The 57,671-nt window shown below is 71.0% G+C and carries 33 protein-coding genes and 1 pseudogene (1 of these 34 running past the window's edge); 17 read left to right on the forward strand and 17 right to left on the reverse strand.

Features of this window, described 5'->3' with window-relative positions; genetic code table 11:
• Positions 1-6,106, reverse strand: the 5' portion of a protein-coding gene (locus BLU79_RS15715) for a scabin-related ADP-ribosyltransferase (RefSeq protein WP_143052500.1). The gene continues 3,842 nt to the left of window position 1, outside the view; the window shows 6,106 of its 9,948 coding nt (coding positions 1-6,106); its start codon is at positions 6,104-6,106; its stop codon lies off the left edge, out of view.
• Positions 6,107-6,368: 262 nt separating this feature from the next.
• Between BLU79_RS15715 and BLU79_RS15720 the strand changes: the two genes are divergently transcribed.
• The 5 genes from BLU79_RS15720 (at position 6,369) to BLU79_RS15740 (ending at position 15,861) form a co-directional block, all read left to right on the forward strand.
• Positions 6,369-8,627: a hypothetical protein gene (locus tag BLU79_RS15720; RefSeq protein ID WP_093906363.1), complete on the forward strand. Its 2,259-nt coding sequence runs from the start codon at positions 6,369-6,371 to the stop codon at positions 8,625-8,627.
• A gap of 176 nt (positions 8,628-8,803) precedes the next feature.
• Positions 8,804-9,103 carry a hypothetical protein gene (locus BLU79_RS15725; protein ID WP_177001030.1) on the forward strand — a complete coding sequence of 100 codons (300 nt, stop codon included), beginning with the start codon at positions 8,804-8,806 and terminating at the stop codon, positions 9,101-9,103.
• Between the two features lie 269 nt (positions 9,104-9,372).
• Positions 9,373-9,942 (forward strand): sigma-70 family RNA polymerase sigma factor, encoded by a 570-nt coding sequence (locus BLU79_RS15730; protein WP_093906364.1) that lies wholly within the window; start codon positions 9,373-9,375, stop codon positions 9,940-9,942.
• On the forward strand, positions 9,939-11,204 hold the full coding sequence (locus BLU79_RS15735) for a hypothetical protein (protein WP_093906365.1): 1,266 nt from the start codon (positions 9,939-9,941) through the stop codon (positions 11,202-11,204). Before BLU79_RS15730 ends, BLU79_RS15735 begins: the two co-directional genes overlap by 4 nt.
• Before the next feature lie 79 nt (positions 11,205-11,283).
• Positions 11,284-15,861: an FtsK/SpoIIIE domain-containing protein gene (locus tag BLU79_RS15740; RefSeq protein ID WP_093906366.1), complete on the forward strand. Its 4,578-nt coding sequence runs from the start codon at positions 11,284-11,286 to the stop codon at positions 15,859-15,861.
• Here BLU79_RS15740 and BLU79_RS15745 read toward each other — a convergent pair.
• The gene (locus BLU79_RS15745; RefSeq protein ID WP_093906367.1) at positions 15,827-17,797 is read right to left on the reverse strand and encodes a collagenase; all 1,971 of its coding nucleotides are present in this window, start codon (positions 17,795-17,797) and stop codon (positions 15,827-15,829) included. The two genes, BLU79_RS15740 and BLU79_RS15745, sit on opposite strands and share 35 nt — an antisense overlap.
• A gap of 151 nt (positions 17,798-17,948) precedes the next feature.
• Positions 17,949-18,902 carry a LysR family transcriptional regulator gene (locus BLU79_RS15750; protein ID WP_093906368.1) on the reverse strand — a complete coding sequence of 318 codons (954 nt, stop codon included), beginning with the start codon at positions 18,900-18,902 and terminating at the stop codon, positions 17,949-17,951.
• Between the two features lie 124 nt (positions 18,903-19,026).
• On the opposite strand from BLU79_RS15750, the gene BLU79_RS15755 reads away from it, so the two are divergent.
• A complete protein-coding gene (locus BLU79_RS15755; protein ID WP_093906369.1) occupies positions 19,027-20,472 on the forward strand; it encodes a glyceraldehyde-3-phosphate dehydrogenase in 1,446 nt (481 codons plus the stop codon).
• 79 nt (positions 20,473-20,551) lie between these two features.
• Here the strand turns inward: BLU79_RS15755 and BLU79_RS15760 are convergent, their stop codons facing one another.
• Both BLU79_RS15760 and BLU79_RS15765 read right to left on the reverse strand, forming a co-directional pair.
• Positions 20,552-22,192 (reverse strand): thiamine pyrophosphate-binding protein, encoded by a 1,641-nt coding sequence (locus tag BLU79_RS15760; protein ID WP_093906370.1) that lies wholly within the window; start codon positions 22,190-22,192, stop codon positions 20,552-20,554.
• Entirely contained in the window at positions 22,189-22,974 is a 786-nt protein-coding gene (locus BLU79_RS15765; protein ID WP_093906371.1) for a cyclase family protein, read from the reverse strand. Before BLU79_RS15765 ends, BLU79_RS15760 begins: the two co-directional genes overlap by 4 nt.
• A 171-nt stretch (positions 22,975-23,145) precedes the next feature.
• Here BLU79_RS15765 and BLU79_RS15770 point away from each other — a divergent pair, with 171 nt between their 5' ends.
• From BLU79_RS15770 to BLU79_RS15795, 6 genes are all read left to right on the forward strand, one after another.
• A complete protein-coding gene (locus BLU79_RS15770; RefSeq protein WP_093906372.1) occupies positions 23,146-24,228 on the forward strand; it encodes a GDSL-type esterase/lipase family protein in 1,083 nt (360 codons plus the stop codon).
• 35 nt (positions 24,229-24,263) lie between these two features.
• A complete protein-coding gene (locus BLU79_RS15775) occupies positions 24,264-25,895 on the forward strand; it encodes a cellulase family glycosylhydrolase (protein ID WP_093906488.1) in 1,632 nt (543 codons plus the stop codon).
• 176 nt (positions 25,896-26,071) lie between these two features.
• On the forward strand, positions 26,072-27,115 hold the full coding sequence (locus tag BLU79_RS15780) for an ABC transporter substrate-binding protein (protein ID WP_093906373.1): 1,044 nt from the start codon (positions 26,072-26,074) through the stop codon (positions 27,113-27,115).
• A 48-nt stretch (positions 27,116-27,163) separates the two neighbouring features.
• A complete protein-coding gene (locus BLU79_RS15785; protein ID WP_093906374.1) occupies positions 27,164-28,168 on the forward strand; it encodes a FecCD family ABC transporter permease in 1,005 nt (334 codons plus the stop codon).
• Between the two features lie 2 nt (positions 28,169-28,170).
• Positions 28,171-29,250: a FecCD family ABC transporter permease gene (locus BLU79_RS15790; protein WP_093906489.1), complete on the forward strand. Its 1,080-nt coding sequence runs from the start codon at positions 28,171-28,173 to the stop codon at positions 29,248-29,250.
• A 143-nt stretch (positions 29,251-29,393) separates the two neighbouring features.
• Positions 29,394-29,648 (forward strand): EF-hand domain-containing protein, encoded by a 255-nt coding sequence (locus BLU79_RS15795; RefSeq protein ID WP_093906375.1) that lies wholly within the window; start codon positions 29,394-29,396, stop codon positions 29,646-29,648.
• Positions 29,649-29,717: 69 nt separating this feature from the next.
• On the opposite strand, the gene BLU79_RS15800 is transcribed toward BLU79_RS15795, so the two are convergent.
• The 6 genes from BLU79_RS15800 to hutH all read right to left on the reverse strand — a co-directional run bounded on the left by BLU79_RS15800 (position 29,718) and on the right by hutH (position 41,439).
• Complete coding sequence (locus BLU79_RS15800; RefSeq protein ID WP_093906376.1) at positions 29,718-30,176, reverse strand: PaaI family thioesterase; 459 nt, start codon at positions 30,174-30,176, stop codon at positions 29,718-29,720.
• Between the two features lie 49 nt (positions 30,177-30,225).
• Positions 30,226-30,897, reverse strand: a complete 672-nt coding sequence (locus tag BLU79_RS15805; RefSeq protein ID WP_093906377.1) for an enoyl-CoA hydratase-related protein — start codon at positions 30,895-30,897, stop codon at positions 30,226-30,228.
• A gap of 23 nt (positions 30,898-30,920) precedes the next feature.
• Positions 30,921-31,538: a TetR/AcrR family transcriptional regulator gene (locus BLU79_RS15810; protein WP_256333322.1), complete on the reverse strand. Its 618-nt coding sequence runs from the start codon at positions 31,536-31,538 to the stop codon at positions 30,921-30,923.
• 118 nt (positions 31,539-31,656) lie between these two features.
• Complete coding sequence (locus tag BLU79_RS15815) at positions 31,657-32,466, reverse strand: SDR family oxidoreductase (RefSeq protein WP_093906378.1); 810 nt, start codon at positions 32,464-32,466, stop codon at positions 31,657-31,659.
• Positions 32,467-32,548: 82 nt separating this feature from the next.
• Positions 32,549-39,886 (reverse strand): type I polyketide synthase, encoded by a 7,338-nt coding sequence (locus tag BLU79_RS15820; protein ID WP_256333323.1) that lies wholly within the window; start codon positions 39,884-39,886, stop codon positions 32,549-32,551.
• Positions 39,883-41,439, reverse strand: coding sequence for a histidine ammonia-lyase (hutH, locus tag BLU79_RS15825; protein ID WP_093906380.1), 1,557 nt, complete (start codon positions 41,437-41,439; stop codon positions 39,883-39,885). Before hutH ends, BLU79_RS15820 begins: the two co-directional genes overlap by 4 nt.
• A 335-nt stretch (positions 41,440-41,774) precedes the next feature.
• Between hutH and BLU79_RS15830 the strand changes: the two genes are divergently transcribed.
• Positions 41,775-43,034, forward strand: coding sequence for a cytochrome P450 (locus BLU79_RS15830; RefSeq protein ID WP_093906381.1), 1,260 nt, complete (start codon positions 41,775-41,777; stop codon positions 43,032-43,034).
• 143 nt (positions 43,035-43,177) lie between these two features.
• Here BLU79_RS15830 and BLU79_RS15835 read toward each other — a convergent pair whose 3' ends face one another.
• Positions 43,178-44,527 carry an MFS transporter gene (locus tag BLU79_RS15835; RefSeq protein WP_093906382.1) on the reverse strand — a complete coding sequence of 450 codons (1,350 nt, stop codon included), beginning with the start codon at positions 44,525-44,527 and terminating at the stop codon, positions 43,178-43,180.
• A gap of 208 nt (positions 44,528-44,735) precedes the next feature.
• Between BLU79_RS15835 and BLU79_RS15840 the strand changes: the two genes are divergently transcribed.
• The 4 genes from BLU79_RS15840 to BLU79_RS15855 all read left to right on the forward strand — a co-directional run bounded on the left by BLU79_RS15840 (position 44,736) and on the right by BLU79_RS15855 (position 49,823).
• Entirely contained in the window at positions 44,736-45,833 is a 1,098-nt protein-coding gene (locus BLU79_RS15840) for a class I adenylate-forming enzyme family protein (RefSeq protein WP_093906383.1), read from the forward strand.
• Positions 45,833-47,212, forward strand: coding sequence for an aldehyde dehydrogenase family protein (locus BLU79_RS15845; protein WP_093906384.1), 1,380 nt, complete (start codon positions 45,833-45,835; stop codon positions 47,210-47,212). The genes BLU79_RS15840 and BLU79_RS15845 overlap by 1 nt, the downstream gene beginning before the upstream one ends.
• A gap of 72 nt (positions 47,213-47,284) precedes the next feature.
• Positions 47,285-48,709 (forward strand): aldehyde dehydrogenase family protein, encoded by a 1,425-nt coding sequence (locus BLU79_RS15850; RefSeq protein ID WP_256333324.1) that lies wholly within the window; start codon positions 47,285-47,287, stop codon positions 48,707-48,709.
• A 58-nt stretch (positions 48,710-48,767) separates the two neighbouring features.
• A complete protein-coding gene (locus BLU79_RS15855) occupies positions 48,768-49,823 on the forward strand; it encodes a 3-oxoacyl-ACP synthase III family protein (protein WP_093906385.1) in 1,056 nt (351 codons plus the stop codon).
• 116 nt (positions 49,824-49,939) lie between these two features.
• On the opposite strand, the gene BLU79_RS15860 is transcribed toward BLU79_RS15855, so the two are convergent.
• From BLU79_RS15860 to uvrA, 5 genes and pseudogenes are all read right to left on the reverse strand, one after another.
• Positions 49,940-51,667 (reverse strand): 3-hydroxyacyl-CoA dehydrogenase family protein, encoded by a 1,728-nt coding sequence (locus BLU79_RS15860; RefSeq protein WP_093906386.1) that lies wholly within the window; start codon positions 51,665-51,667, stop codon positions 49,940-49,942.
• Positions 51,664-53,019, reverse strand: a complete 1,356-nt coding sequence (gene ccrA / locus BLU79_RS15865; protein WP_093906387.1) for a crotonyl-CoA carboxylase/reductase — start codon at positions 53,017-53,019, stop codon at positions 51,664-51,666. The genes BLU79_RS15860 and ccrA overlap by 4 nt, the downstream gene beginning before the upstream one ends.
• Before the next feature lie 103 nt (positions 53,020-53,122).
• Positions 53,123-53,443: pseudogene (locus BLU79_RS15870) on the reverse strand (MFS transporter); the annotation flags it as partial.
• Between the two features lie 101 nt (positions 53,444-53,544).
• Entirely contained in the window at positions 53,545-54,555 is a 1,011-nt protein-coding gene (locus tag BLU79_RS15875; RefSeq protein WP_177001031.1) for an RNA polymerase sigma factor, read from the reverse strand.
• Positions 54,552-57,410: an excinuclease ABC subunit UvrA gene (gene uvrA / locus BLU79_RS15880; RefSeq protein ID WP_093906388.1), complete on the reverse strand. Its 2,859-nt coding sequence runs from the start codon at positions 57,408-57,410 to the stop codon at positions 54,552-54,554. The genes BLU79_RS15875 and uvrA overlap by 4 nt, the downstream gene beginning before the upstream one ends.
• Between the last annotated feature and the right edge of the window lie 261 nt (positions 57,411-57,671).

Raw genomic sequence — 57,671 nt, forward strand, 5'->3', positions numbered from 1 at the left:
GGTTCTGGAGGGCGTGGGAGCCGGGTGCGAGGTGCAGGAACTCCATGGCGCCGGAGATGCCCGACAGGTCCGCTGCCGCGCCGTCCGGTACGCCCCGCACGCCCGAGGCCTCGTCGAGGGTGCGCTCGAAGAGCTGGGTGATGTCGGTGAGGGCGTCGTCCAGGAGGTCCTCCTCCGGGATGGCGTTGAGGGGGAAGCGCTCCGCCAGCGGGTCGACCAGGCGGGTCGGCTCCAGGTCGCGGGCGCCCTCGGTGAACCGCAGGAAGCCGGAGCCGTCGCGGGCCGGCAGGTCACGGAAGACGAGGGCACCGCTCCGGTCGAAGTGGAAGCGGCTGCCGGTGACGGTGTCGGTGAGGGTGAAGCCGCCGGGAAGCCGCCCGGCGAGCGGTCCTTCGGTGGCGGTGAGCTGCATGGATCTGATGGAACCGGCCGGACCGTTCTCGATGACCTCCATGGTTCCGTCGGCCGCGTTGAGGTGCACCGAGATCCGCAGGCCGGGGGGTAGCCCCTCCCCGGCGAGCACGAACTCGCGGCCCACCAAGGAGCCGTCGTGGGCGAAGGTCCACGTGGTGTTCCGGGCCGGGTCGGTGACGGCGAACCTGCCGCCCTCCAGCGCTTCGACCGTGAAGTCGGCGCCGCGGACCGTCCCGTCCGCCGCCGGGGCGCGGTCGAGGAGTCCGAGGCGGAAGGATCCCGGTGCCGTGTCGGTGGACGGCACGCGCACCATCCGTATCTCGAGGTCCGCGAGATCCTCCGCGCCGGACAGCCGGATCCCGGGCGTCCGCTCCAGGACTCCCTGCCAGTGCTGGTCCACGGCCTGCCAGAGCGCGCGGTCGTCGAGGGCGGGCAAGGCGTCCGGGCCGGGCAGACGCAGGGCGGTGGATTCGTCGAGGCCGGGCAGGCGCAGGTCCGTGCCGAGGGACAGGTCGGACACGGGGCGCGTGCCGCCCGATGCCTCATCCAGGGTGCGCTCGAAGATCCGGGCGAGGTCGTCCAGGCCGGACGCGCCGCCCAGGTCGTCGAGCCGGACGGGCGGCACATCGGGCGCGCCCTCGGTGAAGCGGAGGATGCCCGAGCCGTCCCGGGCCGGTACGTCGCGGAAGGCGAGGTCGAGGTCGGCGTCGTAGTGGAAGCGGCTGCCCGTGACGCTGTCGGTCAGGGTGAAACCGCCCGGCAGACGGTCCTGGAGCGTGCGGTCGATCGTGGTGAGCGGGAACGAGTCGGTGACGCCGCGAGGGCCGACCAGCCCGACGACCCTGGTGGCCATGCCGTCGGTCATGGTCGCGGGCGTGGACCTGAACCACAGGCCGGACGGCAGCCCCAGGCCGTTGTCGACGAGCGCCGTCTCACGGGCCAGGAACTCGCCCGCGTTGCTGAACTCCCAGCGGGTGGTCCCGGCCGGGTCGGTGACACGGAACGCACCGCTGTCCAGGCGCTCCACGGTGAACCGCGGCTGTGACCCGGCCCCGTGGGGTGTCGGGGTGGCCTGCGTGATGTCCAGCCGGATGGCATCGGGCGCGCCGTCGGTGATCCGGAACTCCAGCCCCGCCAGGTCGCCCACGCCGGACAACCGCACGTCGTGGAACGGGGTCAGCCGGGTGAGCGACAGGTCGGTGGGCGATGCGGTGTCCGTCAGACGTGCCACGCTCGGCGCGTCGCCACCGGCGGTCCACTCGATCCGCGGCAGGTCGGCCGCGACGCCGTCCAGCGCGCTGTTCTCGGGGATGTGCAGTCCGCTGATCTCGGGAGTGTTCTCGGGGATGGAGTGGAGCGGGAACCTCTCGGACAGCGGGCCGCCGAAGTCGTCGAGAGCCGTCGGCGGGACGGTGTTCGTGCCCGGCACGGTCGTCCCGGCCGTGTCCAGCCGGATCGGCGGAGCCTCCGCGGGCAGGTCCACGAACTGGCCGGCCCGGTCGAAGACGAACCGGTTGCCGTCCGCCAGGTCGGTCACCGCGAAGCCGCCGGACGGCAGCCGTCCGGCCGCGTCACCCGGCAGCCGTACGACGGAGAAGGCGCCGTCGCCCAGCCCCGGCGCGGCCACCCGGAACGCGGGAACCATGTCGCCGCCCGGCCCTCGGGTGAACGTCGTGACGAGCCGTGCGTCGGTCAGCGCACCGCCGACGTGGCCGGAGAGCACCAGCTCCTCGGACAGCCGGGTCCCGTCCAGGTCGAACCGTGCGGTCCAGGCCCCGTCCGGCGTCCCCACCTTCACCCCGGTGACCACACCGAACGCGCCCTTGACCGGGTCGACCACCACACCGGTACCGGCCATCGGCACGCCGTCCGGGCCGACCACCCGGGGCAGCGCGCCCATCTCGGGTGTCGCGTCGAACCGCAGGAAGGCGTCCCGGCCCGGGATGCGCAAGTCGACGAGTTCCAGGGCACGGTCGGCGGTGTAGTGCAGACGTACGTCCCCCAGCGCGTCGGTGAGTGTGACACCGTCTCCGGCGCGTGGCGTGCTGTGCCACTCCACGCGTATGCCGGTCTGCCCCGGGTCCGTCAGCCGCAGTTCGCTCAGGGGCGGCGGCGCGTCGAAGCGGCTCAGCTGGGACGACTCCGACAGATAGCCGAGATCCAGTTCGTCGCCCAGGTCGCTCAGCCGGCCGGGGCTGTGCGCTCCGATGCCGCCCAGGTCGTCGAGTGCGGAGGTCCCGCCCAGGTCCAGCTGGTCCAGCAGCCGCAGCTGGTCGTCGAGGGACAGTCCGCGGAAGTCGTCGGCGCCGATGCCCGACGGGCCCTCCGCGTGCAGGCGCAGGTCACCCGCGAGGTCGGGCATGGGGTTGCGGCCCGCGAAGTTGGGGTTCGGGATCCACTCGACGATGTTGTGCTGTGCGTCGAGCTGGTACGCGCCGCGGATGAACTCCGGGGCGATGCCGCCGGGGAAGGCGATCTCGCGCTCCGCCTCCCAGCCCGACGCCTTCCACGCCTCGGTGCCCTCGGCGCGTTGGAAGGTCCTGCCGACGTCGATACCGCCGGGTGCCTCGATCTCGTACTTGAAGGTCCCGTCCCAGATCAGGTTCTGGTCGGTCGTCGTGCTCACGAACGCCGACGGCTGGCCGGTCCTGACCATGGAGTCGAGGTTGGTGTCCAGGGGGTCGCGCGGGCGGAGGCCGTCGCTGAAGATCTGGTCCACGCTCCGCTTGCCGCCGATGCGCCACAGCGTTTCGTCGGTCGTGCGCCAGACCGGCGCCGGAGTGATGGCCGAGATGTCGACGGAACGGTCGGCGGCGGCCGCCAGCCGGTCCAGGCCGTTCAGCGAGGGCAGGGTGACGTCGTCGAGGTGCACCGGCGGCGCGGTGAGGTCCTGGCGGAGGGACACCGGGGTCAGATCGCCGAGGTCGGTGGGGCGGCCGTCCGGGCCGAAGCGGGTGACGATGCCGTCGGGGCCGGTGACCGTGAAGTGGCCTTCGGTCAACTGCACCTTGACGTCGGGGACGATCCCGGTGTCCGACCTGACGACCCAGTTGACGGTCGGCCCGGGTTCCATGGTGATCCAGCGTCCGGTGGGCTGCCCGAGGTCGTCCAGGAGCTTCAGTTCGCCGACGGGCAGGTGTGCTCCCGGTCCATCCAGGCGGGTCATCATCACCGTGATGTTCTGGCGGACGGAGTTCAGGTTCATCCCCAGCCGGTCGAACTCGATCCGCGCCTGGTTGAACTTCAACTCGGCGGCACTCAGGTCGAGTTGGGTCTCGGCACGACGCAGTGGCGGTACGTCGGGCAGGTCCGCGACCTGGGTGAGCCTCTGGCCGGCCGTGTCCAGGTCGAAGGCGGCGTTCTGTGCCCTGACCCAGGCCTGGAAGCGGTCGGCGCCGGCCTTGCCGACGGCGCCGCCCGTGATGATCTCCCGCAGGGTGAGCGGCGGGAAGCCGGTCGGTGCCGTGACGGTCTTGCTGACGAGGTCGTTCTTCAGCGGCCCCATTCCCAGCAACTCCCGTGCACGGCCCATGTCCCCGGGGGCGTCCGGGAGCAGCCGCGCCAGGTCGTCGAGCCTGAAGCCGAGCCGCGTCGGCGAGTCCGGGCCGGTGAACTTCCCCACCAGCGGACCGGTGCCCAGCTCCTCGGGGTCCAGGACGCGGATCGTCACCTCGTCCTTGAGCCCGACATGGATGTTCACCGGGTCGGTCTTGCCGATGCGCAGGATCACCCCGTCCGGTACGACGTCGACGAGGTCGATCTCACCGTCGAGGATCTTGCGCAGCTGGCCCGTGGTGAGACCGCCGAGCTTGCCGTCGACGCTGAAGGGCGCCAGCTCCGCCAGCTCCGCCAGCTCGTCCAGGGGCTTCAGCAGACCCGCCTGGGTGCGGTCGAGGCCCACGAAGGCGTCCAGGTCCCGCAGCCGGGTGACCGCGCTCTGCGGCTGCTCCAGCAGGACGGACCGGGGGCCGGTGAGGGTCTTGCCGCCCAACTCGTCGAGGTCGTCGAGGGTGTTGAGGGCGGTGCGGAACTGCGGCGGGAGCAGTCCGTCGGCCCCCAGGTCCCTCACCTCGACGATCCCGTTGCGGAGCAGGGGCCCGAGGCGGGAGCCGAGGGCGTCCAGGTCGCTCATGGCGACCGGCTCCACCAGGTCGTCGAAGGTGCCGGAGAACCGGTTCGGCGATGTCCCCGGCACGCGGGGCAGGGAACTGGAGCTCGTGGAGCGCGGCAGCATGGCCGGCGGGGGCGTGAACTCGGTCAGTTCCTCGACCGCGTCGTCCCAGGCCCGGGTGCCGGGCACGACCAGCTTGCCGGGCTCCCCGAGCGGCCTCGTCGCTTCGGGGGTGAACAGTCCTCGGGCGGTCCTCCCGGACAGGTCGCCTGCGACGGAGGCCGCGCCCCTGCCGAGGATGGCGCCGATCGGGGGCTTGCCGCCCAGGCCGCGTTGCATGATGCCCGTGCGCCAGGCGCCCCGGAAGCCGAACCTGGCGAGCTCGGAGTAGCGCAGCGGCAGGAACGCGGACAGCATGAAGTCGAAGGCCCGGCCGACGTTGGTGAGCGCGTAGACGCCCAGCCGCCGGCCCATGCCGCCCCCGACGAACCCGGTCGTCATGAAGAAGTCCCGGCGCACCGCGAACCGCCCCCACCGCACCGCGCCCCTGGAGAAGCCGCTCGCGAAGCGCATGGCGTTCGCGAACGCCCTGGGGGCGCCTGCGAGGAAGCCGGGCAGCCGGGACATCCCGCTGAAGAACATGCGGCTGCCCGACTGAGACAGCTTCATCAGCCCCTGGCCGGTCAACGTGGCGAGGGTCCGTGGCGCCATCAGCAGCCGGCCGCCCTGGAGCAGCATCCGGCCGCCCGCTCCGAGGGCCCGGCTGCCGCCCTTCATTCCCAGCGTGAAACCGGCCTTCATCAGGCGCATCAGTCCGCCGACCGTGGTGAGGCCCTTGGTCGACGGGAAGAGGATGCCCAGGAGGGCCAGGCCCAGCCCGAGGGCGTTCGTCTTGCCCTGGGCGTAGTCCACGACGGCTTTGACGAAGAGGATCGCGCCGACGCCGAACGCCAGCAGGCCCAGTGGGCCGCCCACGATGATCGCCGCGACCGTGAGCACGATCGAAAGGATCTCCAGCGCCTTCCAGAACCCGTCGACGAACTTCTGCCAGAAGCTCTTCTTCTTCGGCGGCTTGATGGGCCGGGACACCATCGAGGCCGCCTCCCTGAGGGCGTCCTCCAGAAGCTTGGCCTCGCCGGTGATGAAGTCGACCTCGGCCTCGACGTCGTTCTTCGCGGCGGTGAGTTCCGCCGGGGGCGGCGCGTCCTTGCCCACCAGGCCGGCCGGGGGGATCGCCACCGCGCCACCGCGTTCCGCGGCGCTCTCGGCCCGGCCCTGCGCCTCCCGCAGGGCGCCCGCGTAGCGCGCGGTGGCCGAGGCCGCGCGGTCGAAGGAGCGGTTGACGTTGGCCATGAACGTCTTGAGTTCCTGCTTCACATAGGTGCGCAGGGCGTCCGCGGTCTGCCCCTCGAAGCCACCGCCCGACGCGGTGCCGAGCATGTTGTCGAGGCCCACACCGACATCACCGGCCAGATCCCGGAGCTGACGGAACTCCCGGGTGACGCCGTCGATGACATCAGGGTTTCCGACAACCGGATTTCCGTCGTACCCCACTTGATTCCAGTCGCCGGGGCTGGCCACGGGGTCCTCCAAGGTGTCCAGGACGCGAGGGTCGGCCGCTCTGTACGCGGATGACGTCGTGGTGACGTATTCAGCGGGATCAACAGTTCAACGAAGTGACGGAAGCCACATACCTGCTGGTCAGTAGGGTGCCGGGGAAAAATTCTTTGAACCTTTCGACGCCATGTCTGCGTCTACAGGGCGGACTCGATACCGCCCCTTGTTCGGTATCGCGAACCGCTTGCCGCCTCGGCCCGAACACCGGAAGAAAGGACGGATAGACGTGGCTCGCATTTCGGTCGACTACGATCTGATGTACGTCCTCGCCCGCCAGATCTGGCATCTCCGCGATGAATTGGACGTCTCCTCGCAGACGGACCGCGATTTCGCCGCCGGTGACATCGGGCCCCGCCGGGACACGGCCGAGGAGCTGACGAACTTCTACGGCGCCTGGCAGAAGTCGTTCCGCGAGGCCTGGCAGGTCATGACCGACCTCGGCAACCTCCTCGACGAGATCGGCAAGGCGTTCTACGACCAGGACGCGGGCACCGCGGCCAACGCCTCCACGATGGCGGCGTCCTATCTGCGGCAGAACATCAAGGCCGAGAACGACGCCTACAAGCAGCGCCAGGACGCCATGTACAAGCGGGCCGAGGCCGCCAACCTGGAGCGGCGGCACAAGCCCGGGCAGCTCTATCTGCAGCGGCAGCAGGAGGAGCACGAGAAGAAGCGGGCGGCCCTGGAGAAGGAGCAGGAGGCCCAGGCGAAGCGGCAGGAAGGCTTCATCAAGCAGCAGGAGGCCCTCCAGAAGGAGCAGGAGCCGCTGCGGCAGCGCCAGGACGAACTCGACCGCCGGCAGCAGGAGTTGTGGGAGCAGCAGAAGGCCGAGCGTGAGGAACAGGAGTCGGCTTTCGCGGCGAAGCAGGAAGCCCTGAACAAGGAAGCCGAATCCCTGCGGGGCGACCAGGAGCCGCTGCGGCAGCAGCAGGACGAACTGCAGCGCAAGCAGCAGGAGTTGTGGCAGGAGGAGAAGGATCTGCGCCATGCGCAGGAGGCCCTGTACCTGGCGCAGCAGGCCGCTCTGCAACAGCAGCAGGACGCGTACGACGCCAAGAGCGAGGCCCTGACGAAGAAGCAGGAGGCGCTCTGGAAGGAGCGGGACGCCCTGATGCGCAAGAAGGGCGTCACCCAGGGCGAACTCGACGCCTGGCAGAAGAAGCAGGACGCCCTGTGGGCCGAGCAGGACGCCCTGTGGGAGAAGGAGGGCGAGCCCCTCCAGAAGAAGTGGGACGACCTGGACAAGCTGGCGGCCGACCAGGAGAAGGCGTTCGATCCCCTCCAGGCACGGCAGGAGGCCCTGGACAAGCAGCGCCAGGCGCTCGCCGACCAGCAGGAACCCTTCGGCGATCGGGCGGAGGAGCTCCAGCGCAAGCAGGAGGGCCTCTGGAAGGAACAGGACGCCGCGCGCAAGACCCTGGACGGCGAGCAGGACAAGGAACAGGGCGACCTGGACCGGGAGAAGGACGCCCTGCAGAAGGAGCAGGACGCCTTCGCGCCGAAGTGGGACGAGCTGGACAAGCAGCAGGAAGCCCTGTGGAAGGACCAGGCGGCGAACGAAGAGGCGCAGAAGCAGCTCGACAAGGAAGAGGAGCCGCTGCGCCGCCAGGCCGAGGACATGCAGAAGAGCTGGGCCGCGGACCAGGAGGAGCTGGCGAAGAAGCCCGCCTGGACACCGGAGAGCGGCGAACCCAACCCCCTGAACAGGAACCGCGAACTGGGCGGGCAGGGGCCGTCGGAGACCCCGCCGCCACCGGTACCGAACGGCTACGAGCGGGACGACGAGAACGGCCACACCAAGGTCGAGTACAAGCTGGACGCGAACGGGCAGATCGAGGTCGACAAGAACGGCAACCCGGTCGAGACGACGGTCACGATCACCAACAAGAACGGGCTGACGTACCGCGAGACGTACCGCACGCTCTCCGAGGACGGCGACTCCGTGACCACCACCCACCGCTCCGACGGCACCGTCTCCAAGGTCTACCTGGATGTGGATCCCGGGGGCTACGACAAGGGGTTCATGAAGCGGTACGTCACCGACGAGAACGGCGACACCCAGCAGATCTGGACCAAGGCGCCCGACGGCGACTGGGTGCTGAACATGGACAAGGAGACGTACTTCAACTCCGAGGCCGGTCAGGAGGACCCCCAGAAGTTCCTGGACCGGCCGCCCGCCTACCTCACCGTGGAGAAGCCCCTGGTGGACGCGGGCGGGCACCTGGCCGACGGCACCTCCGCGCAGGGGACCACCACCACCCTGCCCGACGGCAACACCCGCACCGACTACACGCGTTCGGACGGCTCCGTCCTGCGGGTCGTCACCACGGACATGAACCGCTACGTCGCCGACGGCAGCGGCGAGATCCAGGAGATCTGGCAGAAGAACCAGGACGGCACCTGGTACTTGAGGGACTCCATCACCCAGCACCAGCGCTACGGCGACGAACCACCCCTCGGGACGCTCGGCGAGAACTGGCGCTGATCTCCCGGCACAGGGCCGGACAGCCTCCGGCCCACCCCTGAAGCTCCCTGCGGGCGCCGAACTCCCCCCCTTGGCGCCCGCAGGGTCCCAGGGCCCGCATCCGCGGGCCCGAGAGTTCCATCACCCAGGTGCACGGTCGGTCGCGACCGCAGGCACCGCAACGGAAAGAGGCCACGATGCCCCGTACCACCGTCGACGAAGAGGCGATCAACGCCACGGCCGCCAAGCTGAACAACGCCGTCAGCTCCACGCTGGTGCCTCAGCTGTCGGAGCTCCAGCGCGAGGTCGAGGCGCTCCTCGGCGACGGCCTGGTGCTGGCGCAGACCAGCCCCAAGCTGCGCGAGTCCTACACGAACTTCAACACCTCGGTGACCCAGGCGGTCAACAACATCACCGAGTTCGCCAAGCAGTTCCAGCAGATCGGCCAGTCCGTGAAGGACCTCGACGGGCAGATCGCCGGCGGCATCCCCGCGTGATGCGCGACAAATAAGATGAACCGGGGCGAACGGGACTCATTCTCCGTTCGCCCTGGTCGACTTCCCATGTCGAACCTCACGTTCACCTCAAAGACGCTTGAAAGTTGTGGCAACCCTCATAGACTCACCGCTCAACAGGAATCATCAGTTCCACTCGTGGATGCGGTGGTCACCTGGGCATTCATGTTCACTGCACAGCACCCGCCGCGTTCGCGGCGCCCGAACTGACCGGCTCATCAGACCGAGGCCGGTTCTGCGGGAGGCAACACATGAGAACGTCCACAACCTGTCCCGCCGACGGGAACCCTCACAGACCCGGCGGGAGCGCTCCCGCCGGCGACGGCGGCTTCCGTGAGCTGTACGAACAGCACCACGGCCCCCTGTTGCGCTACGTCAGCGGCATGCTGCGCGGCGATCAGCAGCGCGCCGAGGACTTCGTCCAGGAGACCCTGTTGCGCGCCTGGCTGAGCAGCGCGGACCAGCCGCCGGACTGGGCACCCTCACGGGCCTGGCTGTTCCGGGTGGCGCACAACCTGGTGGTGGACTGGACGCGCCGCGAGCAGTCCCGCCCCGAGTACCACCAGGAGCTGCTGGAATCGCACGCCGAGCCCGTCGACCCGATCGGCCAGGCGGTGCACCGCCGCTTCCTCGTGCACGCCCTCTCCCGCCTCTCCCTGCCGCACCGCGAGGTGCTCTTCTACGTCTACGTGCTGGGCTGGACCGGCCCGGACGCCGCGGACGCCCTGTCCATCCCCGCGGGCACGGTCAAGTCCCGTACGCATCACGCGATTCGGGAGCTGCGCCGCCGCCACCCCCAGGACGCGCTGGTGGCCGCATGACGGGGGGCATACCGGCGCGGGGCCATGTGATCTCGCTGGCCAAGCCGGACTCGTCGCTCGTGACGGCGCTGCTGGTCGCCGTCGCCGTACTTCTGCTGCTGTTCCTGCTGCTGCGGCACTTCGTGCGCAAGCGTGGCGGCTGGCGGCGGTTCCGGCGGGGCGTCGCCCAGGAGATCGCCCTGACCAGGCGGGCGTTCGGCGAGCCGCTGCGCTCCTTCCGGCGCCACCGCCGCGGGGTGCGGGCGCTCTCCCGCCACCTGTGCGACCCCCGGTCCGGCCTCCTCGTACGACGGTTGCTGGACGGCGCCGGAGCGGCCCTCGGCGAGGTGCCCGGCGCCTTCGCCTACGGCTTGCGCACGGAGCCCGGCTGGGCCGCCGTCCAGATCGCCGCCCGCCGGCTGCCCGCCCCGCCCGCCCCGTGGGAGGTCGCCGACGGCATCAGTCCGCAGTCCTGGTGCCTGAGCCTGGACGACGCGGAGTCGTTGCCGGACGCGGCGCCCCGAGCGGGCACCCGGGTGCGGCCGCTGCCGGTCACCGTCGGCATGGCGGACGACCTGTGCGTCCACCTCGACCTGGCCGCCGGTCCCCGGCTGATCACCGTCGAGGGCGATCCGGCGACCCGGTTCCGTCTGCTCCAGGCCCTGGCCGCGCAGCTGGACCGACCGGGCAGCGGAGCCTCGGTCACCGTGGCGGACGGCGTCCACCCCCACTACCACGGCGAGCCGCTCGACAGCGTGCTGCGCCGACTGGAGGACACGCCCGCCCCGACGACGGAGGGAGAGGTCGTCACCACCACCACGGTCGTGGTCTGCGCTTCCCCCACCCGCGAACAGGCCCGGCGCCTGACCGCCCTCGCCGCCACCGGCACCGTCGTCTGTCTCGCCGACGGTCCGGCCGCCGGGCACAGCTGGGCCCTGCGCGTCGACGGCCGCGGCCGGGTCAGCGCCCCGGAGCTCGACCTGTCCGCGGACTCGGCCCCGCTAAGCAGGGCCGTCGCCGCGGCCGTCCGCTCGGACCGGCGCCGCGCGCGCCGCGCCCCGGAGCGGCAGAGGCCGATGGAGACGGCCGTCGAGCCGCGTCCGGCCCCGCAGCGGCAGGTGCCCGAACCGGCCGGGCAGCCGGAGGTCTCGGAGCTGTCCGAGCTCGTCGAGCAGCCCACGCGCGCGGCCCCGGCCCGGACCGTCGCGGGTGCCGACCTCCTGTCCGAGCCGGCCACGGCCCGGACCCACCGCGCCGAGGCGTCGTCCACCGGCGGGGAGTAGCCCGCCACCGCACGCCGGCACCACAGCCCTCTTGCTCGCAGCCCTTGCTCGCCCCACGAACCACCCCCGAAGGGGAGAGATGAAACTCCTCATCACCACCGTTGCCGACGGCGACCCCGCGAGCCGTCAGGACGTCGTGCTGAGCGCCGACGCCGCGACTCCGGTCCGGGATGTCGCCGACCACCTGGCCCGGCTGCGTGCCGACGACCCGTCGTCCGCCGCGGGCGGCGCGCCCGTCTGCTACGTCGGCGACGAACCGCTGTCCCCCGGCGCCCCGTTGGCCGACACACCGGTCATGGACGGCAGCCTCGTCGGCCTCGGCGCGCCCGTTCCCCGGGTCGGTACGGAGTACGGCCCGCAGCGCTCCGCCATGCCGCAGCCGCAGCGGGTGGACCACTCGCCGGTCGTGGAACTCCAGGTGGTGGGAGGCCCGGCCGCCGGGCGGGTGTACGCGCTCGGCCTCGGCACCCACGGCATCGGCCCGCTGGAGGGGTCCGCGGTGCCCCTCCAGGGGCGTGGCCTTCCGTCCGACGGCATCCGGATCTCCGTACGCCCGGACGGCTCCGCCCTCGTCGAACTGCCGTCGGACGGCACCGCCCGCCTGTCCGTCCCCGAACCACCGGAGCACCGCGGCAAGCCCAACGTGCCGCTGCTCCCCCTCGCGGAACAGGACGAGGAGGACGAGTCGGCGGAGCAGGTCACCGATGCGGCCGACCTGCCCGACGGTTGGGAGCCCTGGCCGCTCGGTGGCGAACTGGCCCTCGGCGAATACCTGCTGCGACTGTCCGAGCCGACACAGCGGGACGCCGCCGTGGTGCCGTCCGAGGGCGGCGGCGGGCTGGACTACAACCGGCCGCCGCGCATCCTGCCGCACCTGGAGCCCGAGCGCTTCCGGCTGCCCGGACCGCCCGAGCCGCCCGGCCGTCGGCCCATCCCGTTCCTGGTGGCGTTCGCCCCCATGCTGATGGGCATCGGCATGGTGCTCATCTGGAACTCGTACTACTACCTGCTCTTCATGTTCCTGTCGCCGCTGCTGATGGCGGCGAACCACATCAGCGGCCGGCGCCAGGCACGCAAGGACTACGAGGAGAAGTCCCACGTCTACCGGCTGCGCCGCGCCTCGCTGGAGGAGGACGTCAGGCAGAAGGTCGACACCGAACAGCGGCTGCGCACCGAGAGCGCGCCCGACCCGGCGATCGCCGGGCTGTGGGGCGTCGGCCCGGGCCGCCGGCTGTGGGAGCGCCGGCGCGGCGACCCCGACCATCTCGCCCTGCGTCTGGGCACCGCGAGCCAGCCGTCGCTGCTCGGCATCGACGACGCGGCGCGCGAGGACAATCACACCGCCGTGCACTGGACCATCCCGGACGCGCCCGTCAGCGTCGACCTCGAACACTGCGGGGTGGTGGGGCTGGCCGGTGAGACCGGCCCGGTGCAGGCGCTGGCCCGCTGGATGACCGCGCAGGCCGCCGTCCTGCACACGCCGCGCGACCTGCGGATCGTCGTCCTCACCGACAAGGCGTCCGAGGAATCGTGGGACTGGGCGCGCTGGCTGCCGCACTCCCGGGACGCGTTGCCCGGAGCCCGTGGCGGCGCCGTCACCCTCATCGGCAACGACCCGGAGACGGTGGCCAATCGCGTCGCCGAGTTGGTCTCCACGCTGCGCACCCGGCAGCGGGCCGCCGAGTCGACGATGAGCAAGGCGCTGCTCAGCGAACCCGACGTGCTGGTCGTGATGGACGGCGCGCGCCGACTGCGCGATGTCCCCGGTGTCGTCTCCATCCTCAAGGAGGGCCCGGGCGTACGGATCTTCCCGCTCTGTCTGGACCACGAGGAGCGGCTCCTCCCGGAGGAGTGCACCGCGGTGGTCCGGTACGAGAACCACCGCCTGACCCTGCGCCGCACCGGTCTGCCCGCCATCCCGGACATCCGCCCGGACCTGGTGGAACCGGCCTGGTGCGAGCGTCTGGCGCGGGGCATCGCCCCGATCCACGACGTCACGCCGGACGCCTCGGAGGGACTGCCCGACCGGGTCGGCCTGCTCGACCTGCTGGACCTGCCGGAACCGAGCGGTGCGGCCGTCTCCGCGCGCTGGGAGCGGCGGGCGGCGTCCACCGAGGTGCTGCTCGGCGCGGGCTACGACGGCACGGCCGCCTTCGACCTGGTGAAGGACGGACCGCACGGCCTCGTCGCGGGCACCACCGGATCCGGCAAGTCGGAGCTGCTCCAGACCCTGGTGGCCTCCCTCGCCGTGGCCAACCGGCCCGACGAGCTGACCTTCGTGCTGGTCGACTACAAGGGCGGCAGCGCCTTCAAGGACTGCGTACGACTGCCGCACACCCTCGGCATGGTCACCGACCTCGACAGCCACCTCGTCCAGCGGGCGCTGACCTCGCTCTCGGCCGAACTGGTGCGCCGCGAGCACATCCTGGCCGCCGTCGGCGCCAAGGACCTGCCCGAGTACCAGGGCATGCGCCGCCGGGACCCCGAGCTGGAACCGGTGCCCCGACTGGTCATCGTCATCGACGAGTTCGCCACGCTCTACCGGGAGATCCCGGACTTCATCCCGGGCCTGGTCAGCATCGCCCAGCGCGGCCGGTCGCTCGGCATCCATCTGATCCTGGCCACGCAGCGTCCGGCCGGTGTGGTCAACGCCGACATCCGCGCCAACACCAACCTGCGGATCGCCCTGCGCGTCACCGACGCCACCGAGAGCCAGGACGTCATCGACACCAAGGACGCCGTCAGCATCTCCCCGAACACCCCCGGCCGGGCCCTGGCCCGCCTCGGCCACGGCACGGTCGTACCGTTCCAGACCGCGTACTCCGGAGCGACCCGCCCCGGAGCGACACTGGTACGGCAGCCGGAGCGCGCGACCGGGGCGGAGGAGTCCCGGATCTGGGGCACCGAGCTGCCGTGGCAGCGCCTCGGCCGCGCCGTCGGAGTGCCGCTCGCCGAAGCCGAGCCCGGCGCTGCCGCCCTGGACGACGACTCCCCCACCGACCTCAACGCACTCGTGGACGCGGTACGCGAGGCGGCGGAGCTCACCGGCTGCGCCCCGCAGCCCAGCCCCTGGCTGCCCCCGCTCGACCACGCCGTGCTGATCGACGACCTGCCCGAGCCCGAGCAGCCCGGCGACGCCCGCCCGGCCCCGGTGCCCTGGGCCCTGTCGGACCTGCCCGGCGCCCAGGCGCAGGAGCCGGTGCGGCTGGACCTCGCCACCTTCGGCCACCTGTACGTCGTCGGTATCCCGCGCTCCGGGCGCTCGCAGGTGCTGCGGACCATGGCCGGGGCGCTGGCCCGCGCCAACTCGGCCGCGGACGTGCATCTGTACGGCATCGACTTCGGGGGCGGCGCGCTGTCGGCCCTGGGCGTGCTGCCGCACTGCGGTGCGGTCGTGCCGCGCGGGGACACCGAGCGGCTGGAGCGGCTGCTCACCCGGCTGGACACCGAACTGCACCGCCGCCAGGAGCTGCTGACCCAGCATCACGCGGCGAACCTCACGGAGCTCCGGGAGATCGTCCCGGTATCGGCTCGCCCGGCGCACGTGCTGCTGTTCGTCGACGGCTGGGACGCGCTCGTGGACCTCATCGCCGAGCACAACGGCGGCCGGCAGATGGACCAGTTGAACCGGCTGCTGAGGGAAGGCGCCGCCGCGGGCCTGCACGTCGTCGCCACGTCCGAACGCGCCCTGCTGGCCGGTCGGGCCACCGCCCTCAACGACAACAAGCTGCTGCTGCGGCTGAACGACCGCACCGACTACCACGTCGTCGGACGCCGCTCCCGCGATCTGCCCGACGTGATCAGGCCCGGACAGGGCTGGACCTCCGACGGCACCGAGATCCAGGTGGCGTTGCTCGCGCCCGGGACGACCGGCCAGGAGCAGGCAGAAGCGCTGCGCACCATCGGCTCCGAGGCCACCCGCCGCGACGCCGGGCTGCCCGCCGGTCGACGGCCCGTGCGGATCGGCACCCTGCCGGCGAAGGTGGAGTTCACGGCGGCGTACGAGAAGGTGCCCGAGGAACTGCGCCGGCCGCAGTGGGGTCTGCTCGGGCTGGGCGGCGACGATGTCGCACCGGTCGGGGTGGACTTCGCGGGCACCTCGCCCGCGTTCGTCGTCGCCGGTCCGCCCGGCTCCGGCCGCAGCACCACCCTGGCGAGCCTGGCCGTCTCCCTGCTCACGTCCGGCACACGGCTCGTCGTTCTCACACCGCGGGAGTCGCCGCTGCGCGCCCTGAGCGGTCATCCGGGAGTACGGCTGCTCACCGCGCAGTCGCCCACGGCGCAGGAGCTCGCCGCGGCACTGGGTACCGGCAGCGAGCCCCGCGTGGTCCTCGTCGACGACGCCGATCTGCTGATCCTGCCGGAGATCGACCAGGACCTGCGGATCCTGGTCGAGTCCGGACGGGACCGTGGGGTGGGCGTGGCCGCCGGTGTCACCGGGGAGACGATGGCGGGCGCCATGGGCTGGCTCAGTGCCCTGAAGCGGCACCGCCGGGGCGTGCTCCTCGACCCTCAGAACGTGATGGAGGGCGACATCCTGGGCGTCCGGCTGGCCCACGCCCATCTGCGCAACCGCAGACCGGGCCGGGGCCTGACCGTCGACCCGCGCTCCGGGGAGCTGATCAACGTGCAGATCCCCGAGACGACCCTCGACTGACGGCCGGCGCCGCCGCGCACGCACCGGCGGCGCACGCCGTCAGCCACTCGTCGAAATCGGCGTCGTAACGGGTGCCGATGTCGGTGGCGTACACGGCGTACCCGCCTGCGTAGTCGCCCACGCGGAACCGGGCGAGCATGCGCTGGACGTCGGCCGGGTGCTTCTCGACCATGTACCGGACCGCGAGGTAGCCCCACGGGTAGGTGCGGGTCACGTCGCTGTTGGCGTACGTGTTCTGGAACAGCGTGCTCAGCCGGTACGTGTGCCTGCCCGCCTCCGCGACGGCCTGGTCGTTGGTGATGCGGCGATAGCCGTAGGAGACGTACTCGGCCACGCCCTCGATCCACCAGACGTCCGGCACCGAGGTCTGCTGGCCGAAGTCGCCCTTCATGTTGTAGCGGGCGTCGAGGTAGTGCATGTATTCGTGGTTGAGGTTCCAGATCCTGGCGGCGTGTCCGGTGTCCTGGCTCTTCTGGTACATGACCGCGAAGGGTTTGTTGGCGGAGTCCGTCGGGTCGCCGATCACGGTCATGCCGCCGTTGTCCGTGCTGATGCCGAAGATCGCGCCGGCGTACGTCCGGTAGTCCTGGGCGCTGGTGAAGACGGCGAGGTCGAGGGTCGACAGGTACTGGTCCGGGATGGGTCCGTCGTCCTTGACGAGGTCGTGGACGTACGCGTCCTGGCCCAGCACGCTGGCGCACGCCGCGGCGAGGTCGGCCGAGGTGAGCGACTGGGCCCGGATCGTGTGCGTGGCGTCGCAGTCGTGGGTGGTCGGCAGGGCAGCGCGCATCAGCTGTCCGGTCAGGTCGCAGACGCCGTAGTAGGTGCAGTTGGCGCCGTCGTAGGCGTCGGCCTGAGTCGCCACGGCCACCCAGAGACCGGCCGTGGGGCCCGTGATCCGGGACGAGTCAAGGAGCTGCCTGACCCCGGGGCGGACCGTGGGCCGCAGCGCCGGGTGTTCGACGTAACGGGCCAGGTTCATCCCGGCGTTGGAAGCGAGGTAGGCGCGGTCGGTGCCGAGCAGGTCCAGGTGGGCCAGCGCGAAGTTCTGGAGGGTCCGGGCGACGGACGGGTCGGCGGTGACCGCCTTCACGTACTCCGGGTTCCAGTTGCCGCGCCAGAGCGGGGTGTGGACGGCGTTCACAGCCGCGAGCATGCTGCGGATGGCGTCGTAGGAGCTGTCGTAGGCGTTCAGCATCCGCTGATAGACCCTCAGATAGCGGGCCTGCTGGTCGGCGCTGTCGGTGAGGACGACGACCTCGCCCAGCACGTCGCCGTTCGCGGCGGTGACGTCCCTGGAGCGCGGGCGGGCGAAGAAGGTGTCCAGGCCTTGCGTGGTGTTCCGGGCCAGCGATGTGCCGTACGGGCCCACGTCGTCAGGGTAGTTGGACTGCACGTAGTAGCCGGCGCGCAGGAACAGTACGAGCTGCAGCACCCGGGACGAGTTGTCGCCGCCGTAGGTCCGGGCCGTGTTGGTGAACGCCTGCGCGACGGTGATCATCTGGGACTCGCGGAAGACGGCGTGGGCGTCCGAACCCGTCACCGCGAAGAGGGTGTTGACGCATTCGGTGGTCGAGGCCTTGACGAAAGCGACGAGTGCGGCGCCGGTCCGTCCGCCGAAGTCGCCCGGGGTGCACGACTTCGCCTTGGCGACGGCCCCCGTGGGCGGTGGGTCCTGGGCGGGCGTCGGTGTCAGGGGCGGGAGTCGGTCCGGGGTGAGTGCCTCCTTCTGTACGGCGGTGCGTTCGGCGGCGTCGGTGAGCGAAGCGGTCGGCGGTGGGGGTGAGGTTGTGCTGCGGGGCGAGGTCACGGTGGGCGTGACGTCCGGGTCCGCCAGGGGTGCGGCGAACGCGGGCGCCGACAGGAGGCCGGAGAGCGTGGCGCAGACGGCGAGTGCGCCGAGCGTGCGTCTGGGCAGCACGAAGCGGTAGCGCATCGGGATTCCTCCAGGGAGTTGATGCGCCTCGATACGGGTGCTGAGGCGTGTGAGGCACTGTCTCAGCGCCCGCCCGCCCCAACAATGGCGTGTGACATAGCACATGGCACTGCCGGGTCATAACACCAAGACACCCGGCGCGAGCGGCCTCCTACGCCCCGGTCACGCTCCATGTGCGTGCGGCCCATGACTTCAAGTGCGGGGACTGGGCGGCGAGTTCACGGTAGGCGGAGGCCGCCGACTGGAACAGCGCGTCCACCGTCCCGGCCGGGACCGCCTCCCGTCGCCAGGCCAGGACGTAACGGCACCACAGTGGCGTACCGGTCAGCGGTTTGATCACGACATGCGGGATCGGGCGCAGCGTCGGCTGTACGGCGGACACGCCGAGCCCGTCGGCGATCATCCCCTGCAACTGGAGCTGGTCGCCCAGGAATTCGTGCACGGCCACCGGCGCGAAGCCGGCCGCCGAGCATGCCGTGTAGAAGACCCCGGGCCAGCCCGCCCCGTCGTCCGGCGTGACGAACCACGCCTCCTCCGCCAGGTCGGCGAGCGCGATCTGGGCGCGGTGCCGCAGCGGATGGCGGGACGGCAGGGCCACGAACGTCGGCTCGGTCACGATCCCGCGATGGGCCACCGCGTCCGAGTGCTCCAGCTCCCTGCCGGGGTAGTCCGCGGCGATGGCGGCGTCCACCGTGCCCGCCTCCAGCAGTTCGACGATCCGTGACGAGGCGTACACGCTGTTCACGGCGAGTGAGACGTCCGGCAGCCTGGCCCGGAGGCCGGTGACCATGCCCGCCAGCATCGGCGAATTGGTCGCCGCCACGCGCAGCGTCCGACGTGTCGACTCGGCGGCCGGCCGACGGCCGATCGCGGCCGCGCGGGCCAGGACGTCGCGCGCCTGGGCCACCACCTCGACGCCGTACCGAGTCGGCCGTACACCCGCCGGCCCGCGCTCGAACAACGGCTCACCGAAGTGCCGCTCGATGCGCCGGAGTTGGGTGCTCACCGCGGGCTGTGTATACCCCAGCTCCGCCGCTGCCCGGCCCACGCTCCCCGCGTCCGCGATCGCGCACAGCACCCGAAGATGCCGCAGTTCCAGCTCCATCCACCCCTCCTGTCGGTCAAATCACCTCAATATGGGGCATTCGCGCACTCCAAGACCCCTGCTTGAACGATCGTCGCACCCTGCGGTTAGCATATGAGCGCCTCCTAGCTCGAAAGATAGGCCCGTGACTGTCAACGACGACTCGTTCACCAACTGGAAGAACCGCGAGGAGATCGCGGAGTCGATGATCCCGCTCATCGGGAAGCTGCACCGGGAGCGGGACGTCACCGTCCTCCTCCACAGCCGCTCCCTGGTGAACAAGTCGGTGGTCAGCATCCTGAAGACCCACCGGTTCGCCCGGCAGATCGCCGGTGAGGAGCTCTCGGTCACCGAGACGCTGCCCTTCGTGCAGGCCCTCACCTCGCTCGACCTGGGCCCGTCGCAGATCGACATCGGCATGCTGGCCGCGACGTACAAGGCCGACGACCGCGGTCTGTCCGTGGAGGCGTTCACCGCCGAGGCCGTCGCCGGTGCCACCGGCGCCAACAAGATCGAGGGCGGCGAGGGACGCGATGTCGTCCTCTACGGCTTCGGCCGGATCGGCCGCCTGGTCGCCCGCCTGCTGATCGAGAAGTCCGGCTCGGGCAACGGCCTGCGGCTGCGCGCCATCGTCGTGCGCGGCGGCGGCGACGAGGACATCGTCAAGCGCGCCTCGCTGCTGCGCCGTGACTCCATCCACGGCCAGTTCCAGGGCACGATCACGGTCGACGAGGCGAACAGCACGATCTTCGCCAACGGCAACGCGATCAAGGTGATCTACGCGAACGACCCGTCGGAGATCGACTACACGGCGTACGGCATCAAGAACGCCATCCTGATCGACAACACCGGCAAGTGGCGCGACCGCGAGGGCCTGTCCGAGCACCTGCGCCCCGGCATCGACAAGGTCGTGCTGACCGCGCCGGGCAAGGGTGACGTCCCCAACATCGTCCATGGCGTCAACCACGACACGGTCAAGCCGGACGAGCAGATCCTGTCCTGCGCCTCCTGCACCACCAACGCCATAGTCCCGCCGCTGAAGGCGATGGACGACGAGTTCGGTGTGCTGCGCGGCCACGTGGAGACCGTCCACTCGTTCACCAACGACCAGAACCTGCTGGACAACTACCACAAGTCCGAGCGCCGCGGCCGGTCCGCGCCGCTGAACATGGTCATCACCGAGACCGGCGCCGCCTCCGCCGTCGCCAAGGCGCTGCCCGAGCTCAAGGCGAAGATCTCCGGCAGCTCGATCCGCGTCCCGGTGCCGGACGTCTCGATCGCCATCCTCAATCTCCAGCTGGGGCGTGAGACGACCCGCGAGGAGGTCCTCGACTACCTGCGCGACGTGTCGCTGACCTCGCCGCTGCGCCGCCAGATCGACTTCATCACGGCCCCCGACGCGGTCTCCAGCGACTTCATCGGCTCGCGCCACGCCTCGATCGTGGACGCCGGCGCCCTCAAGGTCGACGGCGACAACGCGATCCTCTACCTCTGGTACGACAACGAGTTCGGCTACTCCTGCCAGGTCATCCGCGTCGTCCAGCACGTCTCCGGGGTGGAGTACCCGACCTTCCCGGCACCGGCGGTCTGATCCCACCGACGTCGGCCCGCCTGCCCACGGCGCATGTGAAGGGGGCGGCGGGTCGACGTCGCGGGCTTCGGGCCCGTGCTCAGTGGCCGCGGAACGCCTCCTCCAGCCACCAGGACCCGCGATCGGCGACCACCTTGGCGTCGATGAGCAGCGGCGTGGAGCGCGGCCCCGCGACCCAGTCCACCACTGCCTTCAGATCGGCCCGCGTTCGCACGGTCACCGCCTCGAAGCCATAGCCCCGGCCCACGGCCGCGATGTCCGTCGGCGGGAAGCGGACGGTGTCCAGCGGGTGCCCGTCGGGGCCGAAGTGGTGCACCTCGGCGCCGTACGCCTCGTCGTCGTAGACGACGACCACCATCGGCAGCCCGAGCCGCCGCACCGTGTCGAGCTCGACGGCGCCCATCAACGCGCCGCCGTCCCCGAGCGCGGCCACCGGCAGCCGGTCCGGCTGGGCGAGCGCCGCCCCGATCGTGGTCGCCAGGCCAAGACCGATCGACTGGAAGGCCTGCGTGAAGCAGAAGCCCTTCTCGTCCGGCACCGAGAGGTAGGCGCTCGGGTAGCCCATGAAGTTGCCGGAGTCCACGCCGACGACCCGCTCCGCGGGCAGGATGTCGTCGAGCGCGATGCTCAGCGTCCGGGGGTCGATCCGCTCGCGCGTGCTCGTGTCCTCGTGCCGCACGTCGCGCAGTCGCACCCGGGCCGCGAGAGCCGCCCCGGTCTCCGGGCTCCGATAGCCCTCCCGCCGCTCGCCGCCCGCCTCGAAGACCTGGCGCGCGGTGAGCCGGACGTCGCCGGTGACGCCGAGGTGGACCGGCCGGTGCGCGCCGAGGGCCGACGGGTCGTCGTCGACCTGTACGACGGTGGCGTCGGCGCCGATCAGGCTGCCGTGCCGCATCGTCCACATGTTGAGCGCGCAGCCCCAGCCGACGATCAGGTCAGCGCCCTGGATCAGTTCGGATGCCAGGGGCGAGGCGAAACCGCCGGAGATGTCCAGCGACCAGGGGTTGCCGTGGAAGAGGCCGCGTGCGACGGCCGAGGTCGCGAGCAGCGCGCCGTGGCGCTCGGCGAGTGCCTCCAGCGCCGCCCGGCTGCCGGCACCGCGCGATCCCCGGCCCGCCACGAACACCGGCCGCCGGGACTGCCCGAGCAACTCCCTCAAGGCCGCCACGTCTTCGGCCTCCGGCTCGACCGCGCCCCGTTCCGCCGGTGGCACCGCCTGTGCCAGAGCACCGTCCGGCACGTCCAACGCCTGGACCGGCAGCGGGAGGTTGAGCAGGACGGTACGCCGCTCCCGCACCGCCAGCCCCACCGCCCCGCACGCCTCCTCGACGGCCTCCTCCGCCGACGTCACCCGAACCGTGACCGCCCCCACCGCGCGCGCCAACGCCTCCTGGTCGACATAGAAGTTGGACCTGGGCTCGGTCACCTCGGCGGCGAGGACGACGAGCGGCGTACGGCTCTTGGCCGCCTCCGCGATCCCGGTCATCGCGTTGGTCAGCCCGGGGCCCTGGTGCACGCTCACCACGGCGACCGTGCCGCTGGTGCGGGCATACGCGTCGGCCATGGTCGCCGCGCCGCCCTCATGGCGTGCGGCGACGAACCGCGCCCCCGCCGCGACCATCGCGTTCGTGACATGGAAGTTGCCGGATCCAACCACTCCGAAGACCTGGCCGACCCCGGCCGCGCACAGCGCCCGGCCGACCGCTTCCGCGACCTTCATGAGCGCTCCACCAGCGCGAGCACGCGCGCGGGAGCCCCGGAGCCGGTGACGATCGGCAGCGGTCCCGCGATGACGACGGAGCCGGTCGGCGGCAGGGCGGCGAGGTTCTGCAACTGCGTCAGGCCGTACTTGTCGCTGCCCATGAGGTAGGAGTGACAGGGATAGGCCGGGTCGAAGGAGTGCGCGCCTCCGGCGTCCGTGCCCACCGTCTCCACGCCGAGCCCGATCACCGGTGACTCCTCGGCGACCCAGCGGGCGCACTCCGCCGACAGACCGGGGGTGTGCGGGCCGTTCTCGTCGGCGTTGAGGAACGCCTCCTGGGAGTGCGAGCGGGCGCTCCAGCCGGTGCGCAGCAGCAGCCAACCGCCTTCGGGCAAGGGGCCGTTCTCGGCTTCCCATGCCTTCACATGGTCGATCTCGACCACGAAGTCGGGGTTCTTGGCCACCTCTGCGGTGAAGTCCAGCACGGCCGCCGGTGCGATCAGCCTGCCGGCCGGCACCGAGGCCACGTCGGTGAGGTCCTTGCCGGTGACCCAGTGGTTCGGGGCGTCGAAGTGGGTGCCGGTGTGCTCGCCGCTGCGGAAGTTGTTCCAGTACCAGGCGGGGCCCCGGTCGTCGTAGCGGCTGATCTCCTCCAGCTCGAAGACGGCGGTCTGCCCGAACTGGGGCGGCAGTTGGATCACCGGTGTCGACGACGACAGGGGCGAGGTGAGGTCGACGACTTCGATCGATCCACCCCGCAGACCGGACACCAGCGCGGCAAGGACGGACGGCTCGGACATGACGCCTCCTTGGTTCTCCGGAACTCGACGGTTCTCTGAACTCACAGCATCGCAGGCACACTTCCCACCTCTTGACGCGTCAATGACAACGGTGGCTTGATGGCATATCGGAGCGCTCCCACCCCACGCGCGCGAAGCGCGCTGACAGATGCGGCCAGGGAAGGGAACACCATGCGCGGCAGCCGTCACCCAGTCTCGTGGATCTTTCCGCTGCTCGCCCTGCTGGGCACGCTGCTCCTGCCCGTCGGAGTCGGCCTGGCGCCGCGAGCCGCCGCGGCAGCGACGCCCGTGCGCATCATGCCGCTCGGCGACTCGATCACCGGCTCGCCCGGCTGCTGGCGTGCGGTGCTATGGAACCGGCTGCAGTCCGCCGGGTACACGGACATCGACTTCGTCGGCACCCTCGGCCCGCAGGGCTGCGGGCAGCCCTACGACGGGGACAACGAAGGCCACGGCGGTGAACTGGTCACCAACGTGGCCGATCAGAACCTGCTGCCGGCCCGACTGGCGGCCACGTTGCCGGACATCGTTGTCATGCACTTCGGTACCAACGACGTATGGAGCGGCATCGCCCCCGATCGGATCCTCGCCGCCTACACCAAGCTCGTGGAGCAGATGCGGGCCTCCAACCCGGACATGAGGATCCTGGTCGCCCAGATCATTCCGATGAACCCGAGCAGTTGCACCGGCTGCGCGCAGCGCGTCGTCGAGTTCAACGCACGGATCCCCGAGTGGGCGCGGGCGACGGGCACCAGCCGTTCCCCCGTCACCGTGGTCGACCAGTGGACGGGCTTCGACACGGCCACGGACACCTACGACGGCGTGCACCCGAGCACATCCGGGGACGAGAAGATCGCCGCCCGTTGGTACCCGGCCCTGGCCTCGCTCCTCGGCGAGAACCCGGGGGATCCGGGAGACCCCGGTGACCCTGCCGCCTGCACCGCGTCCTTCCGGGCCGTCTCCACCTGGCAGGGCGGCTACCAGGGCGAGGTCACGGTGACCAACGCGTCCGCGGCCCCCGTCCCGGGCTGGACCGTGACCGTCGTACCGGCCGACGGCGCCCGGCTCACGCAGGCCTGGAACGGCACCTTCACCACCGCCGACGACGGCACGGCCATCGTCACCGACGCGAGCTGGAACGGCACCCTCGCGCCGGGCGCGAGCGCCACCTTCGGATTCATCGCCAGTACCCCGGCAACGGCCAACGCCCCGTCGGCGACTGTCACGTGCACGGCGCGCACCGCGTCCTCCTGACGCATCGTCACCCCATCGAACTCTTGGGAGCCGCCATGAGATCCCGCACCCGCACCGCCCCTCGAGTGGCCGCCGTAGTGGCCGCCCTCCTGGGCCTGCTCGTCCCGTTACTCTCCTCCGCCACGCCCGCCCAGGCGGCTGCCACCGGCATCCACATCAGCAACGGCCGCCTGGTGGAAGGCAACGGCAACGACTTCGTCATGCGGGGCGTCAACCACGCCCACACCTGGTATCCGAACCAGACTCAGTCGCTGGCGGACGTCAAGGCACTGGGCGCCAACTCCGTCCGGGTGGTCCTCGCCGACGGTCATCGCTGGACCGCGAACAGCGCCTCGGACGTGGCAAGCGTCATCTCCCAGTGCAAGGCCAACCGGCTCATCTGTGTCCTGGAGGTGCACGACACCACCGGTTACGGAGAGGAGGCCGCGGCCGGGACCCTCGACCAGGCCGCCGACTACTGGATCGGCCTGAAGAGCGTGCTGGAGGGCCAGGAGAACTACGTCGTCATCAACATCGGCAACGAGCCCTGGGGCAACACCAATCCGGCCAGCTGGACCGATCCCACCATCGCCGCGATCAAGAAGCTGCGGAACGCCGGCTTCGCGCACACGATCATGGTGGACGCGCCCAACTGGGGCCAGGACTGGCAGGGCGTCATGCGGGACAACGCCAAGTCCGTCTACGCCGCCGACCCCACCGGCAACCTGATCTTCTCGATCCACATGTACAGCGTGTATGACACGGCTCAGGAGATCACCGACTACCTGAACACGTTCGTGAACGCCGAACTGCCCCTTCTCATCGGTGAGTTCGGCGGTCCGCCCGACCAGTACGGCGACCCGGACGAGGACACCATGATGGCCGCCGCCCAGCAGCTCCGGCTCGGCTATCTGGCCTGGTCCTGGAGCGGCAACACCGACCCGATCCTCGACCTGGCGGTCAACTTCGATCCGAGTCGGCTGAGTTCCTGGGGCGAGCGCATCTTCCACGGCGCCAACGGCATCGCCGCCACCTCGAAGGAAGCCACCGTCTACGCCTCGGGCGGGGGCGACACCACTCCCCCGACCGCTCCCGGGACACCGACCGCCTCGGAGGTGACGTCGTCGTCGGTGAAGCTGGCGTGGGCCGCCGCCACCGACGCGACGGGTGTCACGGGCTATGACGTGGTGCGCGTGGACGGCACGAGCGAGGTCGCGGCCATCAGTACGACCGCCGCCTCCGCCACGGTCACCGGCCTCGCGCCGTCGGCCTCGTACACCTTCGCCGTCTACGCCCGCGACGCCGCCGGCAACCGCTCGCAGCGCTCCGGCACGGTGACGGCCACCACCGCCTCCGGCGGATCGTCGACGAACTGCGGTGTCGCCTACAGGGTGACGAACGAGTGGCCCGGCGGCTTCCAGGGCGAGATCGTCCTCCGCAACACCGGCAGCTCGGCGATCAACGGCTGGACGCTGCGCTGGACCTTCCCGGACAGTCAACGCGTCAGCAACCTGTGGGGCGGCACCGCGACCCAGAGCGGCGCCGAGGTGAGCGTCACCTCCGTGTCGTACACGGCGTCGATCGCCCCGGCCGGTTCCGTCACCCTCGGCTTCACGGCCACCAAGGGCAGCACGAACCCCGGCCCCGCGGCCTTCACACTCAACGACTCCGCCTGCTCACTGGCTTGACCCTCCCTACGCCGTCCTCCTTGGCGTCCTCGGCACAGGGCGTCAAGGAAGCGCACGCCGGCACCACAGGACCGTGACAGGGACCACACAGACTCACATGTAGGGCACACGAAAGATCCGGATAAGGTGAGGCTGGCCTAATGGCCGACCCATGTACCCCCAAAGGGAGCCTTGCCATGCTTCACCGGCGCCGCGGCACTGCCGCCGTCGCTCTTGCCGTCGCCGCCGCCCTGTCCCTCGCGGCCTGCGGCGGTTCCAACGACAGCGCGGACACCAAGGGTTCCGCGGCCGGAGCCGGCGACAAGAAGGACGTGGCCAAGGGGGGCAAGGACTTCGCCTCCGCCGCGAAGAAGACCGCGGCGATGGGAACCGACGCCAAGCCGGGTCAGTGGCCGCGGACCGTCGAGCACGCCATGGGCGAGACGGTCATCAAGGCGCAGCCCAAGCGTGTCGTGGTCCTGGACGTCGGCGAGCTCGACAACGTCGTCTCGCTCGGTATCAAGCCGGTCGGCCTCGCCCCCACCGAGGGCTCCCCCGAGCTGCCTTCCTACCTGAAGAAGGACGCCGGCACCCCGGAGAACGTCGGCACCATCAACAACCTCAACCTGGAGGCGATCGCCGGCCTCAAGCCGGACCTGATCCTCGGCAGCCAGCTGCGCGCCGCGGACAAGTACGACGAGCTGTCGAAGATCGCCCCCACCGTCTTCTCCATCCGCCCGGGCTTCACCTGGAAGGAGAACTACCTCCTGAACGCCGCGGCGCTGGACAAGACCGCCGAGGCCAAGGCGAAGCTCGCCGCGTACGACAAGAAGGTCGACGAACTCGACACCGAACTCGGCGCCGACAAGCCGACCGTGTCGATGGTCCGGTTCATGCCCGACGGTGTGATCCGCCTCTACGCCAACGCCTCGTTCATCGGCACGATCCTCAAGGACGCGGGCATCCCGCGCCCCAAGAACCAGGACATCGAGGACCTGGCCGCCGAGGTCAGCGCCGAGAACATCGACCAGGCCGACGCGGACTTCATCTTCACCGGCGTGTACGGCGACCCCAAGGCCACCGACAAGTCCCGCGCCCAGGGCAACCCGCTGTGGAAGAACCTCAAGGCGGTCAAGGCCGGTCACGCGTACGACGTCCCGGACGAGACCTGGTACCTGGGCCTGGGCGTCACCGCGGCCGACGAGGTCCTCGCGGACCTGGAGAAGTACCTGGCCGAGTAAGGCCAGAACGAGCGACCGGCAAGAACGAGAAACAGCAGAAGGAACCGCATGTCCCGTACCACCCGGCGACGCCTCGCCTGGACGGTCGCGGGCATGCTCCTGCTGCTCCTGGCCGTCCTGCTCAGCCTCGCCCTCGGCAGCCGCCAGATCCCCCCGGGCGAGGTGTTCGACGCCCTGCTGCACGGCGGCACCGGTGACAACGCACAGGTCGTGCGAGTGCTGCGGGTCCCCCGCACGGTCATCGGCGTGATGGTCGGGCTGGCCCTCGCGGTCGCCGGGGTGGTCATGCAGGGCATCACCCGCAATCCGATCGCCGAACCCGGCGTCCTCGGCGTCAGCCAGGGCGCCTCGCTGGGCGTCGTCTGCGCGATCGCGTTCCTCGGGGTGCACACGCCCGCCGGCTACGTCTGGTTCGCGTTCGCCGGTGCGGGGCTCGCCGCGGTGGCCGCGTACGCCGTGGCCGGCAGCGGACGCAGCGGCGCCTCGCCGGTCAAGCTGGCGCTGGCCGGGGCCGCGATGAACGCGTTCATCGCCTCCGTGGTCTCCGCGATCGTCACGACCGACGCCCGGGCCCTGGACGAGTTCCGCTTCTGGGACGTCGGCTCGATCGCCGGGCGCGACGGTGCGATCGTCGCGCAGACATGGCCGTTCCTGCTGGTGGGGCTGGTGCTGGTCGCCGCCGTGGCCAGGGGCCTTGACGCCCTCGCCCTCGGCGACGACGTGGCCAGGGGGCTCGGTCACCGGGTGGCCCTGCTGCGGGCCCTGGGCGCGCTCGCCGCGACCGTGCTGACCGGGGTCGCCGTCGCGGTCGCAGGTCCGATCGCGTTCACGGGGCTCGCCGTCCCGCACATCGCGCGGGCGCTGGTGGGCGCCGACCACCGCTGGGTCCTCGCCCTGTCCGCGCTGCTGGGTCCCGCGGTGATCCTGGTGTCGGACGTGCTCGGCCGTCTCGTCTTCGCGCCCTCGGAGGTGCCGGTGGCCGTGATGACCGCGTTGCTCGGCGTGCCGTTCCTGATCGCGCTCGTACGCAGGAAGGCGACGGTGGCGACGTGACCTTGCCTCTTGAGCGCACGGCCCTCGCGCCGCGGCGGCTGCGCCCCGCCGGCTACAGCGTCGTCCGCGTCGGGGACCGCAGCTTCCTGCTGCACCGCCGGGCGAGTGCCGTAGCCGTCCTGCTGGCCGTCGTCCTGGCGACGACGGCCGTCGTGTCCCTGTGCGTCGGCGAGTCGTACGTCTCCCCGACGGAGGTCGTCCGGGTGCTGCTCGGCCAGCCGAGTCCCGACGAGTTGGTCGTCGGCACGCTGCGTCTGCCCCGCCTGGTGACGGGTCTGCTGGTCGGCGCCGCCTTCGGTGTCTCCGGTGCGCTGATCCAGTCCGTCGCGCGCAACTCCCTGGCCAGTCCCGACGTCATCGGCGTCACCCATGGTGCGGGCGCGGCGACGGTGACGGCGATGACCTTCGGGATCACGTCGTACGCCGCCCTGCCGTACGTCTCCGTCGTGGGCGGGCTCTCGGCCGCCGCGCTCGTCTACGTCTTCGCCTGGCGGGGCGGCCTGCACGCCACACGTTTCGTCCTGGTGGGCATCGGCGTGTCGATCGCGCTGGGTTCGCTGACCCGGCTGTTCCTCACCAAGGGCGACTATCTGGTGGCCCAGCAGGCCAAGGTCTGGCTGACCGGTTCGCTCAACGGCCGGGGCTACGACCAGGCAGCGCCCCTCGCCTGGGTCCTCCTCGCGTTGCTCCCGGCCCTGCTGTGGTCGGCGTACGCCCAGCGCATGGTGTCCCTGGACGACAGCACGGCGACCGCGTTGGGCGTACGGCTCGGTCCGGTCCGGCTGGGGCTCACCGCGGTCGGGGTGGTGCTGGCGTCGGTGGCGACCGGTGCCGCGGGCCCGGTCGACTTCGTGGCGCTGCTCGCCCCGCAGATCGCCCACCGGCTGACCCGTACCGCCCAGATCCCGCTGTTCTCCTCCGCCCTTACCGGCGCCACGATCGTCGTCGTCGCGGACCTGCTGGCCCGCCGTCTGTTCTCCCCCGTCGAGCTGCCGGTGGGCGTGCTCACGGCGGCGGTCGGGGCGCCGTATCTGATGTGGCTGATCGCCCGGACCCGGGCTCGCGCGGGCAGGGGCGTCTGACCTTCGGGGCGGCCACCGGCGTCTCGGCACGGATGACCTCCGGCGGGGCACCCGTGGAGGCAACCTGTAAGAGTGCGGAAGCGTCTTCCGTGTGGAGCGGGGTGGGTCGGCCGCCTGCCGACATCAGGAACGAGGGTGGCACGATGAGCGAGAAGGCCCGCAAGCTGTTCGAGGCGCTCGACCTCGACCACAACGGGACCCTGACCCGCGCAGAGGTGATCATCGCCCTGCGCACGAAGGGCCCGTCCCTGGCCGCGTCGGGTGACCTGCCGTTCTGGGCCGTAGGAGACGAGAACGCCTCCTCCGCGCTGTTCGACGCCGCCGACCAGAACGGGGACGAGGTACTGACGCTGGAGGAGTTCACCGCGGTGGTCGACCGCCGGTTCGGCTGGAGCTGACGACTCCGTTCCGCCGGTTGCCGACGCACCTGACTCACCTGCGGCCGACCCGGCCCCTCGGCGATACGGTCAGGCGCCGCCGAGGATCAGGCAGGTGGTGGTGGCGTGGGCGATCAGCTTCCCCTGCTCGTCCAGGACCTTGCCCTCGGCCGTGGCGGTGCTGCGGCCGACGTGGATGACCTTCCCCTCGGCGGTGAGCGTCTGGCCGTCGGTGCGGGCGGCCCGGATGTAGTTCACCTTCAGTTCGAGGGTCGTGTAGCCGACCCCCGCGGGGAGGGTGGTGTGCACCGCACACCCCATGACGGAGTCCAGGAGCGTGGCCGCGATGCCGCCGTGGACGGTACCGAGGGGGTTGGCGAAGTCGGGCCGGGTGTCCAGGGAGATGACGAGGCGCCCGTGCTCCACCTCGTCGAACCGCATGCCGAGCAGTCGGCCGATCGAGGGGACGTCGGTCTCGGTCGGCCGCACGGACTGTATCCAGCGCATCAGTTCGAGGCCGGACAGTGCGGTGAGGTCGGTCGTGGACACGGATTGCTCCTTGCTCTGGTGCTGTTGAGGACTGATGCGTGATGGTGCGTCAGCCCATGGGGTTGGTCGAGTCGCGCAGGACGGCGAGGACAGGGGCGTACATCCGGGTCCTGATGGTGGCGAGGGTGTCGCCCGCCCTGGCGGCCTGGGCCTGCGCGATCCCGAGGGCCGTCGTCCGTACGGCGTCCTCGTCGACGGCGGTGTCGACGATGCCGGCGGCCACGGCGTCGGGGCCGCCGTAGCGGCGGGCGGTGAGCATGGCTTCATGGGCGGTCTTCGGTGTCAGGCGGGACTGGATGAGGGCCGACATGCCTGGCGTGAAGGGGATGTTGATGTCGGCCTCGGGCAGGCACCAGAAGCCGCGGTCGGCGCGCATGACGCGGAAGTCGTGGGCCAGGGAGAACATGGCGCCGGCGGCGAAGGTGTGTCCTTGCAGCGCGGCCACGGTGACCACCGGCAGGGTCAGCAGCCGCGCGAAGAGCGTCTGCACTGAGACGACGTAGTCCAGGTGCTGGTCGGCGTTGGCGAACAGCCAGTCCAGATCGAGGCCGTTGGAGTAGAACTTGCCCGTCGCGGCGGTCACCAGGGCGCGCGGTCCGTCCGTCTTCTCCACCTCGTCCAGGGCGGCGCCGACGGCGGCGATCCAGTCGGGGTGGAAACGGTTCTCGCCGTCTCCGAGATCGAGGACGAAGACGTTCTCCTGGCGGTCGAGCACGGGCATGACGGCTCCCTCGGGCTGGGTGGTCACGGGCGGATGACGTGACCGGGGTCGGGATCGGGCCGGTCCCGCAGCGTGCGGACCAGCAGGTCGTGGATCTCGGCGGCGGCATCGTCCAGGGGGGCGGTACTGCGTTCGGCCCGGCACATGATCACGGCGCCCTCGACGGCGGCGATGACGAAGGCCGCCAGCCTCCTGCTCCGCTGCTCGGTCAGGCCGCCGCGGAGGAACAGGCCGGCCAGCGCCTCCCGCCAGCGGGCGAAGACCTCGGCGGCGGAGCGGGCGAGGTGCGGGGCGTCGTCGTTGGTCTCGACGGCCACCGCCACGATCGGGCAGCCGGCCCGGAAGTCGCTCTCCACGAGCCGGTCCCGCCACAGGGCGAAGAACGCGTCCATCGCCTCGGTCACGTCGTCGGCCCGCGTCGCGGCGTCGATGAGCCCCGCGACGTAGTCCCCGGCCAGCGCCACCGCCTCGTCGATCAACTGGGCGCGCCCGCCCGGGAAGTGGTGGTAGACCGACCCGCGCGGGGCACCGCTGTGCGCGAGGACCCGGTCGATGCTCGTCGCGGCGGCGCCGTACTCCCGCAGCAGGACGTGGGCACTGAGGATCATCCGCTCCCGGCTGTCACTCTTGCGCGGACTCACGGCGCCGCCCCCCTTCTTCAAGCGTCCATTGGCTCCAGCAGCACTCACCTGCTCTACCGGCAGGTAACTTATGCTCTATGCCATAGAACATACAAGAGGGTGATGGCGGGTGGCTGCGTCACGCGTGGCCGGTGGCCGCGACGAGCCCCGCGATGTCGTCCTCGTGGGTCAGGTAGCGACCGGTGAGCGCGTCGGCCTCGCCCCGGATCAGCCGCAGCAGGTTCGCGATCGCCTCGGCGACCGGGGTGTACCGGCCGGTCTCGCGCTGCGTGTCGAGCCAGGATTCGATGCGGCGCTCCCACGGGTTGTCGCTGTCCCTTGTCGCGGTCGCGGACGCCCCGAGGCCGACGTCCACGATCCCCGGGTGGTAGCTGAACGCGGTGATCCCGTGCGGCAGCAGTTCGATGGCCATGTTCTCGGTCAGCTTGTTCACCGCCGCCTTGGACACCGAGTACGCGCTGACATAGGGCCAGCGGGTGTGCCCCGCGTGGCTGGAGATCGCGACGACCCTCCCCCGGCCGCGCTCGATCATGCCGGGCAGCACCGCCCGGCAGGCCGCCAGCGCACCACCCAGGTTGACCTCCATGGCGTGCCACCACTCGGCCGGGTCGTTCTCCCAGGCCGGACCGGCAGGTCCGGGCACCCCGGCATTGTTGACCAGTACGTCGATCCCGCCGAGCCGCTCGGTGGCCAGCTCGACGGCCTTGGCCAGCTCGACGTCGTTGGTGACGTCGGCGGCAGCGGTGACGACCTCGGGGCCCCGGTCGAGACCGGCGGCGGCCCTGGGCAGCGAGTCGGCGTCCCGCGTGGTCAGCACCAGGTGCGCGCCCGCCGCGTGCAGGGCCTCGGCGGTGGCCCGGCCGAGGCCGCCGGCCGCCCCGGTCACCAGGACCCGCAGCCCGGCCAGGTCCGTCGTGTCTTGAGACATCACAACCTCCACCACGATCAAGTGAATTGGTTTCAGTGCATGGGTTTCTGGATGACGACGGCCTGATCCGGCCGGGTTCCGGTCAGGCTTCAGCCGGGGCGGTCAGCGCCCGGTGGAGGTGGTCGGCCAGGGCCTGTGGCGCAGGATGGTCGAACACGAGCGTGGCGGGCAGCCGCAGTCCGGTCAGGGCGCTGAGACGGTTGCGCAGTTCCACCGCGGTCAGGGAGTCCAGCCCGGACTCGTGCAGGCTCCGATCCGGCGGCAGAGCTTCGGCGTCGCGGTGACCGAGCAGTTCGGCGGCGGCCGCGCGCACCTCGGCCAGCAGTCGTTCGGCCCGCTCGGCCGGTGCCAGTTCGCACAGTTGGACGGCGGGTGCGGAGGCGGCCGGTCCAGCAGGCACGAGACCGCGCAGCAGCGCGGGTGCCCCTCGGGTCCGCAGTTTGCCGAGGTCGAACCTGGCGAGGGTGAGGACGGTGTCGTCCTGCCGCAGCGCCGCGTCGAACAGGGCCAGCGCGAACGCGGTGGGCATGGGCACGGTGGAGTCGGGGAGGGTGCCGTCCCGGTCGGCCTCGCGCAGCACGCCGGTCATGCCGGACGCCTCCTCCCACAGGCCCCACGCCTGGGACTGCGCGGGCAGCCCGTCGGCCCTGCGGCGCTCGGCGAGCGCGTCCAGGAACCCGTTGGCTGCCGCGTAGTTCCCCTGCCCCGGACTGCCCAGCACGCCGGCCAGCGAGGAGAACAGCACGAAGGCGGCCAACTCGGAGTCCTTGGTCAGCTCGTGCAGGTTCAAGGTGCCGTCGACCTTGGGGCGCAGCACATGCTCCACCTGGTCGGCGGTCATTCCGGTCACCACCCCGTCCGAGAGCACCCCGGCCGCGTGCACCACAGCGACCAACGGGTGCCCGGCGGGCACGAGGTCGAGGGCGGCGGCGAGGCCGTCCCGGTCGGCGACGTCGCAGGCGGCGACGGCGACCTCCGCGCCCAAGCCCCTCAACTCCACGACGAGCGGGTCGTCGTCCCGCGCGCCGCTGCGGCTGGTGAGCAGGAGACTGCGGACCCCGTACTCGCTCACCAGGTGCCGCGCCACCAGCGACCCGAGCGTGCCGGTGCCGCCGGTGATCAGCACCGTGCCGCCGCTGAGGTCCGGTCGGGGGTTCCGCCCCGGCATCGCACGCTCCAGTTCCGGTGCCTGCAGCCGTCCCGCGCTGATCCGCACGTGCGGCCGTCCGGCGGCCACCGCATCGGCCAGCCGTACGGAGGACCGGGACGCTCCGTCCATCGCGTCCGTCTCGACCAGCAGGAACCGTCCGGGGTGCTCGGACTGCGCCGACCGCACCAGGCCGCGCGCCGCCGCATGAGCCAGGTCGTCGCTGCGGGTCAGCACGACGAGCGGGACGTCGGCCGGGTGGTCGGCCGCCAGCCAGTGCTGGAGGTGGGACAGCGTCTCCAGCGTCGCTGCCCGGACGTCGTCGGGCGCAGGGGTGCAGATGACCGCGTCGGCATCGGCGAGATCGACCAGGTCGGCGGTCACACCGAGATGGTCCGTACCCACCAACGCCCAATTCGGTGCGGGTGCCGCCACCGGGTCGGCGAGTTCGGTCCACCGCATCCGGTACACCGAATCCGTCGGCAGCGCGCCCGTCAGCTCGCGCAGGGCCACCATCCGGATGCCGAGCGTTCCTCGGAAGAACGGCTCGCCGTCAGCGGTGGTGAGGGTCACGGTGAACCCGTCCCGGCCGCCGGGCGCCAGGTGGGCGTACGCCTGGGTGGTGTGCCTGTCGCCGGCCCACACGTCGTGCCAGACGAACGGCAGCCCGACGTGGCCGTCCGGGCGCTGTTCGGTCACGGCAAGAGCGTGCAGGGCGGCGTCACCGAGCACGGGATGCAGTCCGGGGCCGACGAACCCGCCGGGTGCCTCCTCGGGCAGGCGCAGCTCGGCGAACAGTTCCTCGCCTCGCCGCCACAGCCTGCGTACGGCCCTGAACGCCGGACCGTACTCGTAGCCGCGCTCGGCCAACGACGCGTAGTCGACGTCGATCTCCTCGGCGCCGGTCGGGGGCATCGCCCCGGCGAACGGCTCCTCGCCGGTCTCGTCGCCGGTGTCGTGGATCGTGCCCTGCGCGTGACGTCGCCACGGGCTGCCGGGCTGTTCCGGCCTGCTGAACACCTCGACCGTGCGCCGGCCCGGGTCCGCCACGACTTGAAGCTCCGCCGTGCCCTGCTGGGACAGTGCCAGTGGCGCCTCGATGACCAGCTCACCGATTCCGGTGCCACCTGTGCCGTGCGCGGCGCGCAGCGCGAGGTCCAGCAGCGCGGTGCCGGGCAGGATGCAGGTCCCGTTCACGCCGTGGTCGACCAGCCACGGCTGCTCGACCGGCGAGATGCGGCCGGCGGCCACGAACTCACCGCTGCGGGCGGACTCGACGAACGTACCGAGCAGCGGGTGGCCGGTGCTCGGCGCCTTGGCCGAGGTGATTGTCCTGAGCCAGAACCGCCGCCGCTGAAACGGCGTGGTCGGCAGGGGGATCGGCCGCCCTGTGCCCCTGCCGGTGCCGGTGGAAAGGTGCACGCCGTCCGTCCCCCGCGTGTACAGCTCTGCGGCGGACATCAGGAACCGTGCCGGGCCGCCGTCGTCGCGGCGCAGGGTTCCGGTGACCACCCCGGTGGTGCCGCTCTCCTCCAGCGTCTGCTCGATCGCGGAGGTCAGCACCGGGTGCGAGCTGGACTCCACGAAGGCCCGGAAGCCCTGGTCGACGAGATGCTCGACGGCCGGTTGGAACAGCACGGGCTGCCGGAGGTTGCGATACCAGTACGGGCCGGTCAGCGTGGCCTCGCCGACCCAGTCCAGGTCCACAGTGGAATACATCGGCACCGAAGGCCTGGTGGTGCGCACCTCCCCCAGCCGGGCCACCAACTCCTCGCGCAGGGGCTCCATCTTCGGGCAGTGCGAGGCCACGTCGACGCGGATACGGCGGGCGTGCACGCCGTCCATCGCGCACTCGGCGAGCAGCCCGTTGACGGCCAGGTCGTCACCGGCGACGACGGTGGTGGACGGACCGTTGAGCGCGGCGATCCAGAGCTGGTCCGGCCAGCGCTCCAGCAGCCAGTCGAGCTGTGTGCGCGACGCGGTCACCGACGCCATGCCGGCGCTGACGCCGAGCTCGGCGATGACCTGGCTGCGCACCACGACGACGCGGGCGGCCTCCTCCAACGACAACGCACCCGCGACGCAGGCCGCGGCCACCTCACCCATGGAGTGGCCGAGCACCACGTCGGGTTCGACGCCGCGAGAGCGCCACAGGGCGGCCAGCGACACCATCACCGAGAACAGCGCGGGATGGATGACCTCCAGCCGTTCCAGCCGGTCGGCGTCGCCTGCCAGCACCTCGGTGAGCGACCAGTCCACGTGGGGTTTGAGCGCCCGTTCGCAGGCATGGATGGATTCGGCGAACACCGGCTCGCCCATCAGTCCGGCCGCCATGCCCACCCACTGCGTGCCTTGTCCCGGGAAGACGAACGCCACCTTGCCGTCCACACCGGCTGCTCCGGATGCCCCGGACACTCCGGAGACGACGTTCTGCGCCGGTTTCCCGTCGGCGACGGCCCGCAGCCCGGCCAGCAGCTCTTCGCGGTCGCCGCCGACCACGACGGCACGGTGGGTGAAGCGGGCACGGGACACCGTGAGCGAGTGCGCGAGGTCCACCGGTGCGATGTCCTCGGCCACGGGGAGCAGTCGGGCCGCCCAGTCCCGTAGGCGTTCGGGTGTCTTGCCGGACAACGTCCATGCGACGACGGGCGACTCGGGGGCGGACGGCTCGGGGGCGGACGTCGGTGCGGGTTCCTCCGGTGGTGCCTCCAGGATCAGGTGCGCGTTGGTGCCGCTGACCCCGAAGGAGGAGACGGCCGCGCGCGCCGGCCGGTCCCGTTCCGGCCACGGCATGGTCTCGGTGAGCAGCCGGACGTCCCCCGCCGCCCAGTCGACGTGCGGTGACGGCTCGTCGACGTGCAGGGTCTTCGGCAGGGTGCGGTGCAGCATGGCCTGTACGACCTTGATCACGCCGCCGACCCCGGCCGCGGCCTGGGTGTGCCCGATGTTGGACTTCAGCGAGCCCAGCCAGAGCGGGGTGTCACGGTCCTGCCCGTAGGTGGCCAGCAGCGCGCCCGCCTCGATCGGGTCGCCGAGCCGGGTGCCGGTGCCGTGCGCCTCGACCGCGTCCACGTCGGACGGTGTGAGGCCGGCGTCCCGCAGGGCGAGCCGGATCACCTGCTGCTGTGCCGTCCCGCTCGGCGCCGTCAGGCCGTTGGACGCCCCGTCCTGGTTAACCGCGGAACCCCGGATCACGGCCAGCACCGGGTGTCCTGCGCGGCGGGCGGCGGACAGTCGTTCCAGCACCACCATCCCGACGCCCTCGGCCCAGCCGGTGCCGTCCGCCGTCGCGGCGAACGCCTTGCTCCGCCCGTCCTCGGCCAGTGCGCCCTGTCTGCTGTACTCCACGAACGTCTGCGGCGTCGCCATGACGGCCACCCCACCGGCCAGCGCGAGCTCGCACTCGCCCCGGCGGATCGACTGTGCCGCGAGGTGGATGGACACCAGGGACGAGGAACAGGCGGTGTCGACGGTGAGGGCGGGACCGCGCAGCCCCAGCACATAGGAGATCCGCCCGGAGGCGGCGGCGCCGACCGTGCCCGTGCCGATGTAGCCCTCCAGTTCGCGGGGCACCCGGTCGGGATCGGTGACGTAGTCGTGGTGGATCAGCCCCGCGTACACCCCGACCCGCTCACCGCGCAGGGACGTCGGGTCGATGCCGGCGCGCTCCAGCGCTTCCCAGGAGGTCTCCAGGAGAAGCCGGTGCTGCGGGTCCATCGCCAGCGCCTCACGCGGCGAGATCCCGAAGAACTCGGGGTCGAAGTCGGCCATTTCGCGCAGGAACCCGCCCCGCCGGGTGCGCGAGGTGCCGCTGCGGTCGGGGTCGGGGTCGAAGAGTCGGTCGAGGTCCCAGCCCCGGTCGTCGGGGAACTCGGAGGTGGCGTCGACCTCGTCGGCCAGCAGCCGCCACAGGTCGTCGGGGGAGGCGACCCCGCCGGGGTAGCGGCAGCCGATCCCCACGAGCACCACGGGATCGTCGTCGGTACCGCTCGCTGCGTCGGTCGTGGCCTGCGGCTCGGGTGAACCGGTGAGTTCGATCTGCAGATACCCGGCGATCGCGCGCACCGAGGGGTGGTCGAACACGAGCGTCGTGGGCAGGCGCAGCCCCGTGGCGGCGGCGATACGGTCCCGCAGCCGGACCGCGTCCACCGAAGTGAGCCCGTACTCGCGCAGAGCCCGATCCGGCTCGATGGCACCGGTCTCCCCCAGTACCTCGGTGACCTCGCCCAAGACGAGGTCGACGAGCCGCCTGCCGAGGTCGGTCCCGGTGATCCCGGCCAGGTCCACTCTGGTCGGCAGCCGGTCCGGTGCGGTGGCCGACGTCGACCGCACGGCCGCGACCAGCGTGCTGCCGGGCCGGCTCAGCGCGACGTCCACGGCGTTGCGGATCCGGTGGTCGGTCAACCCCTCCGCCAGCACCAGGGTGGTGGGAGCGGACCCGGCGACGGTGATCGTCACGGTGGAGCCGGTGACCGTGACGGTGACAGTGGCGCCGTGCTCCGTGCCGGGCATGCCCACACGCCACGCCTCGTGGCCGGCCACGAGGTGACGGGCGATCAGGTCCGCGAGTTCCCCGGTGTCTCCCGCCAGGACCACCTCGCGGCCGGCCAGCGAACCGGCCCCGACGGGCAGTTCGGCGCCGGGGAGCGGGGCCAACTCACCGCCCGCGCCCATGAGATGCAGGCCGGCTGGGGAGCCGGCGACCGCGAGGAGTCGGCCGGGCAGCTCGGTCAGCGCCTTGCGCGCGATCTTGCCCGTGCCCGTCCTCGGCAGTGCGGGCAGGGCGCGGACCTCCACCGGCACCTTGAAGTAGGCGAGGTCCCGGCGGCAGCGCGCGAACAGTTCCGCGCAGTCGACGCCGTCGGGTTGGGGCACCACCAGCGCCACCGGGACCTGGCCGAACTCCTCGTCCGCCAGCCCGGTCACAGCGGCCTCGCGCACACCGGGCACCCGGGCGAGCACGGCCTCGATCTCGGTGGGGTGCACGTTCTCCCCGCCCCGGATGATCACGTCGTTGCGCCGTCCGGTGATCCAGAGGTAGCCGGCGTCGCTCTGGCGGGCGAGGTCGCCGGTGCGGTACCAGCCGTCGCGGAGCACTTCCGCGGTGGCCTCCGGCAGGTTGTGGTAACCCAGCATCACGTTCGGACCGCTGACCCAGACCTCGCCCTCCTCGCCGGTCGGTACCTCGACGCCGGTGTCCGGGTCCACCACGCGCAGGCTCAGTCCGGGCACCGGCTGACCGCACGAGCCGGGCACCCGCTCGCCGTCCGGCCGCATGGCGGTCATCGTCCCGCTCGTCTCGGTGCTGCCGTAGCTGTCGGTGAGCCGGACACCGAAGGCGGCTTCGAACGCCTCGGCGAGCGCGGGCGTGCTGACCGCGCCCGCGATGAAGCACACGCGCAGCGCGGGCAGCGTGAGCCCTTCCGCACCGGCGGCATGGACCAGGTTGTGGTAGACCGTCGGCACGCCGACCAGGAAGGTGTAGGGCCGCGAGCGCAGTTCGTCGAGCACCTCGGTGGCGGAGAACCCCGTGACCAGATGCGCGGTGGCGCCGACCGCGGTCACGCCGATCACGCACAGGTGGTGGCCGAGGGTGTGGAACAGCGGCAACGGCCACAACAGCGTGTCCGCGGAGGACAGTTCGACGGTCGGGACATAGCAGTTGGCGACGTTCCAGAGCGCGGCGCGCAGCGTGGACAGCACGCCTTTGGGGCGGCCCGTGGTTCCCGAGGTGTAGAGCAGGAAGGCCGGTTCCTCCAGACCGAGGTCGTCGCGTGCCGGGACGGCCGGCTCGCGCGTGGCCAGGTCCTCGTACGACAGGGTGTCCGGGCAGTCGCCGACGACAACGAGGTGCCGTGGTCCGGCCGGGAGTACCGCGCGCACCTGGTCGACGTGCGCGGCGTCGGTGATCACCGCTTGGGCATCGCTGTCGGTGAGCATGTGCCGCAGTTCCGCGTCGGAGGAGTGCGGGCTGACCGGCACGCCGACGCAGCCGGCGCGATTGACGCCCAGGTAGCTCTCCACCATCTCGACGCGGTTGCCCAGCAGGATCGCCACCCGCGCGCCGCGGGGCAGGCCGAGGGCGACCAGGTGTCCGCCGAGCCGGGCCGTACGCCGTTCCAGTTCCCTGTACGTCACCGCCCGGCGCTCGTCGGAGTACGCGACCTTGGTCCCGCGCAGTGCCGCGTGCGTGCGCAGCAGTTCGGGCAACGGGCGGATCAGGTCGGCACCGGGTGTCGCGGACATGCCTGCCTCTTCTCGCGGTTCGGTCATGAGAGGGCTCCCGTCACCGACTCGACCGCGGCGAGAACGGTGCCTGAGCCGACGAGTTCGACGGTGTTGTCGATCTCGGGCGCCAGGTACCGGTCCGGGCCGGGACCGGGTGCGCCGGAGGACCTCAGCAGCGCCACGACGGCACCGGTGGCGGCGGACGGCGTCAATGGGGCGCGTAAGTCGAGCGCGCGGGCGGCAGTGAGGATCTCGATGGCGACGACCCGGGTGAGGCCGTCGACGGCACGCCGCAGTTTGCGGGCGGCGCCCCATCCCATGGACACGTGGTCCTCCGCCATCGCGCTGGAGGGTATGGAATCGACCGACGCGGGTGCCGCGAGGCGCTTGAGCTCGGAGACGATCGCGGCCTGGGTGTACTGGGCGATCATGTAACCGCTGTCCACACCGGGGTCGTCGGCGAGGAACGCCGGCAGGCCGTGGTTGCGGGCGACGTCCAGGAACCGGTCGGTTCGGCGTTCGCTGATCGAGGCGACGTCCGCGGTCGCGATGGCCAGGAAGTCGAGCGCGTAGGCGACGGGTGCGCCATGGAAGTTGCCGTTCGACGCCACCCGTCCGTCGCTGTGGAGCACGGCCGGGTTGTCGACGGCCGAGGCCAACTCGCGGCCGGCCACCGCGGCGGCGTGCTCGACGGTGTCGCGTGCGGCGCCGTGGACCTGGGGCGTACACCGAAGCGAGTAGGCGTCCTGTACGCGCTTGCAGTCCGGCCCGCGATGGGAGGCGACGACACCGGAACCTGCCATGATCGCGACGAGGTTGGCCGCGGAGGCGGCCTGACCGGGGTGGGGCTTGAGTGCCTGGAGCTCGGGCGCGAACGCCCTGTCGGTCCCGAGGAGTGCTTCGACGGACATGGCGGCGGCGATGTCCAGAGCCTTGAGTAGCCGCCGCAAGTCGGTGATGGCGAGGACGAGTTGGGCCAGCATGCCGTCGGTGCCGTTGATGAGGGCGAGGCCCTCCTTCTCGTGCAGCTCGACCGGGCTGAGGCCGGCGGCGGTGAGCGCCTCGGCAGCGGGCATGAGGGCACCCGACGCGTCGCGCACCTCTCCCTCGCCCATCAACGCCAGCGCGCAATGGGACAGCGGTGCCAGGTCGCCGGAGCAGCCGAGCGACCCGTACTCGCGCACCACCGGCGTGATCCCGGCCGACAGCATGGCGGCGAGCCGCTCCGCGGTCTCGACTCGCACGCCCGTGTGCCCGGTCGCCAGCGTCGAGAGCCGCAACAGCATCATTCCGCGTACGACTTCCCGCTCGACCTCCTGCCCGGAGCCGGCGGCGTGGGAACGGACCAGGGAACGCTGTAACTGAGCCCGCTGCTCCGGCTGGATGTGCTGAGTCGCCAGGGCGCCGAATCCGGTCGAGATCCCGTACGACGGTGTCGACGCGGCGGCGAGTTCCTCCACCACGGACCGGCCCTTCTCCAACGCCGAGAACGCGTCGTCACCGAGGCAGACCGTCGCGCCTTCGCGTGCGACAGCGGCCACGTGGACGAAGGAGAGCGGACCGGTCCCGACGGTCACGGTCTGGCACGGCGTACCCATCAGGCGGCCGCGTCCGCATCGGCGTCAAGGGAGGCGAAATCCCACGTGAGTTGTGTGTTCAAGGCGTGTCTTCCTATCCAGCTGGACGGAGAACTTGCTACCGGGCCGCTAAAAGGAGATGACCTTGAACATTTGAATGTCATCCCTCTGTGCCGCAGTACGGCACGGGTGGAGGCGGAGCGCGGACGGGCGCGGGCACGCTCGGGCTGCGAAATCCCGGAGCAGTCACCGGAGTTGACCTGCCGACAGATCCGACGGGCCGTCATATCGCCCGTGGTTCGCGATCACCATCACACCGAACACACCGCACGAAGACGGCTGAGAGGAAGAGCAACATGACCAGTCGGCCCGAGGAAGCGCCGGTCGAGGACGTCCAGCCGCGGTACAGGCCGTATACGGCCAAGACCGAGGAGCCCTGGGAGGAACTCGCACACGACCGGGCCCGCTGCCCCGTCGCCCGCAACGCCGAGCTGGACGCGGTGCAGATCACCACCTACGAGGGAGTCAAGGAGGTGCTGGCCGGACACCAGGCGTGGTCCAGCGCGCTCGGCAACATCTGGCCGCTGAAGGAGCCGTTGCCGCCCGAGGAGCAGGTGCTCGGCTGGGCCGACCCGCCGCGCCACACCCGCCAGCGGAAACTGCTGGTCAAGGCGTTGTCGGCGTCCCGTATCCAGCACATGCGCGCTTTCAGCGAACGTCTCGCGGACGACATCATCGACGATCTCTGCGAACAGCGATCCTTCGAGATGTACGAGGATTTCGCGGAGCGGATGGCCGCCGGTCACGTCTGTGAGCTGCTGGGCATACCGGAGAGCGACCGCGACGATTACGCGCGGGCGGCGAAGCGGATGGAAGAGCTGGTCACGACCACCATGGACGGTCGCGCAGAAGGCGGCTACGGCACCGAGCTCAACGAGTGGCTGGACCACCTCGGCGGGATGATCCGGGCGAAGCGGGCTGCCGGTCCCGGCAGCGACGACCTGATCACCCAGCTCTCCTTCGCCCAGGTGGACGGCGACTACTTCGAGGTGGGCGAGATCGCGCGAATGATCCAGCTGCTGAATGTGGCGGGGATCGGCACGACGATCGGGGCGATCGGCAACACCGCCTACCTGCTGGACCGGTATCCCGAGCAGAAGGCCCGGTTCCTGTCCGACATCGAGGGGCTGTCACGCTCCCTGGCAGCGGAGTCACTGAGGTTCGAGTCACCCATCTCGGGGCTGTGGCGCACCTGTGCCGAGCCGACCAGGATCGGGGACCTCGATGTCGAGCCGGGTGAGAAGGCCTTCGCCGTCATCAGCGCCGCGAATCACGATCCGCTGGTCTTCGACGACCGGCCGGACGAGTTCATCATCGAGCGCGACTGGGCGAACCTGCCTATGAACCTGCCGTTCGGCCAGGGAATCCACTTCTGCGTCGGTATGAACCTGTCCCTGCTGGAGATGCAGGTCGCCGCCACGAAGCTGTACCAGCGGCTGCCCAACCTCCGGGTCAGGCCCGGCTTCCGGCCCGAACTCCTGCCGGGGGCGGTGCTGCGTCGTTTCGAGACACTGGAGATGGTCTTCGATGCCCCGGCCCTGCCGAGGACGACCTGACATCGGGCCGGCCTGTGCCTCTGAACGGCCCCTCGCCCGTGGACGGACGGACGGGCCCGTGGATGGCCAAGACGGACACGACAGAACCGCCCGGCGTGCCTCAGCGCACGGCGGGCGGTTCGCGGTCTCCGGGGCGAGGGATGTCAGACGCTGAAATCCTCGTCACGGGTCTCGGGCAGGGCCAGCACGCAGCCCAGACTGACCAGGCACAGCACACCGGCGTAGAGGCCGAGGACGAGCGGCGACTGCCAGTGCGAGGTCAGCCAGGTGGCGACCAGTGGGGCGAAGCCGCCGCCGAGGGTGACGGCGAGGATGAAGGTCGCCGAGGCTCCGGTGTAGCGCAGCCGGGCCGGGAACAGCTCCGGCAGGAACGCGGCCATGGGCACGAACATCATGCTGAACAGCACGAGCCCGATGGTGAAGGCCCCGGCGATCAGTACGCCGTTGCCGGTCTGCAGTGAGCCGAACATCGGCAGGGCCCACAGCGCGCACCCCGCCGCGCCGGTCAGCATCACCGGGCGTCTGCCGACCCGGTCGGCCATGATCGCCAGCGGCATGGTGACGACCACGTCGGCCGCGGCGGCGATGCTCGTGGCGGCCAGCATCGTGGGCTGCGGGATACCGAGGGCGGTGGGCCCGTAGGAGAGGCTGTAGACGGTCGCCAGGTAGTAGACCGAGGAACCGCCGATCGCCGCGCCCATGCCGAGGAGCAGTCTGCCTGGGTACTCCTTGACCAGGGCGCCGAGCGGGAAGCGGGGCGGCGCGGCGGCGCCGGTGGACCGCTCGTCGAAGATGGGGGACTCGGCGATCCGGGACCGGACCCAGAGGCCGACGGCGATCAGGACGGTGCTCAGCAGGAACGGGATGCGCCAGGCCCATTCGGCGAAGCCGTCCTTGCCCGCGATCGCCAGCGTCGGCAGGATCACGGCGCTGGACAGCAGGAAGCCGAGCGGCGGGCCGGCCTGCGGGATGGACGCGTACAGCGCGCGGCGCCCGGGAGGCGCGTGCTCGGCCGCCAGCAACACCGCGCCGCCCCACTCGCCGCCCATGCTGACGCCCTGCAGCAGGCGCAGGACGACCAGGAGCACGGGGGCGACGAAACCGGCGGTCTCGTACGTGGGCAGCAGTCCGACGCCGACCGTGGACACGCCCATCAGGAGCAGGGAGAGGAAGAGGGCGCGCTTGCGGCCGACCCGGTCGCCGATGCCGCCGAACACCAGCACGCCGAGCGGGCGGGCCAGGAACGCGGCGGCGACGGTGAGGAAGGCGGCCAGCGTGGACAACGTGGCGTTGCCGGAGGGGAAGAAGGCCGGGCCGAGCACGAGGGCGGCGGCCGTGCCGTACACGGCGAAGTCGTAGTACTCGATGATCGTGCCGACGAGGCTCGCTACAGCGACCCGCGACGCGGTGGATTTCTGTGCGGCAGCGGTCGTGCTCGTTGGGCTCGTTGGGCTGACGCCGACCGGTGAGGTGTCGCTGGTGGTCTCGGACATGGAGCGGCTCGCCTCCGATCAGGCCCGGATGCTCAGTGATCCAGGACACACGGTGGGGGGACTGAGCGGGGACTGTAGTGCTCCGGCCACCGCTGGCAGGTTCCGCGTGCCACCCACCGGCACACGCCCTTCGCCAACCACCCCTCTGCGCACTGCAATTGACGACACCGAGCGCGGCCCGCAGGAGCAGCGAGACACCGGAGGCTTCATGGTCCACGACATCGACACCGTTCTCGACACGCCGACCGGGGACGGTGTCGACCCGGGCGAGTTCATCAGGGCGGCGATGCGATGGCACTTCGACCGCAGGACCGGATCACCGTTCTGGTTGGCGCGGGCGAGGACACTCGATTTCGACCCGCTGACCGATGTGAAGGGCGTCGATGATCTGGCGTTGTTCCCGAACGTGTGCGACGAGCTGCGCGACGTACGCGTCGAGGATCTCGTGCCACGCGGGTACGGCGACAAGCCGGACGTCTGCGGGTTCTTCGAGAGCGGCGGCACCACCGGCCGGCCCAAGCGAGTCGTTCTCCTGCGGGACTGGTTCCTCAAGTCGCAGGAATGGCTCAGCTCCAGCCTGGACGCGCACGGTGTGCCCAGGGGCGTCAACTGGCTGACGCTGCTGCCCAGCGGGCCGCACATGGCCGGCTACGCGTATCCGCGGCTCGCGAGGGACCGTGGCGGCCACGCGTTCCCGATCGACATGGACCCGCGCTGGGTCAAGCAACTCATCGCCTCGGGCCGCGCCGAGGATGCCCGCGCCTACGCCGGCCATCTGCTGGAGCAGGCCCGGTACCTGTTACGCAGTCAGGAGGTGGGCGTCCTCGCCGTCACGCCGCCGGTGCTCGAACGCATCGCCGTCGACGACGAGTTGACCGAGCTGGTACGGAAGAAGGTCAAGGCGATCGTCTGGGCCGGCGCGCACATGGACGCCAGTACTCGCGACCTGCTCGGGGGCGAGGTCTTCCCCGGACTCGCCCTCATCGGCTTCTTCGGCAGCACGATGATGCTGCACAGTTGCAGCCCACGGGTCACCGAGGACGCCGGCGAGTCCGTCTTCGACCCGCCGGCGCCGTTCATCACCTTCCGGGTCGTCGACCCGGACAGCAGGAAACAGGTCGACCACGGCGCCCGTGGCCGGGTGGTGGTCAACCACGTCAGCCGGAGCTTCCTGCTGCCCAACAACCTCGACCGCGACGAGGCCACCCGTGTGCGGGGGCCGCGCCGACAGGTGGGCGATTCCCTGGCGGATGTGACTCCGGTCCAGGTCTTCGACGGCGAGGCCGTGATCGAGGGGGTCTACTGATGAGCGTCAAGAGCGACCTCGTCCGGCTCGACGCGCTGGGCCCCGGCGGCGCGTACCGGTCGAGGAACATCCAGACCGTCAAGGACATCCATGGTGCGCCGTTCGCCGAACTGAGCCTGGTTCCCCCGCTCTTCGTCGCCAGGACGATGTCGGCGCTGCGCAAGGCCGACCCGCTGCCGCTGGAACAGCGCCTGGACGCCGTCGCCAGGGCGGGCAGGGCCTTCGCCACCGAGACCGTCGCAGGCCTGTCCCCCGAGGAATACCAGCACGCGGTATGCCGGGTGTCGGGCCTGCCCTGGGTCACAACGGAGATGGCCCTCGCATACACCGTGCAGTACACGGATCGCGCGTACCTCAGCTCCCAGCAGGCCCGTCCCACCGGCGCGGTCAACGACTGGCGCGACCCGCGCACCCGGCACGGCAGCGGAGTGTGGGCCCGTCGCGGCGATGTGTTCGCCGTCCACGCCCCCGGCAACACCCCGAGCGCCCACACCCTGTGGTTGCAGTCCCTCGCCCTGGGCTATCGGGTGGCGGTACGCCCGTCGAGCCGCGAACCCTTCAGCCCGCACCGGTGGATCACCGCACTGCGCGACGCAGGCTTCGGCCCCGACCAGGTCGCCCTGCTGCCGACCGACCACGCCACGGCCGACGAGGTCGTGCGGGGCGCGGACCTGGCGATGGTGTACGGCGACGACGAGGTGGTGCGCACGTACTCCTCGATGGCGACGGTGCTGCCGCAGGGTCCGGGGCGGTCGAAGTTCCTCGTCACCAAGGACGCCGACTGGACGGCGTATCTGGACACCATCGTCTCCTCGGTCAGTGCCCACGGCGGAGCCGCCTGCATCAACACCACCACGGTGTTCGTCGAGGGCGACCCGGCGCCGGTGGCGCGGGCGATCGCCGAGCGGCTCTCCGTGCTGCCCAGCCTGCCGCCGCAGGACCCCAAGGCGGTGCTGCCCGTGAAGCCGATCGACGAGGCCCGCCGGATCGAGCAGTACCTGCTGGCCAAGGCCGCCGGCACCACCCCGTGGCTGGGCGGCGACGGGTTCGTCGACGACCTCGGGGACGGCACCGCGGTGCTGCGCCCCGCCGTGCACCAGGTGGCCCGTCCGGATGCCCCGCAGACCCGCATCGAGCAGCGCTTTCCCTGCGTGTGGGTGGCGCCGTGGAGCCCGGAGGCCGGGGTCGGGCCGCTCAGGGACACCGTGGTGCTCACTGCCGTCACCGACGACGAGACGCTGGTGGACCGGCTCATCGACGAGCCCAGCATCGCCAACGTCTACCTCGGCGACCACCCGACGTACTGGCTTCCCCCCGGCATCCCGCACGACGACTACCTCGAATCGTTCCTGATGCGCACGAAGGCCTGCATCCGCTGATCCGACCGCTCGAAGGAAGTCGCCGCGCCGCGCGGCCGTGAGGCACGCCCACTCACCAGGGAAGTGACGTCAGTGATCCACCCGGAACCCACCCATCGCATGCTCATCGGCGGCCGGCTCGTCGGTGCCGACGGCGACCTGCTGGACGTGCTGAATCCCGCCACCGAGGAGATCGTCGGCCGCGTCCCCGACGCCACCGACGCCCAGTTGGATGCCGCCGTCTCGGCCGCCCAACGTGCCTTCGCCACCTGGCGCACCACGCCTGTGGACGAGCGCCGTGCCGTGCTGGCCGCCTGCGCGTCAGCGGTCCGCGAGCACGCCGAGGAACTGGCCGTCCTGCTCACCACCGAGCAGGGCAAGCCGCTGGCCGACGCGCGCGTCGAGGTCATGACCTTCGCCGACTGGCTCGACGCGCACGCCGCCATGGAGTACCCCGACGACGAGGTCACCGAGACCGAGACCCATCGCATCCGGGTGCGCCGCGTACCGCTCGGCGTCGTCGCCGGCATCGTGCCGTGGAACTACCCGGTCGTCCTGGCCGCCAAGAAGATCGGCCCGGCGCTGCTCGCCGGCAACACCATCGTGGTCAAGCCCTCGCCGTACACACCGCTCACCACGCTGCGCGTCGGCGAGTTGCTGGCCGACGTCGTACCCGCCGGGGTCATCAACGTCGTCAGCGGTGGCGACAGTCTCGGCCCGAGACTCACCGAGCATCCCGGCATCCGCAAGATCGCCTTCGTCGGCTCCACCGCGACCGGCCGCAAGGTCATGGCCTCCGCCGCCCGCACCCTCTCCCGCGTCACCCTGGAACTCGGCGGCAACGACGCCGCGATCGTGCTGCCCGACGTGGACGTGGACGAGGTCGCGCCGAGGGTCTTCTGGACGTGCTTCGCCAACGGCGGCCAGCTCTGCATCGCCGCCAAACGGGTCTACGTCCACGAGGACGTCTACGACGCGTTCGCGCAGCGGTTCGCCGGGCTCGCACGGTCCGTCAAGGTCGGCAACGGTCTGGAGGACGGCGTCCAGCTGGGTCCGCTCCAGAACCGCGCGCAGTACGAGAAGGTCGTCGGCCTGATCAAGGAGACCGTGGGCTGCGGCGCCAAGCTGCTGGTCGAGGGCGCGATCCCGGACGGCCCCGGCTACTTCGTGCATCCGACCGTGGTGGACGACCCCGCCGACGACTCGGCGATCGTCACCCAGGAGCCGTTCGGCCCGGTCGTCCCCCTGCTGCGGTTCCGGGACGTCGACGATGTCGTCCGCCGCGCCAACGACTCCGAGTACGGCCTCGCCGGCACCGTCTGGAGCCGCGACGCCGCGGCGGCCGAGGAACTGGCCGCGCGGATCGAGGTCGGCACCGTCTGGATCAACCAGGAGGCGATACCGACCCCGGACCTGCCCTTCGGCGGCCACAAGGCCTCCGGACTGGGCGTCGAGAACGGCCTGGAAGGCGTGCTGGAGCACACCAACACCCAGGTGCTGTCCGTCCGTAAGGAATGAGCCCATGGACGGGTCCCGCGTTCAAGATCCACTGCCTGAGGCGCTTGGGAGGACCGCGATGACGGCATACCCCTACGACCGCCCCGCGGGCGGGACCGTGTACGCACCCGCCGTGGGCGCACTGGGCATCCTGGGCACCGGCTCGTACCTCCCCGAACAGGTCGTCACCAACGAGACCGTGGCGGAGCGGGCCGGGGTCACCGCCGAGTGGATCGAGCGGAAGACCGGGGTCGTCGAGCGGCGGTACGCCGCCGACCACGAGGCGGCCTCCGACCTGGCGTCCGAGGCCGCGGCACGCGCCCTGGCCGACGCGGGGGCCGGGCCGGACGACGTGGCGTGGATCGTCGTGGCCACCTCCACCCCCGACCACCCCCAGCCGGCCACCGCCGCGTTCGTGCAGCACCGGCTGGGCGCCCGGCGCGCCGCCGCGTTCGACGTCAACGCCGTGTGTGCCGGGTTCGTCGCCGCGCTGCACACCGGGGCCCGGCTGCTGGCCGCGCCCGAGGCGGACGGTGGCCACAGACTGGCGCTGGTCGTCGGCACCGAGGTGTACTCGCGGATCCTCGACCCGGGCGACCGCAGGACGGCGCCGCTGTTCGGCGACGGCGCTGGCGCCGTGGTGGTCGGGCCGGTGCGCGAGGGCCGCGGCTTCGTCGGCACCGGGATGCGAACCGACGGACATCTGCACGACCTGATCGGTGTCCCCGCGGGCGGCAGCCGGGCGCCCGCATCGGAGAAGACCCTGGCCCAGGGCGACCACTTCTTCCGCATGCAAGGGCGTGCGGTACGGCAGTTCGTGGAGCGGGAGCTGCCGGAGGCGGTCGCTGGCACCCTCGACGCGTTCGGGGTGGCGGCCGGGGACGTGGCGCACTTCGTGCCGCACCAGGCCAACGGGGAGATGCTGCGGTCGGTCGGCGGGCGGCTCGGACTGGACGCGGCCCGCACCCATCTGCCGGTGGACCGGCACGGCAACACCGGCGGCGCGTCCGTCCCGCTGGCACTGGACCACGCACGGCGCGGCCCCGACGGCCCGGCCGACGACGAGCTGGTGCTGCTCGCCGGGTTCGGCGGGGGCATGACGGTGGGGACGACGCTGCTGCGCTGGGGCCGCTGAGCCCCGCGGCCCGGCCGCGCGCCTGGACGCCGAGCACCTCAGCCTGATGGCCGCCCCGTTGCGGGGCGGCCATTTGCAGGTCGTAGCGGTGTTCGGTCATTCCTGCCCGGAAATCGTCAACGGCCCGCGGTGCGGAAGCCCTTGCCGTTCTTGCGGCCCAGTGCGCCGCCGGCGACGAGGCCTTCCAGGAGGAGGGCCGGCTTCTGCTCCGGCTGGGCGAGTTGGTCGTACAGGCGGTGCTGAATGGCCAGCGCGACGTCCAGACCGATCGTGTCGAGGAGTGCGAAGGGGCCCATGGGGTAGCCGTAGCCGTTCTGGATGGCGGCATCCGTGGCGTCGATGTCGGTGCCGGGCCGTTGCAGCAGATCGACCGCCGCGCCGAGGTAGGGGAAGAGAAGGCAGTTGACTATGAAGCCGGCGCGGTCGGGGCAGGTGACGGTGGTCTTCCCCAGGCCGGCGGCGAAGGCCCGGGCGCCGTCGAACACGTCGTCAGAGGTGGTTTCGGTGCGGACCAGTTCGACGAGTCGCAGTACGGGCGCCGGGTTGAAGAAGTGCATGCCGACGACATCGGCGGGCCGTCCGGTGGCTTCCGCGCAGACGGTCACGGACAGGCTGGACGTGGTGGTCGCCAGGATGGCCTCCGGTTTGGCCGTCGTGCCGAGCCGGGTGAAGAGGAGACGCTTGACGTCGAGGTCTTCCGCCACCGCTTCGACGATCAGATCGCAGTCCGCGGCCGCTTCCACGTCCGTGGCAGGGGTGAGCAGCGGCAGCGCAGCGGCCTTCTGCTCGGGGGTGATCCTGCCGCGGCGGACAGCGCGGGTCAGGGACTCCGAGAGCGCCGCGAGGGCGGCTTCGGCCTTCTCCGGGCCGCGCGCCACCAGCACGGTGGGATGACCTGCGGTCGCCGTCACCTCTGCGATACCGCGGGCCATGACGCCGGAGCCCAGGACGGCGACCGTACGCACCGGGCGGCGGACGGTGGGGTGGTCCACGGGACCGTCTGGGGTGTGCCGGCCCTCGCTGTCGTAGGTGTGGAAGCCCTCGCCGGTCTTGCGTCCCAGGCGGCCGGAGTCGACCAGGCGGGTCAGCATCGGGGCGGGGGTGAGGGAGGCGTCGCCCGTCCGCCGGTGCAGTCCCGTCAGGGTCGCGTGGGCCGTGTCCAGTCCGATGGTGTCCAGCAGTTGCAGCGGTCCGGTCGGCAGACCGCAGCCGAGTCGCATCGCCGTGTCGATGTCGTCGCGGGTGGAATGACCGGCGTCGAGAAAGGCCACGGACTGGTTCAGGTAGGCCATCACGAGTGCGGTGGCGTCCGCTGCCGGTCCGGCGCCGATCTCGACCCGTGTCAGGCCCAGTTCGGCGATCAGCGAGTCGACGGCGCTCGTGGTGGACGGGGAGGTCAGGGCGGTGGGTGCCGGCTCCACCGTGCCTCCGGGGCCGGGTGGGACGAGGAAGCGCAGCCCCGAGACCATCTCCGGTCGGCCGGACGCGATGGCGAGGTGCGCGACGGAGAGGGCGGAGGTCGTCGTGAGTACCGGGGCCTGCGAGACCTCGCCGACACGGCGTAATACGTCCGTCTTGACGGCCAGGTCGTCGGATACGGCCTCGATCACCACGGTGGCGTCCGCGAGGGCGGCCACATCGTCCGTGAGGACGACTGACTCCGCCTCCCCCGCGGTAACCGCCTTGAGGCGGTCGCCGACCCGTGCGAGTGCGTCGAGGTCGGTGTCGACGGCCACGATGCGATGGCCTGCCTGGTGGGCCAGACGCAGGAATGCCTCGCCGACCGTGCCGAGGCCGACGATGCCGGTGAGGGGGCGCGGATCGGTGGTCGGATCGGTCGTCATATCGTTCCTCGCACCTTCTGCTCGCGGAAGCGATTGATGGCGTCGATGTGCTTGGCGCGCAGTTCGTGGTCGCGCACGCCGAGGCCCTCCTGCGGGGCCAGGCAGAGGATGCCGACCTTGCCCTGGTGGAGGTTGGCGTGGACCTCGTACGCCGCCTGCCCGGCCTGCTCCAGTGGGTAGACCTTCGACAGGGTCGGGTGAATTCTGCCCTTGGCGATGAGCCGGTTGGCTTCCCAGGCCTCGCGGTAGTTGGCGAAGTGCGAGCCGACGATGCGCTTCAGCGACATCCACAGGTAGCGGTTGTCGTACTCGTGCATGAATCCGGAAGTGGACGCGCAGGTGACGATGGTGCCGCCCTTGCGCGTGACGTAGACCGAGGCGCCGAACGTCTCCCGGCCCGGGTGCTCGAAGACGATGTCGACGTCCTCGCCGCCGGTGAGCTCCCGGATGTGCTTGCCGAACCGCTTCCACTCCTTGGGGTCCTGGGTGTTCTCGTCCTTCCAGAACCGGTAGCCCTCGGCGTTCCGGTCGATGACCGCTTCGGCTCCCAGGGAGTGGCAGATGGCCGCCTTTTGCGGCGACGACACCACACAGACGGGGTTCGCCCCGCCGGCGAGCGCCAGCTGGGTGGCGTACGAACCGAGCCCGCCGCTCGCACCCCAGATCAGGACGTTGTCGCCCTGCTTCAGCTGCGCGCCGTTGCGGGAGACCAGCTGCCGGTAGGCCGTCGAGTTCACCAGCCCCGGAGCGGCGGACTCCTCCCAGGTGAGGTGCTCCGGCTTGGGCATCAGCTGGTTGGACTTCACCAGCGCCAGCTCGGCGAGGCCGCCGAAGTTGGTCTCGAAGCCCCAGATGCGCTGCTCAGGATCGAGCATCGTGTCGTCGTGGCCGTCGGGGCTCTCCAGCTCGACGGACAGACAGTGCGCGACGACCCGGTCGCCCGCGCGCCACCGGTTCACGCCGGGCCCGGTGCGCAACACCACTCCCGCCAGGTCGGATCCCAGCACGTGGTAGGGCTGGTCGTGACGCTTGGCCTGCTCACTGAGGCGGCCGTAGCGCTCCAGGAAGCCGAAGGTCGGCAGGGGTTCGAAGATCGAGGACCACACCGTGTTGTAGTTGATCGCACTCGCCATCACGGCGATCAGGGCCTCGCCGGGCCCGGGCTCCGGCGTCGGGACCTCCTGCACCAGCAGGGACTTGCGAGGGTCCTTCTCCTTCGAGTCCATGCCGTCGAACATCGAAGTGTCCTTCCGGCGCACCACGTTGCCCCGGTAGCACTCCGGCAGACGCAGAGCCGTCACGTCTCGCGATGTGACCTCCTCCGAGAGGAGAGCGCCGATGATCTCATCCATATGCCATCCCTGCCGTCCTGGGATTGAGAACTTGCTACCGGGCCGCTTCCAGGAGATGACCTTGAACATTCACGCGTCATCCCTCCGTGCCGCAGAACGGCACGACGATCGCCAGGGTGGTGGGCAGCACCGCGGCGGCGCCCAGCCGGGCGAAGGCCTGACCGACCCACACGACCTGGACCGACTGCGCGCACAGCGCGATCAGCGCACCAGGGCGCTAAAGGCCAGGCCCGCCTGGTAGACCCTCTTGCGGCCGTGGACGTCGCCGAAGACAGCGGCGGTCAGGATGAGGGCGGCCATCGGCAGGACGAACGCGTCCTGCACCCAGGACAGTTGCGAGGTCGATGTGTCCAGCGCCCCCCTGGATCGCGGGCGGACTCACCGCGACGGCAGTCACCGGCAGATAGGCGACGAAGACCCCCAGTCAGGCCATGGCGAGCGTGACCGCCCGCCTCTCCTTCGGCGCGTGCGCTCGCCCCGGGGTTCATGGGCCGCCAACAGCCGGTCCCGCGTGACTGCCTCGACTCAGTCGTCGAGGTAGTCACGCAATGCCTGTGCGCGGGACGGGTGGCGCAGCTTGCACATCGTTTTGGACTCGATCTGCCGGATTCGTTCGCGGGTGACGCCGTAGACCTTGCCGATCTCCTCCAAGGTCCGCGGTTGGCCGCCGAAGAGCCCGTAGCGCAGCGAGATGATCCCCGCCTCGCGTGCCGTCATCTGCGCCAGGAGGCTCCGCAGGGCCTGCTGGAGGAGGGCGAAGCCGACCATGTCCCAGGGCGAGGGGGTGTCGCTGTCCATGATGAGGTCGCCGAACTCGCCGTCCCCCTCGTCGGACAGCGCTACGTGCAGGGACACGGGCTCCTTGGTGTAGCCGTCCAGTTCGGCGAGTCGCTCGACGGGCACTTCCGCCTTCTCGGCCACCTGCTCGGGAGCGGGTTCGGCTCCCGTGTCGCGGAACAGCTCTCGGCGGACCCTTGCGACCCGGTTGATGAGTTCGACGGTGTGCACCGGCACCCGGATGGTGCGGCTCTGGTCGGCCAGGGCGCGGGTGACGGCCTGTTTGATCCACCACGTGGCGTACGTGGAGAACTTGAAGCCCTTGGCGTAGTCGAACTTCTCCACGGCCCTCATCAGACCCGTGTTGCCCTCCTGGACGAGATCCAGGAACGCCAGCCCGCGGCCTGTGTACCGCTTGGCCACGGACACCACCAGGCGGAGGTTGGCCTCGATGAGGTGGGTCTTCGCCCGGTGGCCGTCCTCGGCCAGGACGCTCAGCTCCCAGCGGAAGTTCCGGTCCAGGTCGGTCCGTTCGTCGAGCAGCCGCTCGGCGTACAGTCCGGCTTCGATGCGCTGGGCGAGGTCCACCTCCTGCTCGGCGGTGAGCAGACGGACCCGGGCGATGAGCCTGAGGTAGTCCTTCACCGGGTCGGTCGAGCCGCCGGGGGTGTGGAGAAGGGCGGTCGGCTCGTCGTCCTCCGGCAGCAGCGGTTCCGCGAGGTCGGCCGGCCGGGGATCGGTCTCCGTCAGGGGGCTCATGAGGTCTCCAGCAGGTCGCGCAGGAAGCGTCCGGTGGGTGATGCCGGGTGGGCGGCGATCTGTTCCGGCGTGCCTTCGGCCACCACCCGTCCACCGCGGAGGCCTCCTTCCGGCCCCATGTCGATCAGCCAGTCGGCGGCCTTGATGACATCCAGGTTGTGTTCGATCACGACGACCGTGTTGCCGCCGTCGGCCAGCCGCTGGAGCGCCGTCAGCAACCGGTCGACGTCGGCGACATGGAGACCGGTGGTCGGCTCGTCCAGGACGTACAGGGTGCGGCCGCGGGTGCGGCGCTGCAGTTCGGCGGCCAGCTTGACGCGCTGTGCCTCGCCACCGGAGAGCGTGGTGGCCGGCTGGCCGAGCCTGACGTAGCCGAGGCCCACGTCGTGCAGGGTGCGTAGATGGCGGGAGATGATCTGGTGGCCGTCGAAGAAGTCCAGGCTCTGCGTCACCGTCATCGCCAGGACGTCGGCGATCGACCTGCCCTTGTACTGCACTTCGAGGGTTTCCCGGTTGTACTGGGCGCCTTGGCAGACCTCGCACGGCACATACACGTCGGGCAGGAAGTTCATCTCCACCTTGATCGTGCCGTCGCCGTAGCAGTGTTCGCAGCGGCCGCCCTTGACGTTGAAGGAGAACCGTCCGGGCTGGTAGCCGCGCACCTTGGCCTCCGGGGTCTGCGCGAACAGCTTGCGCAGGTGGTCGAAGACGCCGGTGTACGTGGCCGGGTTGGAGCGGGGGCTTCGGCCGATGGGCGACTGGTCGACCTGGACCACCTTGTCGATGTGTTCGGTCCCGCTGATGGTGCGGTGTCGTCCGGGGGCCTTGTGGGCGCGGTGGATCTGCCGGGCCAGGGCGGTGTGCAGGATGTCGTTGACGAGCGTCGACTTGCCCGAGCCGGAGACACCGGTGACGGCCGTGAACACCCCCAGCGGGAACGACACCGAGACGCCGCGCAGATTGTGCTCGGTGGCGTCGTGCACGGTGAGTGCGCGGTCCTCGCAGGCCGTTCGGCGCTGTGCGGGCACGGGTATCGCGCGGCGTCCGGAGAGGTAGGCGCCGGTGACGGAGTCGGGGTGGTCCAGCAGCTCCGGCACGGTGCCGCAGTGCACCACCCGGCCGCCGTCCGTGCCCGCGCCCGGGCCCATGTCGACCACCCAGTCCGCGATCCGCACGGTCTCCTCGTCGTGCTCGACCACGATCACCGTGTTGCCGCGGTCGCGCAGCCGCTTCAGGGTCTCGATCAGGCGCTGGTTGTCCCGTTGGTGCAGTCCGATGGACGGCTCGTCCAGCACGTACAGCACCCCGGACAGCCCGGCCCCGATCTGTGTCGCCAGGCGGATCCGCTGTGCCTCCCCGCCGGAGAGGGAGGCGGCGGGCCGGTCGAGGGAGAGGTAGTCGAGGCCGATGTCGAGCAGAAACCGCAGCCGCTCCCCCATCTCTGCGAGAACGGCCCCGGCGATCCACTGCTCCCCTTCCGACAGCGGCAGGTCCACCAGGAATCCGGCGAGTCGGTCGAGGGGAAGGGCACACGCCTCGGCGATGTTGCGGCCCCCGACGGTGACCGCCAGAACTCCGGGCGCCAGCCGGGCGCCACCGCAGGCCGGGCAGGGCACCTCGCGCATGTACCCGGCGAACCGGTCCCTCGGTCCGGTCCCACCGCTCTCCGCGCTCTCTGCGCTCTCGCCATAGCGGCGCTCGATGTGCGGGACGACGCCCTCGTAGCGGGTGAGATGGGAGCGCTCGCGGCCGAAGCGGTTGCGGTAGGAGAGGTGCAGTTGCCGCGGTGTTCCGTGCAGCACCTTCTTGCGTATGTCGGCGGGCAGTTCACGCCAGGGAGTGATGGTGCTGAATCCGAGTTCGTCGGCCAGGGCCTGGAGGAGTCGCGCGAAGTAGTCGGCTCCGCTGGTGTTGGTCCAGGGTGCGATCGCACCGTCGGCCAGCGACTTGGTGTCGTCGGGCACCACGCGGCCGGGGTCGACCTCCGTACGGGAACCGAGGCCGGTGCACGACGAACACGCACCCCACGGCGCGTTGAAGGAGAACAGCCTCGGCTCCAGCGACTCCAACCCGATGTCGTGGGAGCGCGGGCATGCCATCCGCTCCGAGAACAGGGTCTCCCGGTCGGATCCGTCCCGGTCGACGAACTCCACTCTCAGGACACCGCCCGCGAGCCCGAGTGCCGTCTCCACTGACTCCGTCAGCCGCTGCCGGATGCCCGGCCTGACGGCGACACGGTCCACGACCACATCGATGGAGTGCTCCTTGCGCTGGTCGAGCGCGGGAGGGGTGGACAGGGCCAGGACCTGCCCGTCCACGCGCACGCGGCTGAACCCGTCGGCGGACAGCTGCCGGAAGACCTCCGCGTGCTCGCCCCGGCGGTCACGGACGACCGGGGCGAGCACGAGGAATCGCGTGCCCTCTTCCTCGGCGAGCAGCCGGTCCACGATCCGCTGGGGCGTCTGCCGGCTCACCGGCTCACCGCACTCGGGACAGTGCGGGCGGCCGATACGGGCGTACAGCAGGCGCAGGTGGTCGTAGACCTCGGTGATCGTGCCGACCGTGGAGCGGGGGCTGCGCCCCGATGTCTTCTGGTCGATCGCGATCGCCGGGGACAGCCCCTCGATGACATCGACGTCGGGCTTGTCGAGCTGCCCGAGGAACTGTCGCGCGTAGGCCGAGAGCGATTCGACGTAGCGTCGTCGGCCCTCCGCGAAAATCGTGTCGAACGCGAGGCTCGATTTACCTGATCCGGACACCCCCGTGAATACGACGAGTGCGTCTCGCGGCAGTTCGACCGACACGTCTCGGAGGTTGTGCTGACGGGCACCTTTGACGACGAGGCGATTTCTCACTTTCTCGACGGTAGCACCGCATTACCGCTGGTGAAGGCCCATGTAGCGGCCGAAATTATTGTGATGAACATCGCCCTTGACTGACGCATCGAGCCTGTGGGCAATGAAATGCGCGACGATTTCGTCGAGCGCAAGAATTACGGCGCCTCGGCCACTTGACTTCTTGGCCGAACCCTGAGCAATCGACACCCCGCTTCGGCGGGGTTGCGGTGCAGCCATATACGGAAGGACTCATTCAGGTGGTGCGAATGATCTTGCATT

Source organism: Streptomyces sp. cf386 (genome assembly GCF_900103585.1).
GTDB lineage: Bacteria > Actinomycetota > Actinomycetes > Streptomycetales > Streptomycetaceae > Streptomyces.

What these genes read in the sequence shown, in the direction of transcription:
- BLU79_RS15740 (WP_093906366.1), top strand. Translation starts at nt 11,284, where the DNA reads ATGAAACTCCTCATCACCACCGTTGCCGACGGCGACCCCGCGAGCCGT.
- BLU79_RS15780 (WP_093906373.1), top strand. Translation starts at nt 26,072, where the DNA reads ATGCTTCACCGGCGCCGCGGCACTGCCGCCGTCGCTCTTGCCGTCGCC.
- BLU79_RS15830 (WP_093906381.1), top strand. Translation starts at nt 41,775, where the DNA reads ATGACCAGTCGGCCCGAGGAAGCGCCGGTCGAGGACGTCCAGCCGCGG.
- BLU79_RS15765 (WP_093906371.1), bottom strand. Translation starts at nt 22,974, where the DNA reads ATGTCCGAGCCGTCCGTCCTTGCCGCGCTGGTGTCCGGTCTGCGGGGT.
- ccrA (WP_093906387.1), bottom strand. Translation starts at nt 53,019, where the DNA reads ATGGATGAGATCATCGGCGCTCTCCTCTCGGAGGAGGTCACATCGCGA.
- BLU79_RS15855 (WP_093906385.1), top strand. Translation starts at nt 48,768, where the DNA reads ATGACGGCATACCCCTACGACCGCCCCGCGGGCGGGACCGTGTACGCA.
- BLU79_RS15815 (WP_093906378.1), bottom strand. Translation starts at nt 32,466, where the DNA reads ATGTCTCAAGACACGACGGACCTGGCCGGGCTGCGGGTCCTGGTGACC.
- BLU79_RS15770 (WP_093906372.1), top strand. Translation starts at nt 23,146, where the DNA reads ATGCGCGGCAGCCGTCACCCAGTCTCGTGGATCTTTCCGCTGCTCGCC.
- BLU79_RS15725 (WP_177001030.1), top strand. Translation starts at nt 8,804, where the DNA reads ATGCCCCGTACCACCGTCGACGAAGAGGCGATCAACGCCACGGCCGCC.
- BLU79_RS15840 (WP_093906383.1), top strand. Translation starts at nt 44,736, where the DNA reads ATGGTCCACGACATCGACACCGTTCTCGACACGCCGACCGGGGACGGT.
- BLU79_RS15860 (WP_093906386.1), bottom strand. Translation starts at nt 51,667, where the DNA reads ATGACGACCGATCCGACCACCGATCCGCGCCCCCTCACCGGCATCGTC.
- BLU79_RS15775 (WP_093906488.1), top strand. Translation starts at nt 24,264, where the DNA reads ATGAGATCCCGCACCCGCACCGCCCCTCGAGTGGCCGCCGTAGTGGCC.
- BLU79_RS15835 (WP_093906382.1), bottom strand. Translation starts at nt 44,527, where the DNA reads ATGTCCGAGACCACCAGCGACACCTCACCGGTCGGCGTCAGCCCAACG.
- BLU79_RS15750 (WP_093906368.1), bottom strand. Translation starts at nt 18,902, where the DNA reads ATGGAGCTGGAACTGCGGCATCTTCGGGTGCTGTGCGCGATCGCGGAC.
- BLU79_RS15785 (WP_093906374.1), top strand. Translation starts at nt 27,164, where the DNA reads ATGTCCCGTACCACCCGGCGACGCCTCGCCTGGACGGTCGCGGGCATG.
- BLU79_RS15820 (WP_256333323.1), bottom strand. Translation starts at nt 39,886, where the DNA reads ATGACCGAACCGCGAGAAGAGGCAGGCATGTCCGCGACACCCGGTGCC.
- BLU79_RS15845 (WP_093906384.1), top strand. Translation starts at nt 45,833, where the DNA reads ATGAGCGTCAAGAGCGACCTCGTCCGGCTCGACGCGCTGGGCCCCGGC.
- BLU79_RS15735 (WP_093906365.1), top strand. Translation starts at nt 9,939, where the DNA reads ATGACGGGGGGCATACCGGCGCGGGGCCATGTGATCTCGCTGGCCAAG.
- BLU79_RS15875 (WP_177001031.1), bottom strand. Translation starts at nt 54,555, where the DNA reads ATGAGCCCCCTGACGGAGACCGATCCCCGGCCGGCCGACCTCGCGGAA.
- BLU79_RS15760 (WP_093906370.1), bottom strand. Translation starts at nt 22,192, where the DNA reads ATGAAGGTCGCGGAAGCGGTCGGCCGGGCGCTGTGCGCGGCCGGGGTC.
- hutH (WP_093906380.1), bottom strand. Translation starts at nt 41,439, where the DNA reads ATGGGTACGCCGTGCCAGACCGTGACCGTCGGGACCGGTCCGCTCTCC.
- BLU79_RS15730 (WP_093906364.1), top strand. Translation starts at nt 9,373, where the DNA reads ATGAGAACGTCCACAACCTGTCCCGCCGACGGGAACCCTCACAGACCC.
- BLU79_RS15745 (WP_093906367.1), bottom strand. Translation starts at nt 17,797, where the DNA reads ATGCGCTACCGCTTCGTGCTGCCCAGACGCACGCTCGGCGCACTCGCC.
- BLU79_RS15795 (WP_093906375.1), top strand. Translation starts at nt 29,394, where the DNA reads ATGAGCGAGAAGGCCCGCAAGCTGTTCGAGGCGCTCGACCTCGACCAC.
- BLU79_RS15805 (WP_093906377.1), bottom strand. Translation starts at nt 30,897, where the DNA reads ATGCCCGTGCTCGACCGCCAGGAGAACGTCTTCGTCCTCGATCTCGGA.